Origin of the sequence: Eubacterium sp. 3_1_31 (assembly GCF_964249515.1) — a bacterium.
In the GTDB taxonomy this organism is placed as follows: domain Bacteria; phylum Bacillota_I; class Bacilli_A; order Erysipelotrichales; family Erysipelotrichaceae; genus Longicatena; species Longicatena caecimuris.
This window is the reverse complement of record NZ_CAXUBY010000018.1, coordinates 1-57671: the sequence shown is the minus strand read 5'-3', so window position 1 is coordinate 57671 and position 57671 is coordinate 1. Positions and strand designations below refer to the sequence as shown.

Annotated in this window: 55 protein-coding genes (1 of these 55 running past the window's edge); 14 read left to right on the top strand and 41 right to left on the bottom strand. The window is 37.8% G+C overall.

Annotated elements, in window-relative coordinates:
• Both ACESSZ_RS08955 and ACESSZ_RS08950 read right to left on the bottom strand, forming a co-directional pair.
• On the bottom strand, positions 1–1336 hold the 5' portion of the coding sequence (locus tag ACESSZ_RS08955) for a 4Fe-4S dicluster domain-containing protein (protein ID WP_008688754.1). The gene continues 113 nt to the left of window position 1, outside the view; 1336 of the gene's 1449 nt are visible here — the first part of the coding sequence; it begins with the start codon at positions 1334–1336; its stop codon lies beyond the left edge, outside the window.
• A 290-nt stretch (positions 1337–1626) separates the two neighbouring features.
• The gene (locus tag ACESSZ_RS08950) at positions 1627–2487 is read right to left on the bottom strand and encodes a DMT family transporter (RefSeq protein ID WP_008688755.1); all 861 of its coding nucleotides are present in this window, start codon (positions 2485–2487) and stop codon (positions 1627–1629) included.
• 245 nt (positions 2488–2732) lie between these two features.
• Between ACESSZ_RS08950 and ACESSZ_RS08945 the strand changes: the two genes are divergently transcribed.
• Complete coding sequence (locus tag ACESSZ_RS08945) at positions 2733–3305, top strand: xanthine phosphoribosyltransferase (RefSeq protein WP_008688756.1); 573 nt, start codon at positions 2733–2735, stop codon at positions 3303–3305.
• Between the two features lie 59 nt (positions 3306–3364).
• Here the strand turns inward: ACESSZ_RS08945 and ACESSZ_RS08940 are convergent, their stop codons facing one another.
• From ACESSZ_RS08940 to ACESSZ_RS08900, 9 genes are all read right to left on the bottom strand, one after another.
• A complete protein-coding gene (locus ACESSZ_RS08940) occupies positions 3365–3889 on the bottom strand; it encodes an ECF transporter S component (protein ID WP_008688757.1) in 525 nt (174 codons plus the stop codon).
• A 12-nt stretch (positions 3890–3901) separates the two neighbouring features.
• The gene (locus ACESSZ_RS08935) at positions 3902–4498 is read right to left on the bottom strand and encodes a thioredoxin domain-containing protein (protein ID WP_008688759.1); all 597 of its coding nucleotides are present in this window, start codon (positions 4496–4498) and stop codon (positions 3902–3904) included.
• Between the two features lie 102 nt (positions 4499–4600).
• Positions 4601–5509 carry an ornithine carbamoyltransferase gene (argF, locus tag ACESSZ_RS08930; protein WP_008688761.1) on the bottom strand — a complete coding sequence of 303 codons (909 nt, stop codon included), beginning with the start codon at positions 5507–5509 and terminating at the stop codon, positions 4601–4603.
• Between the two features lie 17 nt (positions 5510–5526).
• A complete protein-coding gene (locus ACESSZ_RS08925; RefSeq protein ID WP_008688762.1) occupies positions 5527–6699 on the bottom strand; it encodes an aspartate aminotransferase family protein in 1173 nt (390 codons plus the stop codon).
• 5 nt (positions 6700–6704) lie between these two features.
• The gene (argB, locus tag ACESSZ_RS08920) at positions 6705–7577 is read right to left on the bottom strand and encodes an acetylglutamate kinase (protein WP_117547375.1); all 873 of its coding nucleotides are present in this window, start codon (positions 7575–7577) and stop codon (positions 6705–6707) included.
• 14 nt (positions 7578–7591) lie between these two features.
• Positions 7592–8809, bottom strand: coding sequence for a bifunctional glutamate N-acetyltransferase/amino-acid acetyltransferase ArgJ (gene argJ / locus ACESSZ_RS08915; protein ID WP_117547374.1), 1218 nt, complete (start codon positions 8807–8809; stop codon positions 7592–7594).
• Positions 8810–8834: 25 nt separating this feature from the next.
• Positions 8835–9875: an N-acetyl-gamma-glutamyl-phosphate reductase gene (gene argC / locus ACESSZ_RS08910; RefSeq protein WP_117547373.1), complete on the bottom strand. Its 1041-nt coding sequence runs from the start codon at positions 9873–9875 to the stop codon at positions 8835–8837.
• Positions 9872–11251 (bottom strand): argininosuccinate lyase, encoded by a 1380-nt coding sequence (gene argH / locus ACESSZ_RS08905; RefSeq protein ID WP_117547372.1) that lies wholly within the window; start codon positions 11249–11251, stop codon positions 9872–9874. Before argH ends, argC begins: the two co-directional genes overlap by 4 nt.
• A 16-nt stretch (positions 11252–11267) precedes the next feature.
• Positions 11268–12494 (bottom strand): argininosuccinate synthase, encoded by a 1227-nt coding sequence (locus tag ACESSZ_RS08900; protein ID WP_117547371.1) that lies wholly within the window; start codon positions 12492–12494, stop codon positions 11268–11270.
• 540 nt (positions 12495–13034) lie between these two features.
• On the opposite strand from ACESSZ_RS08900, the gene ACESSZ_RS08895 reads away from it, so the two are divergent.
• Entirely contained in the window at positions 13035–14225 is a 1191-nt protein-coding gene (locus tag ACESSZ_RS08895) for an ATP-grasp domain-containing protein (protein WP_117547369.1), read from the top strand.
• Positions 14226–14274: 49 nt separating this feature from the next.
• Here the strand turns inward: ACESSZ_RS08895 and ACESSZ_RS08890 are convergent, their stop codons facing one another.
• The 4 genes from ACESSZ_RS08890 to ACESSZ_RS08875 form a co-directional block, all read right to left on the bottom strand.
• Complete coding sequence (locus ACESSZ_RS08890) at positions 14275–14586, bottom strand: hypothetical protein (protein ID WP_008688772.1); 312 nt, start codon at positions 14584–14586, stop codon at positions 14275–14277.
• A 15-nt stretch (positions 14587–14601) separates the two neighbouring features.
• A complete protein-coding gene (locus tag ACESSZ_RS08885) occupies positions 14602–15033 on the bottom strand; it encodes a hypothetical protein (RefSeq protein WP_117547368.1) in 432 nt (143 codons plus the stop codon).
• A gap of 82 nt (positions 15034–15115) precedes the next feature.
• The gene (locus ACESSZ_RS08880) at positions 15116–15376 is read right to left on the bottom strand and encodes a thioredoxin family protein (RefSeq protein ID WP_008688776.1); all 261 of its coding nucleotides are present in this window, start codon (positions 15374–15376) and stop codon (positions 15116–15118) included.
• 55 nt (positions 15377–15431) lie between these two features.
• On the bottom strand, positions 15432–16031 hold the full coding sequence (locus ACESSZ_RS08875; RefSeq protein WP_499842758.1) for a lysoplasmalogenase family protein: 600 nt from the start codon (positions 16029–16031) through the stop codon (positions 15432–15434).
• Between the two features lie 152 nt (positions 16032–16183).
• Between ACESSZ_RS08875 and ACESSZ_RS08870 the strand changes: the two genes are divergently transcribed.
• Positions 16184–16936 carry an alpha/beta hydrolase gene (locus ACESSZ_RS08870; RefSeq protein ID WP_117547366.1) on the top strand — a complete coding sequence of 251 codons (753 nt, stop codon included), beginning with the start codon at positions 16184–16186 and terminating at the stop codon, positions 16934–16936.
• A 43-nt stretch (positions 16937–16979) separates the two neighbouring features.
• Here the strand turns inward: ACESSZ_RS08870 and ACESSZ_RS08865 are convergent, their stop codons facing one another.
• The 3 genes from ACESSZ_RS08865 to ACESSZ_RS08855 form a co-directional block, all read right to left on the bottom strand.
• A complete protein-coding gene (locus ACESSZ_RS08865; RefSeq protein ID WP_117547365.1) occupies positions 16980–17606 on the bottom strand; it encodes a class I SAM-dependent methyltransferase in 627 nt (208 codons plus the stop codon).
• 23 nt (positions 17607–17629) lie between these two features.
• On the bottom strand, positions 17630–18853 hold the full coding sequence (locus ACESSZ_RS08860) for an MFS transporter (protein ID WP_117547364.1): 1224 nt from the start codon (positions 18851–18853) through the stop codon (positions 17630–17632).
• Positions 18854–18948: 95 nt separating this feature from the next.
• A complete protein-coding gene (locus ACESSZ_RS08855; protein WP_008979044.1) occupies positions 18949–20187 on the bottom strand; it encodes a helix-turn-helix domain-containing protein in 1239 nt (412 codons plus the stop codon).
• Positions 20188–20631: 444 nt separating this feature from the next.
• Between ACESSZ_RS08855 and ACESSZ_RS08850 the strand changes: the two genes are divergently transcribed.
• Entirely contained in the window at positions 20632–21723 is a 1092-nt protein-coding gene (locus tag ACESSZ_RS08850; RefSeq protein WP_499842757.1) for a metallophosphoesterase, read from the top strand.
• Between the two features lie 211 nt (positions 21724–21934).
• Here the strand turns inward: ACESSZ_RS08850 and ACESSZ_RS08845 are convergent, their stop codons facing one another.
• From ACESSZ_RS08845 to ACESSZ_RS08815, 7 genes are all read right to left on the bottom strand, one after another.
• Positions 21935–22957, bottom strand: a complete 1023-nt coding sequence (locus ACESSZ_RS08845) for a threonine aldolase family protein (protein WP_008688784.1) — start codon at positions 22955–22957, stop codon at positions 21935–21937.
• Positions 22958–23365: 408 nt separating this feature from the next.
• Entirely contained in the window at positions 23366–24916 is a 1551-nt protein-coding gene (locus ACESSZ_RS08840) for an acyl CoA:acetate/3-ketoacid CoA transferase (protein WP_017144638.1), read from the bottom strand.
• A gap of 88 nt (positions 24917–25004) precedes the next feature.
• Complete coding sequence (locus ACESSZ_RS08835) at positions 25005–25790, bottom strand: short-chain-enoyl-CoA hydratase (protein ID WP_202800583.1); 786 nt, start codon at positions 25788–25790, stop codon at positions 25005–25007.
• Positions 25791–25875: 85 nt separating this feature from the next.
• Positions 25876–26715: a 3-hydroxyacyl-CoA dehydrogenase family protein gene (locus tag ACESSZ_RS08830; RefSeq protein WP_008688788.1), complete on the bottom strand. Its 840-nt coding sequence runs from the start codon at positions 26713–26715 to the stop codon at positions 25876–25878.
• Positions 26716–26802: 87 nt separating this feature from the next.
• Entirely contained in the window at positions 26803–27831 is a 1029-nt protein-coding gene (locus ACESSZ_RS08825) for an electron transfer flavoprotein subunit alpha/FixB family protein (protein WP_008688789.1), read from the bottom strand.
• Positions 27832–27843: 12 nt separating this feature from the next.
• On the bottom strand, positions 27844–28632 hold the full coding sequence (locus tag ACESSZ_RS08820) for an electron transfer flavoprotein subunit beta/FixA family protein (protein WP_008688790.1): 789 nt from the start codon (positions 28630–28632) through the stop codon (positions 27844–27846).
• Between the two features lie 21 nt (positions 28633–28653).
• Positions 28654–29793 carry an acyl-CoA dehydrogenase gene (locus tag ACESSZ_RS08815; RefSeq protein WP_008688791.1) on the bottom strand — a complete coding sequence of 380 codons (1140 nt, stop codon included), beginning with the start codon at positions 29791–29793 and terminating at the stop codon, positions 28654–28656.
• Positions 29794–30368: 575 nt separating this feature from the next.
• Between ACESSZ_RS08815 and ACESSZ_RS08810 the strand changes: the two genes are divergently transcribed.
• The 4 genes from ACESSZ_RS08810 (at position 30369) to ACESSZ_RS08795 (ending at position 34671) form a co-directional block, all read left to right on the top strand.
• Positions 30369–31574, top strand: a complete 1206-nt coding sequence (locus tag ACESSZ_RS08810; RefSeq protein WP_026006713.1) for an acetyl-CoA C-acetyltransferase — start codon at positions 30369–30371, stop codon at positions 31572–31574.
• Positions 31575–31872: 298 nt separating this feature from the next.
• A complete protein-coding gene (locus ACESSZ_RS08805) occupies positions 31873–32262 on the top strand; it encodes a DUF6323 family protein (protein WP_008688793.1) in 390 nt (129 codons plus the stop codon).
• Positions 32259–33524 (top strand): DUF6179 domain-containing protein, encoded by a 1266-nt coding sequence (locus tag ACESSZ_RS08800; protein ID WP_331866767.1) that lies wholly within the window; start codon positions 32259–32261, stop codon positions 33522–33524. The genes ACESSZ_RS08805 and ACESSZ_RS08800 overlap by 4 nt, the downstream gene beginning before the upstream one ends.
• A gap of 88 nt (positions 33525–33612) precedes the next feature.
• Positions 33613–34671, top strand: a complete 1059-nt coding sequence (locus ACESSZ_RS08795) for a lysylphosphatidylglycerol synthase transmembrane domain-containing protein (protein ID WP_008688795.1) — start codon at positions 33613–33615, stop codon at positions 34669–34671.
• Positions 34672–34839: 168 nt separating this feature from the next.
• On the opposite strand, the gene ACESSZ_RS08790 is transcribed toward ACESSZ_RS08795, so the two are convergent.
• Positions 34840–36111: an L-cysteine desulfidase family protein gene (locus ACESSZ_RS08790; RefSeq protein ID WP_132225176.1), complete on the bottom strand. Its 1272-nt coding sequence runs from the start codon at positions 36109–36111 to the stop codon at positions 34840–34842.
• A 108-nt stretch (positions 36112–36219) separates the two neighbouring features.
• On the opposite strand from ACESSZ_RS08790, the gene ACESSZ_RS08785 reads away from it, so the two are divergent.
• On the top strand, positions 36220–37107 hold the full coding sequence (locus ACESSZ_RS08785; RefSeq protein ID WP_008688797.1) for a LysR family transcriptional regulator: 888 nt from the start codon (positions 36220–36222) through the stop codon (positions 37105–37107).
• 68 nt (positions 37108–37175) lie between these two features.
• Here ACESSZ_RS08785 and ACESSZ_RS08780 read toward each other — a convergent pair whose 3' ends face one another.
• Positions 37176–38096 (bottom strand): alpha/beta hydrolase, encoded by a 921-nt coding sequence (locus ACESSZ_RS08780; protein ID WP_331866766.1) that lies wholly within the window; start codon positions 38094–38096, stop codon positions 37176–37178.
• A 159-nt stretch (positions 38097–38255) separates the two neighbouring features.
• Here ACESSZ_RS08780 and ACESSZ_RS08775 point away from each other — a divergent pair, with 159 nt between their 5' ends.
• Positions 38256–38921, top strand: coding sequence for a phosphatase PAP2 family protein (locus ACESSZ_RS08775; protein ID WP_331866765.1), 666 nt, complete (start codon positions 38256–38258; stop codon positions 38919–38921).
• Positions 38922–39200: 279 nt separating this feature from the next.
• On the opposite strand, the gene ACESSZ_RS08770 is transcribed toward ACESSZ_RS08775, so the two are convergent.
• The 3 genes from ACESSZ_RS08770 to ACESSZ_RS08760 form a co-directional block, all read right to left on the bottom strand.
• Positions 39201–39602, bottom strand: a complete 402-nt coding sequence (locus tag ACESSZ_RS08770; protein WP_499842759.1) for a GGDEF domain-containing protein — start codon at positions 39600–39602, stop codon at positions 39201–39203.
• A 22-nt stretch (positions 39603–39624) separates the two neighbouring features.
• Complete coding sequence (locus tag ACESSZ_RS08765; protein ID WP_499842756.1) at positions 39625–41688, bottom strand: transporter substrate-binding domain-containing protein; 2064 nt, start codon at positions 41686–41688, stop codon at positions 39625–39627.
• A gap of 332 nt (positions 41689–42020) precedes the next feature.
• Entirely contained in the window at positions 42021–42884 is an 864-nt protein-coding gene (locus tag ACESSZ_RS08760; RefSeq protein WP_008688802.1) for a YitT family protein, read from the bottom strand.
• Positions 42885–43094: 210 nt separating this feature from the next.
• Between ACESSZ_RS08760 and ACESSZ_RS08755 the strand changes: the two genes are divergently transcribed.
• Positions 43095–44768, top strand: a complete 1674-nt coding sequence (locus tag ACESSZ_RS08755; protein WP_331866763.1) for an asparagine synthetase B family protein — start codon at positions 43095–43097, stop codon at positions 44766–44768.
• Positions 44769–44896: 128 nt separating this feature from the next.
• Here ACESSZ_RS08755 and ACESSZ_RS08750 read toward each other — a convergent pair whose 3' ends face one another.
• The 4 genes from ACESSZ_RS08750 to ACESSZ_RS08735 form a co-directional block, all read right to left on the bottom strand.
• Positions 44897–45985 (bottom strand): DNA recombination protein RmuC, encoded by a 1089-nt coding sequence (locus ACESSZ_RS08750; RefSeq protein ID WP_008688805.1) that lies wholly within the window; start codon positions 45983–45985, stop codon positions 44897–44899.
• A gap of 68 nt (positions 45986–46053) precedes the next feature.
• The gene (locus ACESSZ_RS08745) at positions 46054–46470 is read right to left on the bottom strand and encodes a competence protein ComK (RefSeq protein ID WP_008688807.1); all 417 of its coding nucleotides are present in this window, start codon (positions 46468–46470) and stop codon (positions 46054–46056) included.
• A gap of 202 nt (positions 46471–46672) precedes the next feature.
• On the bottom strand, positions 46673–47143 hold the full coding sequence (locus ACESSZ_RS08740; RefSeq protein ID WP_008688809.1) for a RidA family protein: 471 nt from the start codon (positions 47141–47143) through the stop codon (positions 46673–46675).
• A 13-nt stretch (positions 47144–47156) separates the two neighbouring features.
• On the bottom strand, positions 47157–48413 hold the full coding sequence (locus ACESSZ_RS08735; RefSeq protein WP_008688810.1) for a hemolysin family protein: 1257 nt from the start codon (positions 48411–48413) through the stop codon (positions 47157–47159).
• A 381-nt stretch (positions 48414–48794) separates the two neighbouring features.
• On the opposite strand from ACESSZ_RS08735, the gene ACESSZ_RS08730 reads away from it, so the two are divergent.
• A complete protein-coding gene (locus tag ACESSZ_RS08730) occupies positions 48795–49040 on the top strand; it encodes a DUF3892 domain-containing protein (protein ID WP_008688812.1) in 246 nt (81 codons plus the stop codon).
• Positions 49041–49065: 25 nt separating this feature from the next.
• On the opposite strand, the gene ACESSZ_RS08725 is transcribed toward ACESSZ_RS08730, so the two are convergent.
• Genes ACESSZ_RS08725 through rdgB form a run of 3 tightly spaced genes read right to left on the bottom strand, consistent with a single transcriptional unit; the run spans position 49066 to position 52413 of the window.
• On the bottom strand, positions 49066–49623 hold the full coding sequence (locus ACESSZ_RS08725) for a hypothetical protein (RefSeq protein ID WP_226896921.1): 558 nt from the start codon (positions 49621–49623) through the stop codon (positions 49066–49068).
• A gap of 20 nt (positions 49624–49643) precedes the next feature.
• Positions 49644–50153 (bottom strand): tRNA (cytidine(34)-2'-O)-methyltransferase, encoded by a 510-nt coding sequence (locus ACESSZ_RS08720; RefSeq protein WP_132225162.1) that lies wholly within the window; start codon positions 50151–50153, stop codon positions 49644–49646.
• A 1-nt stretch (position 50154) separates the two neighbouring features.
• Positions 50155–52413, bottom strand: coding sequence for an RdgB/HAM1 family non-canonical purine NTP pyrophosphatase (gene rdgB, locus ACESSZ_RS08715; protein WP_132225160.1), 2259 nt, complete (start codon positions 52411–52413; stop codon positions 50155–50157).
• A 72-nt stretch (positions 52414–52485) separates the two neighbouring features.
• Here rdgB and ACESSZ_RS08710 point away from each other — a divergent pair, with 72 nt between their 5' ends.
• On the top strand, positions 52486–53328 hold the full coding sequence (locus ACESSZ_RS08710; RefSeq protein ID WP_008979029.1) for a choline/ethanolamine kinase family protein: 843 nt from the start codon (positions 52486–52488) through the stop codon (positions 53326–53328).
• 108 nt (positions 53329–53436) lie between these two features.
• Here the strand turns inward: ACESSZ_RS08710 and ACESSZ_RS08705 are convergent, their stop codons facing one another.
• Together ACESSZ_RS08705 and ACESSZ_RS08700 are read right to left on the bottom strand one after the other, a co-directional pair.
• Positions 53437–54456: a LacI family DNA-binding transcriptional regulator gene (locus ACESSZ_RS08705; RefSeq protein ID WP_008688821.1), complete on the bottom strand. Its 1020-nt coding sequence runs from the start codon at positions 54454–54456 to the stop codon at positions 53437–53439.
• Between the two features lie 37 nt (positions 54457–54493).
• The gene (locus ACESSZ_RS08700; RefSeq protein WP_230326884.1) at positions 54494–55366 is read right to left on the bottom strand and encodes a Cof-type HAD-IIB family hydrolase; all 873 of its coding nucleotides are present in this window, start codon (positions 55364–55366) and stop codon (positions 54494–54496) included.
• A gap of 133 nt (positions 55367–55499) precedes the next feature.
• Here ACESSZ_RS08700 and bcp point away from each other — a divergent pair, with 133 nt between their 5' ends.
• Positions 55500–55973, top strand: coding sequence for a thioredoxin-dependent thiol peroxidase (gene bcp, locus ACESSZ_RS08695; protein WP_008688826.1), 474 nt, complete (start codon positions 55500–55502; stop codon positions 55971–55973).
• 74 nt (positions 55974–56047) lie between these two features.
• Here bcp and ACESSZ_RS08690 read toward each other — a convergent pair whose 3' ends face one another.
• The gene (locus tag ACESSZ_RS08690) at positions 56048–56290 is read right to left on the bottom strand and encodes a PRC-barrel domain-containing protein (RefSeq protein WP_008688827.1); all 243 of its coding nucleotides are present in this window, start codon (positions 56288–56290) and stop codon (positions 56048–56050) included.
• A gap of 44 nt (positions 56291–56334) precedes the next feature.
• Complete coding sequence (locus ACESSZ_RS08685) at positions 56335–57114, bottom strand: SigB/SigF/SigG family RNA polymerase sigma factor (protein WP_008688829.1); 780 nt, start codon at positions 57112–57114, stop codon at positions 56335–56337.
• Positions 57115–57671 lie beyond the last annotated feature (557 nt).

Sequence of the window (57671 nt, the reverse complement as noted above, 5' to 3'; positions counted from 1 at the left end):
TTTCAATTGTTGCAGGTCCACAAATACAACCGCCTTGACATGCCATACCTTCCAATACATCCGCCTGGAAACGGTTCACCTTCATCATCAATAAAGCCTTTTTACATTCTGCGCTTCCATCCGCATATTGAGCCGTAATGGTTTCATCGTCATTTTCTTTCAATGCTTCGACAACCGCCTTTGAAACACCGCCGCCGATAGAGAAATTACGTCCGTGAACAGAAGCTGTATCGCCTTCTCTTGCTGTTACATTTTCTGGTGAAATGTGTTTTGATACAAACATTGCACCTAGTTCTTCAAATGTCAAACAGTAATCTACATCATTATCCTGCACTTCTTGTTTTTTTGCCACACAAGGTCCAATAAAGACCGTTTTCGCTCCTGGATACTGTTTTTTCAAATAACGAGAAGTTGCCACCATAGGGCTAACCATATGGGATACGTTATTTTCATAGACAGTTGAGAAATGCTGTTTTGCCATATTCACAAATGCTGGACAACAAGATGTAGTAATCTTCTTTCCTTCAGCCTTATGTTTCTTCGCATCTTCTTTTTCATACCATGCAACTGCATCCGCTCCAATTGCAGCTTCATATACATCACGGAATCCTAATTGACGTATTCCTTCCATCACTTGCGGCAATGTAGCATTATCAAACTGCCCTTGCATTGCTGGAGCAAAAATAGCATACATCTCTGTACCTTTTTTCAATTCTTCGATAACATCGACCATCCAAGACATATCTTCGATTGCTCCAAATGGACATTTTGCCTGGCATGCACCACAATTAATACATTTTTCTTCATCAATTTCAGCCAATCCACTTTCTCCCATACTGATGGCATCTACAGGACAGCTCTTCATACATGGACGCTGTGTTTCTACGATAGCATTGAATGGACATGCATTTTTACAAGCACCACATTCTTTACATTTATCATAATCAATAAAAGCATGATCATTCCCCATATGAATTGCATCAAATTTACAAGCAGACAAACATGCTTTAGCCATACATTTGCGGCAATTATCTGTCACCTGGATTTTATGGATGCTACAGCCATCACATGCTGCATCAATGACACGTACGATCTGACGTTTATTTTCATGTTCAACAGGTACCGGAGGTTTTCCCATCGCCATGCGCGTACGCTGACGAATAATCTCCTTTTCTTTATAGATACAGCAACGAAAATCTGCCCGTTTTCCTGGAATCAAAAGATTCGCAACTTCATCACATGTATCCTCATTCAATTTTCCTTCAAAACTGCGTTTACTTACTTCACGTAAAACATCGAATTTGAATTGTCTAGCTTCATGATCAAATAATGACATAATATCCTCCCATACTTCCTCTTTATGCAAGCAAATTTGCTTGTGCTTTTTTTAACAAGCACATTATAGCATAAGAAAACAAAGAGCAAAAGACGATTTTTAATTTTTTCATCCTTTTTATCTAAAAATGTTTTTGTTTACCATCTAGAAACAAAAGCATTTAGTATCTAGTATTTAACTTTAATATTTTAATCTTCATGCTTTTCGTTTTATCCGTATACAACCGTGCGTTATGGAAGACGATCAATAGTTTATACCTTCCTTTTTTATATACGATAGTATCTCTGATGTTATTCCTTTTTTGTTGGTTTATATTCCATATAAAGCACACTGCCAAAAATCATGCAGGCACCCACCAACATTGGCAGCGTCATCATTTCATGCAAAATGAGAAAGGAAAAGATGGATGCAAACAAAGCTTCCATAGATAAGATCAAGCTTGCTGTATTGGCTGTTGTATACTTTTGAGCATACGTTTGTAATAAATATGCCAATAACGTGGATATAAAAATAAGATAACCTACATTCCCTAAAGCCTCAAGTCCAAGAGTTGCTGGAGCTTTTTCAAAGGCTAAAGCACAGATTGTAGACAACACACCGGCTGTTACCATCTGCATGGCTGTCATACAGAAAGCATCCGTATGTGCACTATAACGCTCTAACGCAATGATATGTAACGCAAAAAATAATGCACAGATGATGGATAATAGATCTCCAAAACCAATCATGAACGCATCAACACGTAACGTCAACAATGCAATACCACCCACACATAATAGGCTAGCGATGATTTCTTTTTTATGTGGCCTTCTATGAAATAACAACCATAGCAAATATGGTACAAACACAACATTTGTGGCTGTCAAAAAAGCATTTTTGCTAGGTGATGAATATTTAAGCCCAAATGTCTGAAAAGCAAAGGCTAAAAATAAGAAAACACCTGTAATAATACCATGTCGTATTTCATCTTTACTCAATTGTCTTAATTTTTTCCAACAAAAACATACCGGAAAAATGGCAGCGCCAACAAAGCGAATCATCATAACATAAAATGGTGAAATCGCCGCAAGCGCACCATTTGTTGCTAAAAATCCTCCGCCCCAAATAATTGTCACAAACACAAGCATCAAATTTGCATATTGTTTTTTCATCCCATCACCTCACTGCTCATTATCATATCAACTTGCTTTCTATCATGCAAGACTAAATTACTTCCTTAGTTACTTTCTTAGTAACCTTTGTCGACTATCGTTTGCTTATCTAAAGCAGATAACACTTATCTTTTTTAAGCATATGAAAACAAGTGTAAGGTAAAAATTAAAATTAGGGATGATTTCTCTTACCATTTTCGTTATAATAGTACAGACAAAAGAAAAGAAAGAGAGTCGAAAAAGTTATGAAGTTGTTAGAAGAATATATACGCACGTATGGTGAAGTACCAAATGACGATGTTTTAAAAGTAGATGCCTTTTTAAATCATCAAATCGATACGCGTTTGATGATGCAGCTAGCTGAAGATTTTAAAGAACATTTTAAAGATCAAAAGATCACAAAAATTGTAACCATTGAAACGAGTGGTATTGCTCCTTGTGTCTTTTTAGGGTATCTATTACATGTTCCTGTTGTTTATATGAAAAAGAATCCCAGTAAGATCATGACGGATGATTGTTATCATACAAACATTCATTCCTTTACAAAGGATCGAGATTATGAAATTGTCATTAGCAAAAAATACATCAGCAGCGAGGATAACGTGCTCTTTATTGACGATTTTATGGCAAATGGAGAAGCATGCTTAGGCGCCATACGCGTATTAAAAGAAGCTCAAGCTACCATTTGCGGCATTGGCATTGTTATTGAAAAAGCATTTCAATCCGGTCGTAAGCAAGTACAAGCTTTAGGATATGATGTCTATGCGCAAGCACGTATTGCTTCTTTAAAGAATGGTACTATCGTATTTGCTGAGTAATGAGTAAATTCCTATGAAAAAAGCATTTGTTCATATTGACCAAATGCTTTTTTATATGGTTATGCATCGTCTTTAGCATGCTGTTGAAAATGCGTAATTGCTTTTACAAGCAATGGAACTAATAGCAATTGCAGTAAGATGCCCGGAATGGCGGTAATAAAGGAAACTGTCAAAAAGATTGTCAGTGTATAAGCTTTTCCCATAAAGCTTAACAAGATCAAGTTCACGATACCGTTAACAATACGTCCGGCAAGCATCGTTAAGATCAAAGCTACATACAGATGACAGTGTTTTAATAACAAACCACTTAAACAGCCATAACATGACAATTCAAATACCATAGCGATACCGGTTGGAACTAACACAGGCATTCCCGTCAAGAAAGAGCTCAGCAATGGAGTCAATACACCAATGAAAGCACCGTAAGCAGGTCCACACAAGAAGCCACAAAGTAAAACAGGTAAATGCATCGGTAGAAAAGTAGCACCGGCATTAGGACCAAAAGAATGAAAAGCCATAGGTAAGATGATACCAACTGCTAAAAACATGGCTGAAATAGTTAATTTTCGAACACTTTGATTCATATTACTTCCCTCTTATTCAAACATTGCATCATAGATCTTCCGCAATTGCCTTTTCTCTTTCTCATTCATCTTGCGTTCATGTGCATCATGACCTTCAACAGTCCCGATATTGGCCTTGATTGCCTTTCCCTTTTTTACGACTACGACAAAAGGTACATACAATTTCTTCTCGCCTTTCTTATCCGTTTTTAAAAATGCATCAACGTAAGGAAATAATGCTTTTTTCTGTGCTTCACTATACAACAATTTTTTATTTTTATCTCTGGTTTGGATATAATAAATGGTTTTCTTATGTGCTTTGGCACTCTCATCCATAATAGGTAAGGCTTCGATGCACCATGGACAATCTGGAAAACCAAAATAGAGAATAGCATCTTTTTTGTTTTGAAAGAGTTGAATTGCTTCTGCCATATCACTTTTCACAAAAACATTATCGCGATCCTGAAAACCATCATAATCACTCATATCCATTCCACCAAGGCCACAAGTGCCAGCATTTGTTTCATCATTGCAATAATTTTCAGAAGGTTCGCCTGCTTTTTCCGGTTTTGTACTAGTACAAGCCGTTAAAAGAGCACATGCCAACAGCAAGAGCAGTCGTTTTTTCATTTTATCCCAGCTTTCTTTATTTACCCGTATTGTACCGATTTTATGTGCATTTGTCCAGTAATGACCTATATAGCATATCAACCTCTATTAGAAAAGGGTGAATTAATCACCCAAAAGTTTTACTAACACAGCTTTTTGTGCATGTAAACGATTTTCTGCTTCATCGAAAATTTCATTTGCATGTTCTTCAAAAACCTTCGCTGTAATTTCTTCTTCACGATGCGCTGGCAGACAATGCAATACCATAGCATCTTTTTTCGCTTGTGCCATGACAGCATCATTAATTTGATAAACGCCCTCAAAGATTTGACGACGTTTTTCTGCCTCGCCTTCTTCTCCCATGCTCGCCCAAACATCTGTCACAACGACATCCGCATCTTTTGCGGCTGCTAGTGGGTCTTGTGTCAGCGTAAAGCGTCCAGTTGTCGCTGCTTTTGCGCAAATCTGCGTATCGGGCAAGTATTCCTTAGGACAAGCCAGAGCCACCTGCATGCCTGCTAATATACACCCATTGATATAGGAGTTTGCCATATTGTTGCCAGCACCGATATAACATAATTTTAAACCTTCTAAACTACCTTTATATTCACGTATTGTTTGTAAGTCTGCTAACACCTGACAAGGATGTACATAATCGGTTAAACCATTGATAATTGGGATATTGCCATATTCAGCAAGTTCTTCGAGATCACTTTGCTTATACGTACGAATCATGATGCCATCTACATAACGGCTTAAGACACGGGCGGTATCTTTGATAGGCTCTCCACGTCCTAACTGCATATCATTCGCATTTAGATATAAGGCCTTTCCACCTAATTGTTGCATTCCCACTTCAAAGGATACACGGGTACGGGTACTGGACTTGGTAAAGATCATACCCAAGGCTTTATTGCGTAAATATTTCGTATAAATTCCCTTTTTTACTTCTTTTTTCAAAGCATCAGCTAAATCCAAAAGTTCATATAATTCATCTTTTGATAAATCTGCCAAAGTTAATAGATGTTTCATTCTGCTTCCTCTCTTTCTTATCCCATTGTGGATAAAACTTCTCTTAGTATCGTCATGGCTTGATCAATTTCTCCTTTGGTAATCACTAAAGGAGGCAACATGCGCAGCTTATCTTTTGCGGTTAATATGAGCAGGCCTTTTTGTAAACAGGCTTTTACTACATCAATAGCTTGTACATGTTCATCTAACACCGCACCGCGCATCAACCCCAGACCATTGACTGCCTTGATATGGGGAAGACTTAATAATTGCTGTTTTAAATATTCGCCCTTATCCATAACCTCTTGTAAAAAGTCAGCATCTAGACGCTGTAAGACAACTCTTGCCCCAGCACAAGCAATGGGATTACCCCCAAAAGTTGTACCATGATCTCCCGGATGAAAGGTATCTTGCAGTTTTTCATTCATTAAAACCCCACCAATCGGAAGACCATTGCTTAATCCTTTTGCCGTTGTGACAATATCAGGCTGTATGTCATATTGTTCATATGCATATAAAGTACCACAGCGTCCCACACCGGTTTGTACTTCATCTACGATCAACAAAATATCCTGTTGTTTACATAGCTTAGCAATTGTCTGCACATATGCTTTCGCTAAAGGCAAGACACCGCCTTCTCCTTGGATTAGTTCAATCATGATCGCACAAGTATGCTTACTCAGCGCTTGTTTTAAAGCAGCTTCATCATTGGCTGGGACATGAAGGAAACCTGGTGTAAATGGATCAAAATATTGATGAAAGGCCTCTTGTCCGGTTGCCGCTAACGTAGTGATCGTACGACCATGAAAAGAGTTTACTAAGGTAATGATTTCATAACGTTCTTTTCCATAATGATCATAAGAATATTTTCGGGCTAGCTTAATGGCACCTTCATTAGCCTCTGCACCGGAATTGGCAAACATTACTTTTTTAAAGCCGGTTCGCTCACATAACATCTTGGCAACATCACCATCTGGTTGTGAATAATATAAATTGGAAACGTGTGGCAATGTATTTGCTTGTTCACTCACAGCTTTCGCCCATTCTTTATCTGCATAGCCTAACGCATTAACACCTATGCCAGCCGTCATATCTAAATAGGATTTTCCATCTGCATCCATCGCAATGCAGTGACTGCCTTTTGTCAGTACCGCATCAAAACGATGATACGTATGCGCAATGTACATTTGATCCTGCTCTTTGATATCCATCTGCATCAAACCTCCTTCCGTTGAAACATCGTACCAGCACCATCTTTTGAAAACATTTCAATCAAGATGGAATGAGGTACTCTGCCATCAATAATAACTGCTTTTGCTACCGATCCATGGAGCGCATTTGCACAGCATTCCACTTTCGGAATCATTCCTCCGCTGATGACACCACTTTGCTGTAAATAAGGAATATCATCTAAATAGATACAAGAGATCAACGATGCTTCATCATTTGGATCTTTTAACACCCCGGGAATATCACTGACAAGAATCATATTTTCTGCATGTAAGGCAGCTGCAATGCTAGCTGCTGCTGTATCTGCATTAATATTATAAGAATGTCCCTCTTTATCACAGCCAACACTGGCAACAACAGGAATATAGCCCTTATCTAAAACATCCAAGATCAAAGAGCCATCCACTTTAGAAATTGCTCCCACATATCCTAAATCTGCACCTTTTGCCTGATAAGGCACAGCTTCAATGATATGCGCATCCATCCCGCTAATACCAACTGCTCGTGCACCTTTTTGGTTGATTAAGGATACTAGATCTTTGTTGGTTTTTCCTGCTAACACCATCTGTACTACTTCCATAGTTTCCTCATCGGTATAGCGTAAACCATTTACAAAATGGCTTTCTTTCCCGGTTTTATCTAGCATATGATTGATTTCAGGTCCACCACCATGTACCAAAACGACCTTAATACCGATTTCTGACAGCAACACCACATCACTCATCACATTTTGCTTAAGCGTTTCATTTTTCATCGCATTGCCGCCATATTTGATAACGACAATTTTTCCATTATATTTTTGAATATATGGCAAGGCTTGTGATAAGATCGTCGCCTTTTGTACTGCTTTGATTTCCATCGCATTCACTCCTCTTACGTACGATAATCGCCATTGATCTTGACATAGTCATAAGTCAGATCACAACCCCAGGCAGTTGCTTTTGCATCCCCTTGTTTCATATCGATAAAAATAATGATTTCATCTTCACTTAATAGTTTCACTGCCATTTCTTCATCAAAACCACAGCCGGCACCATTCACACAGACTGGCATACTGCCATAAGCACTTTGTAAGGTGACATCAATGCAGTTAATATCAAATTGCGCATCGCAATAGCCAATCGCACATAAGATTCTGCCCCAGTTGGCATCTTTGCCAAACATGGCAGCTTTGAATAACGAACTTGTAATAACGGATTTCGCAACTTTTTTTGCTGTCATCGTATCATTTCCATGAACAACCTGACAGGTTAACAATTTGCTTGCACCTTCTCCATCCTTTGCAATATGACGAGAAATTTCCGTACAAATATCCATAAGGGCATCTTTAAATACAGCATAAGCAGCGTCTTTTTCCTGAATAACTTCATTTCCAGCCAACCCATTTGCCAGCATACACAGCATATCGTTTGTCGAAGTATCGCCATCCACGCTGACCATATTAAAGGTATCGTTTACGACTTCATGCACAACTTCATCTAGCATTTCTGAAGAAATGGCCACATCACTTGTCAAAAACGCTAACATCGTTGCCATATTGGGATGAATCATGCCACTTCCCTTTGCCATGCCGCCGATATGACATTCTTTGCCATCAAGCAGAAAACTCACAGCAAATTCTTTTTTAAATGTATCCGTTGTCATGATGCCTTCACAAGCATCACTGCCTCCTTCATACGAAAGTTTTGTCACCAGCTCTTGCATATGTGTCGCAAAAGGATCTATGCTTAATGGTTCTCCAATGACACCGGTACTTGCCACAATGATATCCTCACTAGCTAACTGAAGTGCATCTGCACATAAAGCACACATCTGTGTCGCTATTTCTACCCCATTGGCATTACAGGTATTGGCATTACCGGAATTACAAATGATGGCCTGTGCCTTTCCATCTTGTAAATGTTGCTTGGTAACAGCAATTGGTGCTCCTTTTACCTTATTTAATGTATAAGTTGCCGCTGCATTGCATGGCACTTCACTGTAAATCAGCGCCAGATCCTTTTTGGTTCGATTCTTTCGGATGCCACAATGGATACCGCTAGCCTGAAATCCTTTCGGCGTACAAATTCCATTCTCACATAACTTTGCCATATCGTTTCCTTCTTCCCTTCTTTGTTTAAAAAGATGCCGGTACCATGCTTAATCCCATGGTTTCTGGATAACCAAAACGGATGTTCATGTTTTGGATTGCTTGTCCTCCAGCTCCTTTTACCATATTGTCGATTGCAGATACGAGAATGATACGCTGGTTACGTTCATCCATATGCAAAGACACATCACAATAATTCGTATATTTCATATATTTTAAATCCGCTGTTTTTCCTAATGGCAATACGCGTACAAATGGCTCATTTGCATAAAACTTTACATACTGCGCATACAGCTCTTCTACATGTATTTCATCTGTAGCATCTGCATAGATTGTTGATACGATACCACGATTGATTGGCAACAAATGCGGTGTAAAGCTAATGGAAACATCTTTCCCACAAAGTTTGCCCAGCGTTTGTTCAATTTCCGGAGTATGACGATGGGCACCAATCTTATACGGTGCAAAGGATTCATTCAGGCGAGGAAAATGGGTACTGTCGCTTAATCCCTTTCCTGAACCTGTCGTACCTGACTTGCTGTCTATGATCAAATGCTGTTCATTGATGATATCTAATTTCATTAACGGTGCTAACGCTAATGCGATGCTGGTAGGATAGCATCCTGGATTTCCGATAATGGAAGCTGTTTTGATATCCTCTCTAAAAAGCTCCGGTAAGCCATATACCGCCTTTTTATGAAGCTGTGGTTCTTGATACTGCAAATGATACCATTCTTGATAGTCAGCTTCATTATCCAGCCGGAAATCAGCACCTAAATCAATAAAGACTTTCCCTAGCACATCACATTTCTTTGCCAATGGCTCACTTAACCCGTGTGGCAGTGAAGCGAATACAACATCACTTTTTGCAATGACATTATCTTCCTCTTCAAATGGTAAGTCGATGATCTGATAAAAGCTTGGATATAGATCTGCAATCTTTTGCCCCAGATAGCTCTTTGAACTAATTCCTGCTAATTCAACCTCTGGATGCATCCATAACAATCTTACCAGCTCAGCACCGGCATAACCGCTGGCTCCAATAACTCCTGCCCTTATTTTTTTCATGCTATCGCTCCTAACTCTTCTTTTACCTTTTGGATATGTGCCTCTACGATTTCCGGAGCCGGACCTCCTATCACCTTACGCATCTGCACACAGGTTTCTAAAGCAATTGCCTCATAGATATCTTCCTCAAATAGTTCAGAAAATTGTTGATACTCGTTTAAAGATATGGTTTCTAAAGTCTTGTCATGATCTTGGGCATAGCTCACCAATGCACCGATGATTCGATAGGCATCACGAAACGGCATACCTTTTTTGGTTAGATAATCGGCACAATCGGTTGCATTGATAAATCCCTTTGCTGCTGCTTTTCGCATATTATCTTTTAAAACTTTTGCACTTTCCAACATCGGTATCATCGTTGTTAAACAAAGATGTGCGGTATCAATTGCATCAAACAAGGCTTCTTTATCCTCTTGCATGTCCTTATTATAAGCAAGCGGCAAACCTTTCATCATGACTAAGAGTGTTTGTAAATCGCCATAGACACGTCCACATTTTCCTCTCACCAGTTCGCTGACATCAGGATTTTTCTTTTGTGGCATGATGCTGGAACCGGTCGCAAAAGCATCATCTAATTCAATAAATTTGAATTCCCAAGAACACCAAAGGATGATTTCTTCACTCAATCGTGATAAATGCATCATGAGCATTGCCAAAGCACTTGTTATTTCAATACAGAAATCACGATCACTGACACCATCCAAGCTGTTCAAAGAAACACTATCGAAATCCAATTGTTCTTTTACCATTTCCCGATTGATAGGATACGTTGTAGTTGCCAAAGCGCCGCTGCCTAAAGGAAGGATCGCCGTACGTTTCTTGCTTTCCTGCAAACGCTGTAAATCACGTTTCAGCATTTCAACATAGGCCATCAGATGATGCGCAAACGTAATGGGCTGCGCTCTTTGCAAATGGGTATAGCCAGGCATGATCGTATCAAGATTTTCTTGTGCTTTATCCAAGAGAACGTTGATAAACTGTTTGATCTCCGTAAGGATCTTATCGGTTTCATCCAACGCATACATACGGGTATCAAGAGCAACCTGATCATTACGTGAACGTGCGGTATGCAGACGTTTTCCTGCATCCTGAATACGTTTGGTTAGTTCACTTTCCATAAACATATGAATATCTTCTGCTGTTTCATCAATGGCAAGCGCTCCACTTTCAATATCCTTTTGTATTTGTGTCAATCCCGTTATGATACTTAAGCTATCTTCTAAAGAAATAATTCCTTCATGTGCTAACATCATAGCGTGTGCACAACTGCCTTTGATATCTTGGGCGTACATGCGATGATCCACAGAAATACTGGAATTGAAATCGTTTAATCGTGCATCTGCCGCCTTTTTAAATCTTGCATCCCATACATTCATATGCTTTTTCTCCTATCTATTTTTTATTCCAAGTTTTCTTTTGCATTGCTGCTACCTTAATTGGCAAACCAAACAAATTGATGAAGCCGGCAGAATCATTTTGATCATAAGAATCATCTTCTCCAAAGCTGGCAATCTGTTCTGAATATAAGGTATATGGACTGGTAATACTTGCCGGTGTGATGTTGCCTTTATATAATTTCAGCTTCACTTCTCCACTCACATTTTCACTTACTTTATCCACGAATGCGCTCAATGCTTCGCGTAATGGCGTAAACCATTGACCATTGTATAAGATTTCCCCAAACTTAATCGCCACCCCTTGTTTATAATGCATTGTTTCTTTATCTAATGTAATGCTTTCTAATAATTGATGTGCTTTATACAAGATCGTTCCACCTGGGGTTTCATATACACCACGTGATTTCATGCCCACCAATCGATTTTCTACCATATCGATCAAACCGATACCATTCGCACCGCCAATTTCATTTAGCTTTGTTACCATTGCTTGACCGCCTAGTTTTTCACCATTCAATGCCGTTGGAATACCTGATTCAAAAGTTAGGGTGATATAGGTTGGGGTATCCGGTGCCTGTTCAGGAGTTACTCCCATTTCTAAGATTTCATCATATTTTGGCTCATTCTGCGGATCTTCCAGATCTAAGCCTTCATGTGATAAATGCCAGAGGTTTTTATCTTTTGAATAATTGGTTTCTCTGTTTATTTTTAATGGTATTTGATGGGCTTGTGCATAGTCGATTTCATCATCTCTTGATTTCAGTTCCCATGTTCTCCATGGGGCAATGATTGGCATCTCTGGGGCAAAAGCTTTAATTGCCAATTCAAAACGAACCTGATCATTGCCTTTTCCCGTACAACCATGACAAATGGCATCGGCTTTTTCTTGCTGAGCAATTTCTACCAGCTTTTTACCAATCAACGGTCTGGCAAAGGCTGTCCCTAACAAATACACATCTTCATAAACAGCATTTGCTTTTAAACATGGATAGATGTAATCCTCAACAAATTCATCCTTTAAATCTAAGATATACAGCTTGCTGGCACCTGTTTTGATGGCTTTTTCTTCCAGACCATCAAGTTCTGTACCTTGTCCTACATCTGCAGATACCGCGATAACCTCACAGTTGTTATAGTTTTCCTTTAACCAAGGAATAATGATAGAGGTATCTAAACCTCCGGAATATGCTAATACGACTTTCTTAATATCTTCTTTTTTCATAATCTTTTCCTCACTTTTCTCTTTCTTTTTCTTTCTTATTCTTTAACCTTATTCTCTATACTGCCGGCATCGTCGTTTCACTCTTCCCATAATCTTATCACCTCTTATAGTCTTCCTATACAAAAAAATCTCTGGATTGCTCCAGAGGCGCTTACACACGGTACCACTCCGGTAATCATCGGTACATCCCCAATGATTCCTCTTTCGTAACGCCGAAATATGCGTTCTGTGATACTACCATTTCCCACAGACTCTTCCAGGTGCGTGTTCATCATAAGTTCCCCAACAGGCTTCCACCATCCCTGCTCGCTTTGCAGTTCCCTTATCATTACTTCTCCTGTTCAACGATTTATGGCTTTATTTTACGCTTGTGAAAACATCTTGTCAATCATTTTTTGAATCTTTTTACATTTTATTGTAAATTTATTTCATTGTTATGACGCATTATTTACTTTTTTCATAGCAATGGCCATTTTGACTTTTCCCCCTAAATAAAGTAAAATGAAAAAGAAGAAACCATTCTTGATTGGAGGCGTTATTATGAATTTTATCTTTATATCTCCCCACTTCCCTGAAAGTTATTGGCTGTTCTGTCAGGGACTGAAAAACAATGGTGTTAATGTACTGGCAATTGCAGATGCTCCTTATGAATCTTTATCCACCAATCTAAAGAATTCCATTAATGAATATTATAAAGTGAATTCGATGGAAAACTATGACGAAATGTTGCGTGCCGTTGCCTTTTATACGTTTAAATATGGAAAAATCGACTGGATCGAATCGAACAATGAATACTGGTTACGCCAAGATGCCCGTCTGCGTATGGACTTTAATATCGCCAATGGCCTAACTTTTTCACATATGGATGATTTCCAAAGCAAATCGCGCATGAAAACGTTCTATCAAAAAGCCCAGTTACCTACCGCACGTTATCGCATCGTATCGACTTTGGAAAACGCCTTAGAATTCATTCAAGAAGTGGGCTATCCAATCGTCATCAAGCCGGATATAGGAGTAGGCAGCAGTGATACTCGCAAGATCCGCAATCAAGAAGAACTAGAAACTTATTTCAAACATCCGCGAATGGTTAAGATGATCATGGAGGAATACATCAATGGTGAAAGTTTCTCATTTGATGGGATCACCGATAGTCATAAAAAGGTCTTGTTTATGACCAGTCATCAATATACTGACAGCATCATGGATTCTGTGAATGAACAAAAAACCATAGGCTGCTATTCTTATATGAATATCCCTGAAGATATCTTAGATGCCGGCTTACGAACTGTGAAAGCCTTTAATACACGTAGCCGTTTCTTTCATTTTGAATTCTTCCGTTTAAATGAAGATAAAGAAGGTGTCGGTAAAAAAGGTGATATCTTAGGATTAGAAGTAAATATGCGACCTCCTGGGGGCTTTTTACCAGATATGATCAATTATGCGAATGACAGTAACGTCTATCAATTATGGGCAGATATGATTGTGCATGATAAGATTGAGCATGTGCAACATCGTAAATATTCCAGTGGGTTCATCGGCCGTAGAGATAATTTGGAATATGCCCATTCAACACAGGAAATTCAGCATAAATATGGCGATAATATCCTTATGATCAAGCGGTTGCCAAAAGCTCTTGCAGAAGGTATGGGCGATGAAGTTATCGTTGCTCGCTTTCCATCAGAAGAAGAAATACGTCAATTCTTTGCCTACTGCTCTGAAATCAATATCTAAAAAAGGGCATGTCCATCATAGGATATGCCTTTTTTGCCGCTCTTAGTACCTATTGGCGATATTTATCTTCAATTCGCATTCCCCACAACATAACGACGATCACCCATGGCAAACAGCCAAGTATTGATACAATGCTTAAGGGCGAATTTTGTTTCAATACGAAAGGCAATCCCAACAAACCAAAGAAAATACCTGCCCATGTCCATAACTTGCCCATCGCCTTATTATACGCTCGTATATTCTTTACAACGATTGCTTCCTCATCATTGGCCCAAAATCGCACAGCCTTCTTCGCATGAAAGCAATAAACGCCAAGCAAAAGAAAACAAACTGCGATGAACATCCAAATCATAAATGCCATCATATTCCCTTCTTTCTATTTTGGGATACGAGTTTGTAAATTCTGATACAACTGCTTAGTTAAAGCATTCGTTTCATCATTCACAATATATTGCCTATTCTTAGTTTTTATAACAATATAGCCTTGTGTTTCTTTATATACATAGGCTCGTATTTTTCGATTCTCCAGTTTCGCATCTGCACAAACAAGCTTTTGCGTTTCCATACCAGCACCTTGTTTATGCACCTGCGTGGGTGTTTTATCATAATACACAACATTGATGATATCCTGATATGGAATTGTATCACCAATACTGCCATGCAGGCTGATTGCTTTGGCTTGCAAATAAATCTGATAGTTTGCCTGCTTCCCATATATCAAAAGTAAGGCTATCACACTTATACAAAGCACAATAATACCACCGAATACACCGTGTATGATACGTTTTGTTGTTACATCATCTTCCATAAACTACCTCATTTTTTATATGATATCATAGTGTTATTGCCTCAGCAACAAAAAAGGACACATTCCATGACCTTCTTAAGTTTTATGCTAAGGCAGCTTTTAAAACCGCCTCAATCTTTGCTTTGGTTGGTATTCCTTCAAGTAATTTTTCACCTTCGACAAAATAGGTAGGAACATACCAATAATCTAAGCCTTTTGTTTTTTCAGGTTCATCATTTTCTTCAATGGTTTCTATTTCAATATCTTGATATTCTTTATGCAATTGTTTTAGCTCATCCACCATAGCAAACGCTTGCTTACAATAAGGACAGCTTTTCAAATACATCATCTTTACATGTTTCATATAGATTGCTCCTTTTCTATTAGTACTATAGCATAACAACTTTTCACCTTGCTATTCATTTGCTCAACATCATCGTTGTCAAAATAGCCATTTGTGCGAAATAATAAAAAGATAAATTAGCTTTTACCACGGCCGGACGATCGGCATTACCAAATATAATGAAAACCAGAATCAAATCAGATAGGACAAAACAAAGAGAACCTAAATTTAACACCAAGCCAAAGGAGCCAGAAAAAAGCCATGTCAATGCCTGTAATTCCATAAACATAATAATGGATGCATATAGCATAACGGCACCAGTCATACCTTGAAAATCAACACGTTGTTGCAACCACCCAATCATTATGCAGCCAACCGTAATTGCTATTACGGCCAAAAGGATAGTAATAGGCAAGGCAGTATGATACAAAGCAGCAATATATGCGAGATGACCGAATAAAAATGCTGTTAAGCCACCTAGAAAATATTGCTTTTCGTATTTTGGATAGCAATAAGGAAGCGCAAGAAATACATCACCAATAGCACCTAATAGTAAGCCAAGCAAAAGATATTGGCGATATGAAACTGCTGGCGCTAAAGAAAAAAGATAAGCTCCTAAAATAACAAAACCAAGGGATGAGACACTTTTCCAACCAAGTATTGTAAAACTGTTCATATGCGGCATATAAATATAATATAGGATAAACATAATAACACTTACATAAAGAAAGAGAAACATAAACACCATCTCCTTTCTTTAATTATAACAGAAGATTAACTTATTTACTTGACGGATATGATATAATAACACTCGTGAGGTGATTTGGGATGGTTAGAAAGGAAGATATTTATATTCCCTGCTTTCAGACAATGCGCACCCTTCATGTTTATCTGCCTGTAGGATATGAGAACAACAAACAAAAATATCCCGTTTTCTATATGTATGATGGTCATAACTTGTTTCATGATGAAGATGCAACATTTGGCAAAAGCTGGGGCATGGAAACCTATTTTGATACGCATGAAATACCGGTGATCGTTGTAGGAATTGAATGCAATCATGAAGGTAATCAGCGTTTAGAGGAATTTTCTCCTTATGATTTTGATGATCGCTATGTCGGTCATATCCATGGCCGTGGCAAAGCACTTATGGAATGGGTCGTGTCGGATTTAAAGCCTTGGATTGATCTAAGATATCGAACTAAAACAGGTCGTCGTTATACGGCAATCGGCGGAAGTTCCATGGGAGGCTTGATGGCTCTATATACTATCCTGCATCACAATGATATTTTTTCAAAAGCAGCTTGCTTATCTTGCTTTTTATATGGTGTCATGGCAGACATTCGACAAGAGCTGAAAGATCATTTGCATGCTGATACCCATGTATATCTTTCCTGGGGCAGTGAAGAAGTTCGCTCTAAAGTGCAACTAGCGAAACTGTCAGCTGCCAATTTAGAAATCATTCGGCAACTGCTTGCACAAAATGTAGAAGTTTTTCCTAATTTAGTCGTCAAAGGCAAACATAATGAAGCCAGCTGGGAAAAAGAATTACCGGTTTTTATCAATTTTTTATTCCCTTAAAGTAAAAGTAATTGCTCCCCTTCTTATAGGAACAATTACTTTTTTATTTGGTTTTCGATATTTCTAATATACCTGCACAAAATGAAATCGGATAAAAATTCATATTTGTTTTAGGAAACGCAGGCAGCTTATCTACGACAAGATAGCATTCATCCTCATCCCAAGCATCTTTCGCATGCCGTTTACAATCTAATAACTGATCTTCATGTGCAAACATCACATCACCAAGTAAGATCTTACCTTCAGGTTTTAATAGTTGCAATAAATCGTTTAAGAAACTCACTTTCTTGGCATCCTCTAAATGATGTATCGCATAGGTCGATAAAATAATGTCATATTTTTGCTCTTTAAGCATAGCGGGCAAGCCTTCTGTAAAATCCGCTTGTAACAATTTTGCCTCAGGCATTTTTTCCTGTGCAAACGCAAGCATGCGCTTTGAAAAATCCACGCCATACACAAGGCAGCCATGATCGTACAATTGTTTTGTCAAAACTGCCGTACCAAATCCAATATCCAAAATAGTCGGTTTTGGTTTTCTTAACACTTCTTGCTTGATTGCATCCAGCACCTTTTCATAACCGGCAAAGGGATACTGGTGATTTTCATCGCTTTGCTTTACGGAGGCATCATAGCTCTTAGACCATGTGTCAAAACCTTTCTCATCTAACATCCAACATACCTTCTTTCTATTAATTATAAATGTTGATTATAAATTGGCTGTACATGTTTCTTATTACGTACGATTACCAGCCCAACAGCTAATAAGCCAATCATGGAAAAGCAAGCAGCTACATATGGGTACTCTATGAATTCCCCCATCGCACCGGCAAGAAAACGTGAACACATGCAAAGGAGGGAAACCAATACATTAAATAAGCCATTTACTCTTGCACGCATATGCGATGGGATATAATTTTGGGTGCTAGCTTCTCGAATATTCATACTATTCACACCCAGAAAGCCACAGATAAAGCGATTAAGGATCATTAAGGGATATGCAATAAACAATAAGATCATATCCATAGCCTCATAGCTTGCATAAACGCTGACGGCTATTTTATAACGCACATGATCAGGAATACGAACAAAATAATGAAAGATACTTCCCAACATACGACCGGCCGTTTCTGCTGTAGTTAAGAATGCATACATTGTTGTTGTCAGCACAGAAGAAGATTGGAACAATGCCATAGACATCATGTTCACTGCCTCGGCATTCGCATTTGTAACAGACATATACGCATAGATACTGCGTATCCCCTTTTCTTTCTTTAAATAATGAAATCCTTCCATCATCTCTTCTCGATAGCCTGAAAAAGAAAAGCTCATTTTCTTCAATTCTTTCTCTTGAAAAGCAATATGATGCTCTGCATAACTTGCCATTAACAACAAGATACCCTCTCCTAAGCAGATCATCGCTACCCCATAATGCACATAAATCATACTGGCAATCGGTGTGATCAATGCGGTGACACTAGGATATATCATACTGGAAATAGAGTAACCTTTCTGCATAAATCCCTTTGGTATCAAATCAGGATATAGCGATGCATATGCCAACTGATAAATACTTCCAGTAGATGTTATCAACAATGCATATAACAAATAGATCGTGTAAGAAAAGTCATAATTTGACAGATACCAGGCAAATAACAGATAGCAAATGCCATTGAAAGCATCTAATCGAACAATTACCTTTTTCCGTTCACATGTATCAACAAAAGGTGCTGCAATGATAGGTATTAAGATTGCCGGTATCATAGATAAACCGGTAAATATACCTGTCAGCATCGTACTATCCGTATTATCAAATACAACCAGTGAAAAAGCAAAATTCATAGCAGTACCACCAATGGCACTGATTAAGGTTCCTATGGTTATAATTGTAAAATCACGGCTCCATAATGTTTTTTTCATGTTACACCTCCCTTGCATTAAGTATATTAAAAAACAAGAAGATTTTCTATCCCCTTGTTTTGTGAAAATTTGCATTATACCAAAGGCTTTAAGCGTCAAATTCCATATTTTTTAGGAAAATTGTGATTTTGTATTTCCTGTAGAAGAAGATATGCCTCTTTATAGCGTCGCTGATGCGTATATACTTCAAGCAAGTATCGAGAATGAAATAAACGATACCCAAAATAGGTATGTGTGTCTTGTTCATAAATATCCATGAGCACCTGATAGTAGTTAGGATCATCTAAATAATTTTCTCGATAACGTAGTTTAATAAAAGTTAACATCTTATGGTAGATAAGTGGCATCTTTTCATCAAGTGCTTCTTCCATCATTTCTATATAGTGTTTCCCTTCTTGTGCCTCATCTATCTCAATATATAACAATGCCAATTTATGAGCAATCAATACCTTTCCTAAGCGATCTTCTTCTAAATCTTTTGAAAACAATAATTTTTCTTTTGCCAAATCGTACTGTTTCCATTCCAGATATGTGGAACCAATATTATAAGCAAGTTCTTTTAACGTATTCGTATCTTTCAACTGGCGAGCCAGATGTTCTGCCTTTTGATAATATTTTAACATCAGACCTTCCACATTCTGACAGGAATAACAATTACCGATTAAGATGGCTGCGGTGATCATCCGTTTGGCATCTCCATCTTCACTCGCCATCGCATAGGCTTTTTGCAAATACTCACATGCTTCAATATAATCTCCCATATTTATATATGCCATCCCCAATGCTATTTCCTGTTCGGCCGTTTTTCGATAGTACCCTGCAAGACGAACATGATGCAAACGTATCTGCGCATCTGGATAATGATCATATAATAGGTGATAGCGATATAACTGCAGCTCATCCATATAATTTTCATAAACTTTTATTTCTTGTAAAGAATGCAGTAAAACCTCGCTACTTTCTGTTTCTTCTATCCTCATGATCTTATCATAAATTTGAAACAAACGATATTCTATGACAAGTGGGCTATAAAGAAGTTCCTTTTCATGAGCCCTTATTTTTAGCGCATGCTCTTCAAGGGGTTCATTAAAATCCAAAGCTTCCCAAAAGGAGGCAAACAACTGTTTCATTTCTGATAGAAATCGCGCATCACCATGATAGTGGATTTGTAAACGTGCAAAAAGCGCCTGCAAAATATCTTCACTGGCATCTACTTTCCCTTGTTCAATCTTTGATAAATAGCTCACTACACAGATGCCTTTGCACAAGCCTTCCTGTGATAGATTTTGCTGCATGCGATAATATCGCAATAAAGCTCCGCTTATCTTTTCCATAATTTCATCCTATCTAGCCAAAATGGCGTAAAGCAATTGCAATACCATCTTCATCATTGCTTTTTGTTATGAAAATCTGTCAAATCTTTATCTTAGTAAGACATTCACCCTTCGCAATCATAAGGTGCTTGTTGTAACATCTTCACATCATTGCTTGCAAAGAAAATTTATTCGGTATTTAGAAGTTTACGATAATCAAATGTTGTATCTGTTTCTAAATCACCAATCCATGTAAAACTAATCATAGTCACTAGAAAATGTTCATTATGTGTCAAACGTTTTACAGAATTCTTATAAGAAACACAGAATGGTGCATAATACTGCTAACCAGATTCCCAAACTCCTTCTGAATTTAAGAGTACAACTTTTCATGCTGCTTGGCAAGCGCTTGCTTGCAAAAGGTAAAGATCTTTTCTATAATGAGTAACAAAAAGGAGACTGTTTATGATTGATCGTTCCATCTGTGCCAAATCCATATCCATCCCATCAAACAGACGTATTATCGCAATCAGTGATATACATGCTAATTTACATATCTTTCAAAAATTGCTTAAGCAAATACAATTTGATAGTACTCTTGATGAATTATTTTTAGTTGGTGATTTATTAGAAAAAGGGCAACAGAACATGGAAACTTTATCCTATTTAATGAAATTATCACAAGATTCACATGTTCACTTAATGCTTGGCAATTGTGATTTTGTTTGTAAAAATATCTTATATGAATATCGATTGGATTTTTTACATGAAGTTTTATGCCAACGCCAAAACAGTCTTATACATGAAATGGCTGCTTGTATGCACGAAAAAATCACAAAAGATACAGATATGGTACGATTGGCACGAAAACTAAAGTCCACTTTTCGTAAAGAATTAACCTTCATCGCCGATTTTCCTCATGTTATTGAAACACAAGACTATATCTTTGCCCATGCAGCTATTCTAAATGAGCAAACCTATGGAAATGAGATGCGTGACATAATGAGGCATGATCGTTTTTTCTTAAAAAACATAGCATTTCATAAATACGTCATCGTCGGACATATACCGGTAAGTGAATATTGCTCTACCATTTGTGATTTTAATCCTCAAATTGATCAAAGAAAACATATCATTGCTATAGATGGAGGCAATGCAGTAAAACGCGCAGGGCAATTAAATGCGCTCATTCTGCATCATGGACAATTTAGCTTTGCCCATTGTGATGATTTACCAGAAGGAATAATTTTGTCCAATTATACACCGAAGCAAAAAGACAGTATTTATATTACCTGGCATGAACGTGCCGTACATGTTTTGAAAGAAGAGAAAAACCAAGCATATTGTCAACAAATAGCCACAGGACGTCGATTGTGGATACCAAAAGCCTTTTTATATGAAGAAAACGGCAACTTTAGTGCTGAAAATTATACCAATTATTTACTGCCCGTACGCCATGGTGAAACAGTTAAAATTATTTCTTTGTATGAGCATTATGCGTTAGTTAAAAGTCATGGAATAATGGGCTGGATTCCAAGAAGCATTCTAAAACAATAACGGCATCTTCCTTAAGCCCTAATCACGTGAATATTGCACTGTTAAAGCGAATCAAAAAGCCAAGAGCAAGATGTCCTTGATATACCTCAGCAAACAGTATGCACATACGAAATGACATAGTTCTGTCATTTGTTAGGTACTGTCAGCAATAAAAAGAGCACCTCATATTATATTGCTTGCTAAGGCGCCCTAACATCTCAGATTTTGTTTCTTAAATTTGCTTTAGATATGTGATAAATTCATCGATTACTGCTTCAGGTGTCGCCCAACTCGTGACAAAACGCATTGCTGTATGTGTAGCATCTACCTTTTCCCAAAACTGAAACGCATATTCTTTTTCTAATTTTTTGATAACCTCGTTCGGTAAAATGACAAATATCTGATTCGTGGATGATTTGGCAAATAATGAATACCCACAATCAACAAATGCTGTTTGTAATTTTTGTGCCATCGCATTCGCATGAGCCGCAATCTTTCTATACTGATCGTCTTCAAATAAGGATAAAAACTGTAGCCCCAATAACCAACCTTTCGCAAGCATACCGCCACGCTGTTTTATCATATAGCGAAAATCTTTTTTCAACTGTTCATTCACAATAACGACAGCTTCTCCGAATAGCGCACCATTTTTAGTACCACCAATGGAAAAGACATCAATATATTTGCATAAATCAGCAAAGCTTACATCGTTATCACTTGCTGTCAGAGCACACCCTAAACGAGCACCATCCATAAACAGATATAATCCCAACGCATCACATGTCTTGCGCAAAGCCTGTAGTTCTGCTTTTCGATACACACTGCCTAGCTCCGTTGCATCTGAAATATAAACCATTTTGGGCTTGACCATATGCTCATCACAATGGCGTCTGACTTCCTCATAAATTCCTTCCACACTGACTTTGCCATCCGCACTGTCAACAATGACTACCTTATGTCCGCTTGCTTCAATAGCCCCTGTTTCATGCACATTGATATGACCACTATCGGCTGCCATAACTGCTTCATAAGGACGTAATGCACTGGCAATAACAGTTAAATTTGCTTGTGTTCCTCCAACTAAAAAATGGATGTCACACGTAGGACATTGCAGTACTTCTTGAATTTTTTCTCTTGCTTTATCACAAATTTCATCCATTCCATAACCTGGATTTTGTTTCTTATTAAATTCCTGCAGACGCTCCATAATCATAGGGATTGCGCCTTCGCTATAATCATTACAAAAACTATACATATATTTCACTCCTCATCATGGAATCATTATAATACAAATTACATAAAAAAGAAATGCAGCTGATGTTTTCTTTTCATCACTGCATTTCTCTTGTGCTGATTTACAGGTATTTCGCGCATTATATACTACTACCATACAACTTCACCTGCTACTTACCAACGATAACCACCAACATGAATGCATTTGATAGCCCTGTAATCAGCCTGAATCTCATCTTACGATCAATCTCTATGACCAATGGTCTACACTCACCGCATGATAAGATTCTCTATATCAACATGATTCTTTCATGTGATATGCTTTATATTGCATATTCAGTATAACAAAATAATAAATTATGAATAGTAATATGGAAAAATCGGTAGAAAAATGGAAAAAGGTGCAACAAGAGCACCTTTCTGAATTTCTTTAATCTTTTTTCAGACCCATGATTTCATCTTTGAATAGACGTGCATCCATAAGTTTCAGATCTTTGGCAATCGTAGGTTTGAATTCCATATGCGCCAATACATCTTTTTCTAAATCAACTCCAGGAGCGATTTCCGTTAAGGTTAAAACACCGTCTAGCAATTCAAAGACAGCACGTTCTGTAATGTACACAACCTTTTGTCCGGTATCTTTTGCATATTCTGCAGAGAAAGTAATCTGTTCCACATTTTCTTTAAATTTCTTAATGCGTCCTTCCTGCAGAATCTTTAATTCACCATTTTCCACAGCTACCTTTAATCCACCGGCTGTAAAAGTACCACAGTATACAACTACCGGAGATGTCTGCGTAATATTGATGAAACCACCGCATCCGGCAATCTTTGGTCCAAAGCGAGATACGTTGATATTGCCATCTTTATCACATTCCGCAAGACCTAAGAATGCCTGTCCTAAGCCACCGCCATCATAGAAGTCAAACTGATATGGCTGATCGATGATTGCATCTGGATTCGTACAAGTACCAAACGCCGTACCAGCATTTGGTACACCGCCAATACCACCGGCTTCTACTGTTAGTTTCAATCCTGGTAATCCTTCTTCATTTGCGACATTGGCGATTCCTTCCGGCATACCAATACCTAAATTAATAACACATTCAGGATCTAACTCCATCGCTGCACGACGGCAGATGACTTTACGTTCATTTAAAGCCATAGGAGGAATAGAATCCACCGGCACTTTAATTTCACCGCTTAATGCAGGATTATATTGTTCTGCATACGTCTGCATATGATTCTCAGGACGAGAAACTACGATGCCATCAACATAAATACCAGGAATCTTTACCTTACGTGGATCTAAGGTTCCATTTTGCACAACTTTTTCTACCTGTAGTAAAACAATACCACCGGAATTTTTCGCAGCCTGTGCAATTGAAAGGGAATCCAAGGTTGCCGCTTCTTTCTCCATCGTTGCATTTCCATCTTCATCACAATATGTCGCACGAATCAAGGCAACATTCAATGGGAAAGACTTATAAAGCAGCCATTCTTCTCCATGCAGATTTACCAATTCTACTAAGTCATCTTTTGAGCGCTCATTCATCTTAGCCCCTTCGATACGAGGATCAACGAATGTCTTTAAACCAATCTTTGTGAAGGTACCAGGACGATGTCCGGCAATATCACGGAACATCAAAGAAATCGTACCTAAAGGTAAGTTATACCCTTCTACCTTATTTTCAAATACCAATTTCTGCAGCTTAGGAATCAATCCCCAATGACCACCAATGATACGTTTTAACAAACCTTCATGTCCCAACTTATTCAAGCCAAGCTTATCTGTTCCATCACCGATACCGGCGGAGAACATGATGGTAAGATCACGTGGATGACCACTTTTTAGAAAAGCTTCTTCAATTCCTACAGAAAATTCCTGAGGATGACCGCAGCCGATAAAACCACCGATACCGATATTGGCACCATCTGGAATCATGGAAACTGCCTGTTCAAGACTAATAACTTTACTCAACTTCATAACCTCCTTTGTATCTCTCATGGTTTTACTTTACCACAAGGAAAAGCGTATACCAAGAGATACGCTTTTTGAAGATGCATTATTATTTGTTAGAGAATGTTTTTTCTTTTACTTTTTCCAAGAAACAAGTCATACCATATGTCTGATCTTCAGTAGCGAAGCAGTTAGAGAATTCTTCCACTTCAATAGCGATACCACCATCGATATCCGTCTGTAAACCATTATTGATAGCTTTCTTAGAATTTGCAACAGCGATTGGTGCATTTGCGGCAATACCTTTCGCCATCTTCATTGCTGTAGCCATCAATTCTTCAGCAGGAACGATTTTGTTTACCAAACCGATTTCAGCAGCACGAGGTGCTTTGATATTTCTTGCTGTATAAATCATTTCTTTGGCAATGCCAACACCAACGATACGTGCTAAACGCTGTGTACCACCAAAGCCTGGAGTAATACCCAAACCAACTTCTGGCTGACCGAAAACAGCATTTTCGCTTGCTAAACGAATGTCACAGCTCATAGCCAATTCACAGCCACCACCAAGAGCAAAGCCATTCACTGCCGCAATAACAGGACAACGGAAAGCTTCGATGCGACGGAATACTTCATTACCGAATTTACCGTAAGCAGCAGCTTCTTCAACGTTCTTTTCTTTCATTTCCGCGATATCAGCACCTGCAACGAAAGATTTTTCACCAGCACCTGTGATGATCAACGCATAAACATCTTTGTTAGCTTCAACTTCATTTAAAGCTTCATTCAATTCTGTTAATACCTGTGTACTTAATGCATTCAATGCTTTTGGACGATTAATGGTAATGGTAGCCACATGTCCTTCATAGTTTACTAAAATAGTTTCCATGTTTATATCCTCGCTTTCTTAAAAAAGTGAATCCACAATTTCAATGGATATAGAAATTATAGATTCACTCGCTTTATCATACGTTTCGAACTTATTTTGTATAGTCGTAGAATCCTACACCAGTCTTCTGACCCAATTTGCCTCCACGTACCATTTTTCTCAACAGTGTACAGCAACGATATTTAGAATCGTGAGTTTCATTGAACAATACGTCCATGATAGCTACTACGATATCCAAACCGATCAAGTCACCTAAAGCTAAAGGTCCCATAGGATGATTAGCTCCCAGTTTCATAGCAGTATCGATATCTTCTACAGAAGCAATGCCTTCCTGCAGGATCGTAGCTGCTTCATTGATCATAGGAATCAAGATACGGTTAACAACGAATCCAGGACCTTCTGCAACTTCAACAGGAGTCTTTCCTAAAGATTTAGAAATTTCGATGATAGCCTCTTTTGTTTCTACTGGAGTATTGATACCAGAGATAACTTCAACCAGTTTCATACGATCTGCTGGGTTGAAGAAATGCATACCGATTACTGGGTGTTTGATACCTTTTGCAATTTCTGTTACTGATAAAGAAGATGTGTTTGTACCAAAGATACAAGATTCTTTACAGATTTCATCCAATGTAGAGAACAGTTCTTTCTTTGTTTCCATGATTTCCAGAACAGCTTCTACTACTAAGTCGCAATCAGCCAAATCTTTGTATTCGCCAGCCTTCAGGTTACCTTTGATTTCAGCAGCTTTATCAGCTGTCATTTTTTCTCTGGTTACCAATTTGTCTAACTTTTTACCGATCTTGTCGATTCCGCCCTGTGCCCATTCAAGCTTAATGTCACATACAGTTACATCATAACCATTTGTAGCAAATGCGTTTGCAATGCCCTGGCCCATTGTTCCAGCGCCGATTACACCAACTTTTTTCATGTTCATTATCTCCTTTTTACCTTTTTTATCTCATATAACAGAGGGGATAGAAATATTTTCCTATCCACCTTCTGCGTATGATTTTAATTATGCTTTTTTCGCAGCGATGATTTCTTCTTTCAGAAGAGGTAAGATTTCTTTTACATCACCGATGAAGCCCATGTTTGCAATAGAGAAGATTTCAGCCTGTGGATCACGGTTGATAGCGATGATCATATCTGATTTTTCCATACCGGCAACATGCTGACAAGCACCGGAAATACCACATGCGATGTACAGAGAAGGACGTACGGTCTTACCCGTCTGGCCTACCTGAATGTCTTTTGATGCAAAACCATCATCAACAACGGCACGGCTAGCACACATTGCACCGCCTAATTCTTCTGCAACTGCTTCTACCATGTCTAAGCAATCTTCAGCACCACGACCGGCACCTACTAAGATATCGCATTTTGTAATATCGATACCTTCCACAACCTTAGCGATTACTTCTTTAACAACAACTTTTGCGTCTGTATCTTTGAAATCAGGTGTAAATGCTACAACTTCACCTGTTCTTGCAGTATCCACTGGATCCATGCTGAATACGTTTGGACGAATCGTTGCCATCTGTGGACGAGTGTCTGGACAAACGATTGTACCAAACAGGTTACCACCGAAAGTAGGACGTGTAACTAATAATAATGCTTCACCATCCGCAACTTTTTCCTGATCGATTTCAATCTTTGTAGCATCTGCAGTCAAACCTGCATTCAAACGAGCAGCAACTCTTGGAGCTAAGTCACGGCCTAATACCGTAGCACCAGTTAAGAAACTGTCTGGTTTATATGTTTCGATAATCTGTGTTAATGTATCAGCATAGAATTGTGTAGAGTAGCCTTCCAGTAATTCATGATCTGCAACGATTACTTTATCAGCACCGTGTGCGATAACATCGTTTGCTTTATCCGTTACGTTGTGTCCTAACAGAACACCAACAACCTGGAATCCCATCTGAGGAATTGATGCTACCAATTTTCTAGCTTCAGAAATTAATTCGTATCCGACGTTGGCAATTTCACCATTTCTCTGTTCAACGAATACGTAAATATCTTTGTATCCTTCAAATTTAGCCATTGTTTTCTCCTCCTATTTCGTAATGATCTGCTTTTCTTTCAGTGTTTTAGCAATCAGTTTTGCTGCATCAGCTGCTGGCATATCGTAAGTTTCCGTTTCAGCCGTAACATCTTTTGTAAATGTATGGTGAACCTTAGTAGGAGAACCTGCCAAACCTACTTTTTCAGCAGGGATATCCAAATCAGCAAAGGTCATGATCTTCACTTCTTTGCTGAAGGAATCAACGATATCATTACAGTTCATGTAACGAGGAGTGTTCATTCCACTTAATGTTGTTAACAGACATGGAAGCTTAGCTTCAATAATTTCTTCAGTATCTTCTAATGACTTACGAACTGTAACACTCTTATCATTTACTTCCATGATCTTATCCACGTAAGTAACCTGAGGAATATCCAGACGTTCTGCTGTCTGAGGACCAACCTGTGCAGTATCACCATCAATTGCCTGACGTCCGCCGATGATCAAGTCATAACCAACTTTTTCAATGGCAGCAGCCAATGTACTAGAAGTAGCACATGTATCCGCACCGGCAAAAGCACGGTCAGTAATCAAAATACATTCATCAACACCACGGCCATACAGTTCTTTCAGCATGCCGCTTGCCTGAGGAGGCCCCATAGAGATAACCGTTACATGAGCACCTGTTGCCTCTTTAATTTTCAATGCTTCTTCAACACCAGCTAAATCATCTGGGTTGATGATACTTGGTACACCAGCACGAATCAGAGTACCTGTTACCTTATCGACACGGATTTCAGTTGAATCCGGTACCTGTTTTACAAGAACGATAATTTTCATGATCTTCTTCCTTTCCTTTTATTATTTCAACATCTGTCCAGAAATAACCATACGCTGTACTTCAGAAGTACCTTCGTAGATTTCCGTAATTTTTGCATCACGGAACATTCTTTCTACTGGATAATCACGTGTATAACCATATCCACCCATCAGCTGGATTGCTTTTGTCGTAACTTCCATGGCAACTTCAGCAGCAAATAATTTTGCTTCAGCAGCTAAGTATGTGTAAGGTTGTCCGTTTTCTTTAGCCATCGCAGCCTGATAAACTAACAGACGAGCTGCATCTGTTTTTACCTGCATATCAGCCAACTGGAACTGTGTGTTCTGGAATTTAGAAATAGGGCGACCGAACTGTTTACGTGATTTCACATAAGGAACAACTTCATCAATTGCACCCTGAGCAATACCTAATGCCTGTGCAGCGATACCGATACGTCCGCCATCCAGTGTCATCATGGCAATCTTGAAGCCTTTACCTTCTTGACCTAACAGCTGATCTTTGCTTAAACGCACATTGTTAAAGATCAATTCACTAGTAGCACTACCACGAATACCTAATTTCTTTTCGTGCTGTCCTACTGTAAATCCTGGCATACCTTTTTCTACGATAAAGGCAGAAATACCATGTGTTCCCTTAGACTTGTCAGTCATCGCAAAGATTACATATACATCAGCTTCACCAGCGTTTGTAATAAAGATCTTTGTACCATTTAAGATATAATCATCGCCATCTTTTACAGCAGTTGTCTGCTGACCAGCAGCATCCGTACCGGCATTTGGTTCTGTTAAACCGAAAGCAGCCAGTTTCTTACCTGTACATAAATCAGGCAGATAACGGTTTTTCTGTTCTTCTGTACCAAATGCAAAAATTGGCCAAGTTCCCAGAGAAGTATGGGCAGATAATACAACACCTGTAGTACCACATTTCTTGCTCAGTTCTTCAACTGCCAGAATGTAGCTCAGGTAATCTGCACCTGCTCCGCCGTATTCTCTTGGGAATGGAATACCGAGCATTTTGCACTCTCTCATTTTTTCAACGTTTTCACGTGGGAAACGTTCGTCTTCGTCGACTTCTGCTGCAAGAGGTTTGACATCTTTTTCAGCAAACTCAGCGAATAGTTTCTTCATCATTTTGTGTTGTTCTGTTAACATGAAGTCCATAAGTGTTCTCCTCTCCTTGAATGTTCTTGAACTAATAGGATTCTTACATGCGCCTATATATAAATAATGTATATAACAGGCGGTATCCCGGCGTTTCGGGAGCCATAATCCATATATAATTTTATCCCTCTTTTTTCCTTTCGTCAACACAATTGTTAAAATTTTAACAAGTTTTAACAGAAACAAAAAACCCGTTTCATTAGCACCCTTTCTTCCTGTATTATCCTTACCTTTCCTGCTTACCATCCCTTTCTATTCATGAAAAGAAAAAATCTTGTATAAGTAGGTCATATCCTTGGCTCTTGATGTACACTTTAGTTAAATGCTTATGCTTTGAATCTAATCTTTTTTGGGAATTCTTAGTATTGTAGTCAAGATGCATCAAAATGATAACGTTTCCTCCTACTTATAAAGGGACAACATCCTAAACTTACAACACCCAAAAGTATGCATACAGAACTTATTAATTTTTTCACAAGCTGTTGACATCTGTATCCTTTTTCGGTATCATATTCATGTATGAAGTTAGTATTCATATCAAGAAAGGTTTCGAAAAAGAAAGACAGGTAGAGAAAATGAAAAAAACTTATGTTGTTAGCGCTAAACGTAGTGCAATCGGTAGTTTTCTGGGTTCTTTAACAACAGTTAAACCAGTTGATTTAGGTGCTACTGTTGTCAAAGCATTACTGGAAGACGCACACGTTGCCCCTGAAAATGTTGATGAACTGCTGTGTGGTAACGTATTAAGTGCAGGATTGGGGCAGAACATCGGCCGTCAGGTTGCATTGGCTGCTGGTATTCCTGAATCTGTTTGTTCACATTCCGTTAACATGGTATGTGGTTCCGGTTTACGTACCGTAATGGAAGGTGTTATGTCTATCCAGACTGGCTTCAATGATATCGTTGTTGCTGGTGGTGTAGAAAGCATGTCAGGTGCTCCTTACCTAATTCCTGCAAACACTCGTACAGGAAACAAAATGGGAGATTTCAAATGTACGGACCATATGATCTACGACGCATTAACTGATGCTATGAATGGTATTCACATGGGTGTTACCGCAGAAAATATTGCGAAAAAATATAACATCACTCGTGAAATGCAAGATGAATTCGGTTATGCATCTCAACAGAAAGCAATAGCTGCTGTTGATAGCGGACGTTTCAAAGATGAAATCGTTCCAGTAGAAGTAAAACTGAGAAAAGAAACTGTGATCTTTGATACTGACGAACATCCTAACCGTAAATCTACTCCTGAAAAAATGGCAAAACTTCGCCCAGCTTTCATTAAAGATGGTACTGTAACAGCTGCTAATGCATCTGGTATCAATGATGGTGCAAGCTTTGTATTATTAGCTAGTGAAGATGCTGTAGCAAAATATAACTTAACACCAATTTGTGAAGTTATCGGTATCGGCCAAGGTGGTGTAGATCCATTGACTATGGGCTTAGGTCCTACTCCAGCAATTCGTCATGCATTGAACTATGCAGGTCTGAAACTGCAGGATATTGAATTAGTCGAACTGAATGAAGCATTCGCAGCACAGAGTTTAGGTGTTATCCATGAATTAGTGGAAGAACACGGTATCGATCGCGAAGAATTCATGAACAAGACAAACGTAAATGGTGGTGCCATTGCACTGGGTCATCCAGTAGGTGCATCTGGTAACCGTATCTTAGTAACATTGATCCACGAAATGATCAAACGTGATGCAAAAGTTGGTTTAGCATCTCTGTGTATCGGTGGCGGACAGGGTACTGCTGTTATCGTAAAACGTCCTTAAGAAATAACGCAAAACATCGGTGTATTTACCGATGTTTTTTTTGTATGTACTTCTATCATACGTTCGTATGATTAAATACTGTATTGAGACTTGTTTATGCCCTTTCTTCAATCCCTGTATCTGCTCTTTTCATCCCGATAAAATAAAAAAATGATGTTTCAACACCATCGACATATAGTTTAAAGATTTTTTTCTCTTATTTGTATTCATATAATACCATAAATTCATCATTTTTTCAAGACTATACCTCGCTTCCTATTTGTGATAAAACTCTTTACATGAAAGGAAGTGATCATCAATGCATACGACATCTCAAGCTTTATCCGTCAATCAAACGCTCAATCAACAACTTCAATCTTATGGATACCATCTGCGTGCAGAAGATATGACAGCCTTAAAACAAAGTGTGCAGCATGCTTGTAGCGCTTTTGACTTGGTAGAGAGTGACTATCACATCTTATATGAGCTGATAAAAGCGCTGGCTGCCTCCCCTTATGCAGATGCAACACGATATTTACCCATGCTTCATGATGCCATATTTTCCTATTATCAATTACGCTCTTTGTTTTCCTGGCAAGTGAATGATGCCACCATACTGCATACCCTGCTTACCTTTCATATGCAATATGGAACATTTGATAAAGTCCTTATAAAACGGTGCTGCAAACAGCTAAAAATACGAAAATGAGCTCTAACATACAAACACAAAAAAAGAGTAGCGACCAGCAACAAGAGCGTCTGGAGTTACTTAAACATTTGATTCAGCTTTATACACACCATAACAGTAGCTGTGTTCCTCGTCACGTAGCAAACGATATGCTTATCAGCATTACTTATATAGCCCATCATGCCACAGATGATGCATCTTTAAAAAAACGTTATGTTCATGGTTTACAACAGTTAGAGCTTTTATGCCATGCTTGCAAACACCGCTTAGCAAAAGTCCAGCTCTATGCCGAATGGTACCCAAATGAACGTCTGCGTTATCTCCTTACCGATTTTTTTCCAACCTATCTCAAACGTTTATCATCGCCTTATGCTCCTTTGTTGTATGCTTTTGAAAAAGAAGATATCGATTATCCATTGCTAGATGGTTTGCCTTTGGAGCATGCAATGTATCATTTACAGGGAATTGATTTAATTTCTCATTATCTGGAACAACTATCTTATGAAGTAGCCTTTCTGAAACCTTTTTATCAAGAACTTCCGATGATTTATAAGCTTTATCAAATGCAGCGACACGTTTCTTTGTTTGAACTAAATCAGAATCTGGTGGAAGTCTTATTGCCTCAAGTATTGTTACATGTATACCTGAAACAATCTTATGGAGTTCAGCTGGATGCTGCTGCTCTTGATGCTTTTAATAAAAGGTTATCCATAATGCGACCACAGGAGCTTTTGCAACAAATGTATCTAAGCTTACAGCCATATCTTGACGAGGATGTATATGTGTATGTGTATGCCTATTTTCCTATTCTAAATCAACGACTGCAAAACGATATGGAAAACCATGCAGAACTTTTTATTTTTGAGGATAACACGCCAAAACAATATACCTTACAAGTAATGACCGCTTGTTTAAATAGTGAATTCACACACCATCAAGAAGTCTTATCTGCTATGACATCGACTACTGAAAAAATACATTATTTTCGAACGCATTTGCATAATTTCCAAGATATGATCGAGATTTGGGATAGTTATATCTTTTCTTTGGAAGAATTAACGGTATTATTTCAATCGTATACTCCTAAGGATTTCGCCATCTTCTTGCGCCATCATTATGCTGAGCAATTTGTCTTTACCGCTTGGGTAACACTTGATGAACTTTTACTGTTGCCAGCAAGTGCAGATTGGGAAGAAGCTTTACATATGGTCCTATCAACATTGTCGAAAAAACAACAGCATATTCTTGAACAATGGATGAATTCTATCAAATTACAATACTGAACAATTGCCTGTTATTGTCTAAAGAATCGTTATATTACTAGCTCTTATTATGAAAAAGGTGTATCCTAATGAAAAAAGAGGAAGTACTATGAAGAAACATCAGCAAGTTATAAAAATTCTGATCTTGACTCTATTTGTCATCAGCATGTTGTATCTTACTTTAAAAGATGATCTGCAAGATATTTTACAATTACTGCAAAACCTCGATTTCTACCATTCACTCTTACTGATCACGGTAAGTTTTATTACTTGCATATTAGGCGGTGTCATCATTGGTATGTTAGGACATAAAGCACAAGATGATTATCGTTTATACAATGGCATTTCTAATGGTCTTGTTTCTTTGTTTCTGATGAATGTCAGTGCTTCTGCGTTTGCTAAAGCAGCACAAATGGTCATGTTCAAGATGAAAAAACTTAAAGCAGATGTTGCTTGCTCTATCTTGGTCATGGATCAGCTGCTTTATCAGATATCTTATTTATTACTTGCTGCATTCGCCATCGCTATCAATTATGATTTTTTGGTGAATCAGTTTATGAAAGAAATCCCCTTTGCCTTTATCGGTTTTCTGATTGGTTTTATACCGCTCATAGCTGTATCGCTGCTTTTCTTTTGGCCCTTTTTGCAGCATCTTCTCATACAGATATTGCTCTGGTTTATGAAAAAGCTAAACCTTCATGTTACGACTGCTTCAATCGAAATAAAACTGGAACAATTTTGCAAATCTTTACAAGCAGTGAATATTTTATATGTACAAGATCGAAAACTGCTATTGCGCATCCATCTAGTAAATACATTACGTTTAATACTACGCCATTCGCTGCCTATCTTAATCGCAATTGCCTTGCATATAGAAGTCAGTCTATATGATATCCCCTTGTTTTTCAGTGCCTCTTTCTTTGTCGATCTCATTTTATCTTCCTTGCCAATCTACGGCAAACACGGTGTAGCAGAAACAACATTTGCACTCATCTTTACTCCTATCGTTGGTAAAGTCAATGCAGCTGCTATGATGTTGTTATGGCGAGTTATCACCTTTTATACCAACACCATTCTGTGTGGTATTTATACGATAGTCACTCCCGATATTAATATTCAGGAACTAAAAGCGCAAAAAGCCATAACAAAAGAATCAGATAAAAGATAAGTTATAGAAAAGAAAAGTCTCTATAATATAAGTACCCTGCTGGCTTTAATCCGTGTTCCTTATTTTTAAAAGACTTTTCCTTTATGAAATCTTTAGCACATAGAAAATAATATATGTATCTCATATACCATCGTGCTTATGATCGTCTGATGTAGTATGTAATATGCCCTATGATATGGATTGAATCATCAAACGGATAATTTCATCATCGCATTCTTTCATGCCATCGCGTGCTAGTTGACCGATGCCTTCCATGGTCTTTTCGATAGAGTCACCCACAATGCCCTCTCCGCGATAAAATTGTTTTCCTTCTTTATACATTGCATACCCTAGGATTCCGGCATCTACTGCTGAAGCTATCTTCGCAGCACAGCTTGGTTTAGCTCCATCACAAAGCATTCCACTCGTAATTGCCAAAGCATTTACGATCGTATGACAAATATGCTCATAATCACCACCACGTAAATATGTAATACCAGCTCCAGCACCAGCTCCGGCACTGACAGCACCGCAATAAGCCGATAAACGCCCAATAAATTGTTTTTGATAAAGCGTTGTCAGATTACTTATGATCAAGGCACGCATCAATTGTTCATGTGAGCTATGCAATTCCTTAGCATAAACCAAAACAGGTAAAGAAGCAGTCATTCCCTGATTTCCACTCCCTGAATTGATGATGACCGGAAGTTCACAGCCACTCATACGCGCATCACTGCCAGCTGCCGCCATTGCTCTAGCTTTAACCTCTACCGCAGTTCCATATGTATGTAATAATACATTTCCAATACCTGCCCCATAATTCCCCCGCAAACCTTCATTGGCAATAGCCTCATTATACGCAATTTGACGTTCTAAGATTTCTTCTACATCTTTAACATCAACTGACATTGCGAAATCATAGATTTGTTTCATCTGTAAAGAATAACCGGTTTCTTGTTGCAGTTCATCTTCTTTTTGATAAATAATTGCTTCATCATGTTTGATGAGAACAACATTCGCATGTGTATTACGTATATGTACAAGTGCATGATGTTCCTCGCTAAATACCTTTACAATAAGTTCCAAAGCACAGCCACTCTGGATACGATGAAGCTGCATATCTACAGTATCCAGAAATTTTTCCATTTTTTGAATATCCTCTGTTTTGACCTTAGAAATTACCTGTAATTTTTTATCTGGATCTCCGGCGCAAATACCGATGGCTGCTGCCGCTAAGATGCCCTTTCGTCCATTGGTATTTGGTACTGTTACACTTTTAACATTTTTGATGATATTGCCACTTGCATATATTTCAACATGTTTCACATCTTCCTGTAAAGTTTTTTGGGCAAGTGCTGCCGCATAAGCGATTGCTATTGGCTCTGTACATCCCATGGCCGGTACCAATTCTGTTTTTAGAATATTAATATATTTCTGATACATACTGTCTTCTTTTCGCATATCCCTACTCCTTGTTGACTTTCCTATATACTTAGTATATCATGTCTTTACATATAGTAATAATTTATATATTTTATACTTCAATTAAATATTTTTTATGGAGGACATATGGATTTCAAGCATCTTAAGACCTTTGTAACAGCCGCACAATTAGAAAGCTTTTCCAAAGCAGCGCAAGCCCTAGGCTACACACAAGCAGCGATAACAATTCAGATACAACAACTGGAAGAAGAATTGCAAACCCATTTATTTGAACGTTTTCCTCGTCACGTATCTTTAACGGCCCAAGGAGAATTATTTCTGCTCCATGCCAATGAAATCTTGCAAGCAAAAGATGCTGCCTGCAACGCCATGAAAACGCAAACACAGCTCACCGGAACATTACGTATAGGAATGATAGAGAGTATTTGTTCTTCCATATTTCCTGTCATCTGTAAATTGTTTCATGAACGCTATCCCGGTGTTTCCTTACGTATTGAAACAGCTTCGATCGATCAATTACTGGATTATATGAATCATAATCAGGTTGATTTGGTATATTTAATGGATCAACAGCTGCAAGATGGGGCATGGATCAAAGTTTTAGAATATCCATCTGATGTTTTATTTGTTGCCCGTTACGATCATCCCTTATGTCAAAAGAAAACAATAACCTTAGCTGATATCTTATCAGAAAAATTAATGCTTACGGAACAAGATGCCAGTTATCGCTATGCTTTGCAGCAACAGGCTGCCCGAATGGGACTAACCGTAAAACCATTTTTAGAAATCGGCAATACTGCCTTTCTTGTAGATATGGTAAAACAAGGCCTCGCAATCTCCTTTCTTCCCCGCTTTAGTGTAGAAGAGGAATTACAGAAAGGTGTTTTAAAAATACTGACGCCACACGATTATCATCTTCAGGTATGGCAACAGGTGTTTTATCATCGTAATAAGTGGCTAACATCACAGATGCAGGCAATGATTCAAACAATAGAAGAAGTAATTAAAAATTAAAAGCTTTTTATGAGTTACTTGGATGATGCAAGTTAAAGACAAGTAAGCCCTCATAAAAAGCTTTTATGCTATGGAAGAAATTGAATCTTATTTAAAAATGATACTACCTCTTCCCAATAAAGATGTGGTTCTAATAAAGAACTATTGGCATGTCTTCCCTTTGGTAAACGTACAACATGATGCAAAGTAGGACAACTTTTTGCTAATTGTACCATCATCGTAATGGGAATAAAATTATCACGTTCGCCATGCAGAAACAGCATAGGAACCTTTGCCTGTGCCACATGATCCATAGGACATGCCTGTTTTAATGTATAACCGGCTTTTGCTCTTAAACATAAAGATAAACAAAAAAGCGGTATACAAGGCGGTACGTGAGGCAACATTTTTCTTAATTGATGGGTTAACTGTTCGCGTAAAGAAGTAAAACCACAATCTTCGATGATGACTTTAACACATCCATTGGTTTCATCAGCACACATCATGACACTGGCAGCTCCCATACTTACGCCATATAAAGCAATATCGGTAGCGTGATATTGCTGTGTTAAGTATTTGCACCATGCGTGAATATCTAAATGATCCAATGCTCCAAAACCAATGACAGTTCCTTCACTTTTCCCATGCCCACGCAAATCAATCAATAACACGGAACATCCCATATCATAAAAGCGTTTCGCTGCCGGTATAAGATCTTTTTTGCACCCCATATATCCATGCACCAAAACGACCCATTTTGTTTTGTGATTTCTGATGATTGTTCCTTGTAACGTTAAATCATCATGACTTTTGATTTGTACATCAATATGTGAAACTTCTTGCTCAAACCATAGATCTTCTGGTTTCTTTTTCCTATGTGAAGCATTTTGGATAATATCAGATTTATCACTCTTTGCATCAAATGCCCGTTGGAAAAAATATCTACCTAAACAATAGGCAGCTACCAACAATATCATCATTATGCCACATCCGATCCACAACCAAAGCATTTCATACATTCCTTTCTTATATTCTCTATGAAATATTTTAACATGAATTGACAAATTGAAAAACAAAATCGTAAAAACAAATGACCTATGATCTATTTTAGTGTATTGTAATCTTAGATAAATTTTTATATAATAAACACATTACGAAGGAGGTATTTCATGATGCGATTCATCAAAAGTTGGCTACATGATCATCCTTATTCCTATGCCCTTTTTTATTTTATTCCATATCTGATAATCTTTGAACTCTTAGAAACTTTTGTCGTTCCGAAATATTATATTCACTGTTTTATCGATGATATGATTCCTTTTCATGAAAGCTTCATCATTCCTTATTTTACCTGGTTTCCTTTATTAGCAATATCGCTTGGTTATTTTCTTTTTCATTCACGAAAAGAATTTCTTGAGCTTTGTTTTATGATGTTTACCGGTATGAGCATTTGTCTGTTTATTTATATGATTTTACCCAATGGATTAGATTTACGTGTAAATATCACACATACAAATTGGTTAGCAGACATCGCACGATTACTACAACAAATAGATACACCGACCAATGTTTGTCCTTCCATCCATGTCGCAAGCACGATAGCAATCTGTTTTGTCGTCTGTCGCAGCCATCTGTTTCAGCATCCTTTTCTTGTGAAAAGTGCTTGCCTTATAATAAGCGTATTCATTTGTATTTCTACCATGGTATTAAAACAACATAGTTTTATTGATGTTATCTTAGGCTTCGCCTTAAGCTGTTTATTATACTATGTCACCTATCATACAAATTGGCAAAAATACTTTATGAAAACCCCCTTACGCATCCTATTCTCATAGATAAGAACAACAATCGAAAACGATCAAGTTTTCGACCTCTTACATCATCGTACGTAAAAACGTATACGACGGTTGAATTCATACAAAACTATGCTTTCATTGCTACTGGTCTAGTAACGATACTCGATCTCTTTTCTTCAAGGTTTTATTAACGTCCCTACAGTGGTCTTTTCACCACCTAATTCTATCCCATGTGTGTCACATGATAAAAAAGATTTCACCATCAATGAAATCTTTTCTTTTTAATCTTCTTCCATAGCATAAACTCAGCAATCTAATTTATGATTTTATGAAATATGCATTTCTTCCGGCTGCTTTCACCTCATATAAAACCTTATCAGCTTTTTGATACAGAATGTTATAATCACAAACATCCTTCGTCATAACAAAGCCCATACTCAAGGTGATATTGGGCAGTCCTTCGATTGTCGTCTGCAGAGCTTTTTGTAATCTTGCACAACCACTCGCTACCGCATTTTCATCTTGTGGTGCCATCAGGAAAACAGCAAATTCATCGCCACCTAATCTTCCTATCAATGCCTTTTCCCCAAATGCTTTCTGCATGACATCTGCGCAATGGATCAACACTTGATCTCCTATGAAATGACCAAATTCATCATTGACCTCTTTAAAATAATCAATATCTAAAACACCAAACGCATACATGCCTTTATCACGCACTAATTCCAATTGTATTTTCTTTTTATGCTGCTGTATTATAAACAGAAGTCAGCGCATCCATCATACTCTTTTTTTCCAGATTTTCACGTTCTGTTTTTTCTTCTTGAATATCAACAGCACGACCGATGGCATACACCGGTCTATCCATGTCATAAACCACCTTCATTACGACATGAAACCAACGCACTTCCTTGTTAGCTAACTGTATCAAAACTTCACGATCCGTGTCTTTCATTTCCATAATGCATTGGAATAAAGAAGATTCATCCTTTTTCTTGTCTGATGAAATATCTTTTGCGTAATTCTCAATTTCATTTGTTTCAGCTAAGAAATTATGCTTATCCCCTAGCTTTAAAATATCTTTTTCATAGTCATATTCAAAAATTATCTCTTGTGTGATCTTGCTTAGCATCCGATAGCGATTGTTTTCTACTTCAATCTGGCGTTTCATTTTCAATTGGCGATGATAAAAATAACTGAAAACAGCAACAATACAAATGATGATCAACAGCGTTATCACCATGCTTTCAATAATATGCTGCTGAATATAATCCCGCAAAGTAAAGGTCGCTTTATCTAGTGAATGCTGATATATATAGGTATTAATATCTTCTTCTTTCAAATTGCGTATGCATTTATTCAAAATACCGACTAGCATATGATCATTTCCATCCACTACACCAAAGCTATAATTTAACATATCTCCTTTTACATCGGCAACACTGATCATAGATCGATATCCCAGCTGATTCATATAGTAGCTGATGGCATAAGAAGAATCAATCATATAATCTGCTTCCCCATCATGAACAGCTTTTAAACAGTCTTGTGTAGAGTTCGCATAGATAACATTGTGTGGATCAATGCGGCTTTTTAAGATTGAAGATAATTCTTTGCGTATCGCCAATTTTTTATTGTCTAAAGCATTTAAATCTGTATTCTTTTGTAAAACAATCTGCAATGGTGCCTTTAAATACGCGTTCGTCACACTCATCGTGTTTATATAGTTTAAGGAATAATCATAATTGATTGAGGCCAAGATATCAATTTCATGATGCAACATACGTTCTTCATATTCATGATAGTTGTCTACAAACTCATATGAGAACTGCAACCCGGTTTCTTCCTTGATGTCTTCTAGTATATCAATCGCCGTTCCCGTTGCCTTATTACCTTTAACATATTGAACAGGAGCTTGATTGCTCATAATCATCACATGAAACGTTTTTGCCTTTTTAATGTAATCCTTTTCCTGCTGCGTCAGAATAACATGATCCAGTTTTTCCTCAAAATATTTCGTATAGAGCGTTTGCTTTAACGTTGGGTTTATTTCATTTAGCTCTTCCATTCCTTTATTTAAATCATGGACAATCTTTGTTTTCCCCTTGGCTACTGCAAAATACATAGGGTCCGGTGAAAAACGTGCAATAACCCGAAAATCACTGGCTAAGGCGATATCCACACTTAATAAAGCATCTGCTTCCCCTTTCTTTACAGCTTCCATCTGCGCAGTACCGTTATTATAATACTTATAGTTCACTTTTAGGCCATTGGTTTTTACATATTCTTTTAATTGGCCATTTCTAATTTCTGCCTTTTTCTGTAAAGCAATGGTAATCTCTTTGCCATTTGCTAGCGTATAGGAATCTAGCCAGTCATTATCTTTATTCACAGCTAATACATTATAAGCGTAGCCATAACTTTCGGTCGGATAATCATACAGCTTTGCAAGTTCATCACTACGACGCATACTGCCAAGCATATCAATTTCACCCTTGTTTAATTTATCTAGCAATTCTGATATTTGTGTGTCTACATCATCGCTTTTACTTTCAATAAATTCATATTCCCATCCGGTATATTGAGAAAGTTCTTTTAAGTAATCATACATATAGCCTGTATAATTTCCTTTTTCATCTTTCATACTTAAGCCTTCTTGAATAGGAAAGCCTATTTTAATTATCTTAGTACTCGCATGTTGCGTTTTTTGATTATTTGCTTGTAAGGCACCATGAAAATTGCCAATTCCCAGAAGGTATAAAAAGATAACAGCCATCATACTGACAATGTAATGTTTTTTCTTCATAGCAACCTCACTTTATCTAGTGTCTTCATGTTCTTATATTATAATACATATTTATTAATAACAGAAGTCTTTTTATATTTTAAATCACATTTACATCACAATTCATGAAATAGGCTCTTTCTTTTAGGCTTTCTTACTTGTTTTAAGGAACTTTTTACACTATGAAACAGATAACGATTTCCTCTGCTGCTTTTCTACATGTCACGAGTAAGTTAACACATGAAGCGAAGATATCGCGTTTGGAAATCGAAATACTACAAAGTGCTTATGATAAATAACGAAAAAAGAATTCCAAGTTGGCATAAAGACCATAATTTTGAAATTCTTTGTTTTTATTCAATTGGTGTCTGATAGAATTTTCCTTCGACGTATTCCGTTTTTGTTACATTGACAAAACTGGTACGATCAATTTCACGGATACGATTTACCAAACCCTTTACCTCCATACTATCAACGACAGTATATAGCATCGTACGCGGTTGTCCATAGTATGTACCGATTCCTTCAAAACGTGTCACGCCATGATGCGTGGTGTTCTGAATTTCCTCAATAACGATATCCGGATCACTGGTTACGATAAAAACGGTCATTTTTTTATAACGCTTGTGTACCGTATTTATAATCTGCGTTGAGCAGAATTGGAATATGATGGAATATAATGCTTTATCCCATCCAAATAAATACCCTGCAACAATCAGCATCACAGCATTCATACCCAGGATATAATTCCATGCTGGCTGATGCGTCTTTTGTGATATCCACATTGCAATAAAATCCGTTCCCCCACTGCTGGCATTACCACGAAGCGCAATTCCTAATGCTACTCCCTGTAAAATTCCACCAAATATCGTAATAAGCAAAATATCCTCCGTGATATTCGTCGTTGGTAAAATTTCAACGAATACACCGGTAAGGATGATCATGACACATGAATAAAACGTGAACTTTTTCCCAACGGTTTTATAGCCAATATAGGCGGGTATAGCATTCAAGGTGAAATTGACAAGGGAATATGATACGCTGATGCCTGCATATTTTTCAAAGCTTCGCTGTATCAAAACAGTCAAGCCGGTAAAGCCACCTGGAAATAATCCTCCTGCGCTGATGAATGTATTAATATTAACAGCACAAAGTAATGAACCGATGATCACACAGCCAATCGTGACCAAATCTTTATATTTTGTTTGTATACTCATATAAACTCCTGCTCCCTACTCTTTACCACGCTTATTATACTATCTTTTTACATGGATGCAAGACTTTGTCGAAATGATAATTTTTACTCTTCCCATCATCGAAAATTCTTACATTTGCGTTATCTTTTTTGTTATGCTTTCATGCAATTACAAACATTTCATACTACTTTTTGAGAAAATGACATACACTAAGATGAAAGGAAGGATATCATGAAATCTTATGTCATGAAGATACAGCAACATACGCATAGTGATGCGGCTAAACTCATCTTATATCAAAATAAAGCTTATGAAGTAATCGTTCAAGGAGAAATATATAATGCGCAAAGTATCTATCAATTATTAAAGGAAGCCTATCCTCTGCAGGAGCGTCTGGAAGATATTGTCTTTTTTGCTTATCAACGTTGGGGCGAAGATGCCATGTTGGAATTAGAAGGAGCCTATTCCTTTGTTATCAGTAGTGGCAAAGATGTTTTTGCCGCAAAAGACCCCTTAGGATTATCTCCGTTATTTTATAGTAAGACAAACGATACCATCTGGCTATCCAATCGTATAGATGCTTTGCTAGAAGCCAGTCAACAACCGCGTATCTTGAATAGTCACGGTATTTTAGAGCTATTTTCCTTTGGTCCGAGCTTATCAATGGATAAAACATTATTTGCCAATGTTGCTTCATTGCCCATGGGTTCATTTTTACGCATCCATAATGGGGATATCAAAGTTAAGACATACTATAAGCTACCCACCATCGAGCATCATGATGATATGGAAACGACTACGTTAAAAGTGCATGATCTCTTATGTCATTCTATACAACAACAAATGCATCATTGTAAGGCATCTTTTTTATCTGGTGGTTTAGATAGTAGTATTATTACAGCTGTTTGTGCAAAAGAGAAAGAATGGCATACGTATTCTTTGGATTATGAAGGAAATGCAAAAAATTTTAAAAGCAACATGTATCAGGTTTCCATGGACAACGCCTTTATCAATCAAATGCTAGAACGCTATCCTTGTACACATCATTGGCTGATGCTCAAACAACAAACATTAGCAGATACCCTAGAAGAAAGTATGTTAACCAGAAATCATCCCGGCATGGCGGATGTGGATGCTTCATTGCTTTGGCTGTGTCAGCAGGTTGCCCAAAAGGAAGCTGTCATTCTAAGCGGAGAATGCAGTGATGAAATTTTTGGCGGCTATCCTTGGTTTTATCGTGATGAATTAAAAGATTTGCCAACCTTTCCTTGGTTACGTTCTACCCCACAGCGCATAGAACTGTTAAAGGATGATATAAAACAATTGGGTTATGAGGCTTATATACAACAACAATATGAAGATAGTATTCGTGATATCCGATATCTGGATACTGACAGTGAAGATGATCGACGTGCTCGTCGCCACACACAACTTTGTTTAAAATGGTTCATGCAGACTCTTGTCACACGTCAAGTATGCGAAGGTGATCGTGCCAACTTAACGATTCGTGCTCCTTTTGCAAATGTCGCCTTGCTTGAATACGTATATAATATCCCTTGGCAGATGAAATTCTATCATGGGCAGGAAAAAGGCATCTTGCGAAAAGCCTTTGCAAATGAATTACCTGAAGAAGTATGTTGGCGCAAAAAGAATCCTTTCCCGAAAACACATAATCCGCAATATGCTGATATTGTCGCAAAGATGCTGATGGAACGTTATAAAGACTCTACTTCTGCTTTACATGAGCTTTTAGACGATGCGCATCTAAAAGAATTGATAGCTACGAAAGGGGCTTCTTTTCAACTGCCATGGTATGGACAATTAATGAGTGGTCCACAATTACTTGCCTATCTTTATCAGATTGATTGCTGGATCCGTGATTACAACATTAAGATTGAAAAGTAATCATGCATGATTGTAATTGTGATATTATGAGTTGTGCTTCATCATAACGCAGAAAAAAAGGAGATTGAAATGCTATGCTTCATAAATAGCTTTCAATCTTCTTTATCATGATATAGATAAAAGTGTATTTACGCTGTATCCTTTTTTGTTAACTCTACTGCCTGTATTTCTTGAAAACGCATATGCAACTTATTTGCTGTGATAGACAACAAGCGCATATCCTGATAACACTTATCAAAATCACTTTGCACATTCTGATAACGCTTTGCAAAACGTTCAAACTCCATCTCTAATTTCTGTAGTTCTTTTTGCATTTGTGCCAGATTCTCATTGCGTTCGACACCTAAATAAATTGCTTTGATTGCCGTGATGTATGCCATCAGTGTGGTAGGAGATACCATATACACCTTTTCCTGATAAGAATAGTTCACAACCTCATCACATTGTGCATATAAATACGCAAAAACAGCTTCAGCAGGAAGAAACAAATACGCAAAATCCGCCGTTTCTTGTGGCAAAATATATTTTTGTGCAATTGCTTTAATGTGTTTTTTCACATCATTGACAAATATAGTATGATACTTCTGCTGTTCTTCCTTCGTCTGTGCTGCCATGATACGATTGTAGTTTTCTAAAGGAAATTTTGAATCAATACAAATCATGTGCAGTGGTTCTTTGCCAAACAAAACAGCATCTGCAATTGCTCCATTGCTTAGTTTATACTGTTTTGCATAGCGTGATGTATTCACTCCCATTGCTGTTTCAAGCAATGAATATAGTTCTATTTCACCAAAAATACCACGTGTCTTTTTATCCGTTAAAACACGTTGAATATCGTTGATTGATAACGATAGCTCTTTTAAATTTCGCTGCCCTTCATCCAGCTTCCCCATCTGTTCCATCACCTGCGAAAATACTTTACTTGTATTCTCATAGCCATGTTGCACCGTCGTATTCACATGCTTTTCCATAACATACAAATGTTCGCTAGTTGCCTCCTTCCATTGGGCAAGCTCTCTTTGCATGGATAACTGAAGACGTTGCATTTGTTGCTGCATCGATTGTTGCATCTGAAACAGTGCTTCTTGCTGATGCTTTTCATTTTCCATTAGCACTTCTTTAACACGCAAAGTTTCTTTCGGTGATTGGCGAAAGAGAAAAAAAGCGATACATAAGATCAAAAAAGCACCTAATAAGATACCAAATAAGATTTCCATATTCATCATCCTTTTTTTACGTCTTTTATTATAACAGATATCAGCGTATTTGCGCATGGAAGATGTGTTCACTCATGAGCACGAAGATACATCCGCAATTGCTCACATCGTCGCATTTGTCTTTGTATTGTCCGATAGGCAATCGCTAGTTCTATTTCATCCTTACTGCGAAAAATCACCTGTGTCCTTTTCCCTTTTGCATGATAAGATACTACCTCATTGGCGTGAATCCAGATACAGTCATCCCGCGTAGCGGAAACAGTCGGAAACCAGAGGGTTTCCTTTTTCTCTGACACTAAAATGGGAACCTTTTGGTGAATCTGTAAAATTTTTTTCGCGGCTATTGTACGTCCTTGCAGCGTACTGCCATAAAACAGACAAGCTTCCTCTAGCAAAGATAACACAGGTTTTTTCACAATACAGTACTTCCCATGTTCCTTTAATAACACTGTCATTTCTTTCTTTTGATACATTGCTAACAGCATGTTTTCCCTCCTTTTAACTTATAACATAACATAGCTTTCAAAAGGAATTGGGAAATTATAAATTCTTTGATAGTTTATCAAAAACATCTTTAAAAATTATCGAATATGGTTAAATTTTGATATGTAAAAAAAGAAATCTTGATCCTTCAAAAATCAAGATTTCCTAATGTTTACAATACCTATATGATACGACATCTAGCAACTAGTCGCAGCAGCCTCCATCACAGCCACCGCCACAGCTTGAGCATCCGCTTTGCTGCGCTGCCAACTGCTGTTCATAAACCAAAGTATCAATTACGATACATTCAATTTCTAATTTTACATCCTTAGGCAGACGTGCTACTTGTACACAGCTTCTTGCTGGATATGGTTCTTCTAAGTATGAACCATACACTTCATTCAGCTTATCAAAATCATTTAGATCACTGACAAAAATCGTTGTTTTCACGATATGTTTATAATCAAGTCCCATATCATTTAAAACAGCCTTAATATTCTTCATAACCTGATGTGTCTGTTCTTCAATAGTAGTACCTTCGACTTCACCGGTTTCTGGATTCAAAGGAATTTGTCCTGATAAATAAACGAAATCACCCAACTTTACCGCTGGAGAATAAGGTCCTAATGCTTTTGGAGCCGTTTCTGGCTTAAATGCTTTTAAAAAGATATTCATGCTATGTAACCTCCTAGTCTAGCAATTCATCGTCATCATTTAATGACTTTATCTGTAACTCAAGTCTGGCAGCCATGCCATCCTTGGTATCCAGTACCTTGATCTCAAGATTTTCAAATTCAAGTTCACGACCTTTGCGTACCTTGCGATGCGCATTTAATTCATATATCCAAGCCGCAAAACTTCTGGCCTTGGTGATTGGGGCATCCTGATCATCGACATATTTATCGAAGAAATCGATCAAATTTACTTTCCCATCAATCACGAATGTGTGATGTCCAATTTCCACTACATGATTTGGCAAAGGGTCATATTCATCGTAGATTTCTCCAACCAATTCTTCCAAGACATCTTCCAACGTTACAATACCAACATATACATGGGATGTTTGTGATTCTTCAACGATTGCCATATGCTCTCGTGACTTTTGAATATTTTCTAATACATCCGGCAGTTTTTTACGTTGAGTGACAAAGATTGGTTCCTGCATCATATCTTTTATGACGATTTCCCGCTCTTCTAATAAGGCATCTAAAACATCACGAACGCGTAAGATTCCCACGACCTCTAAGGTCTCATAAGAAATCACCGGTAATCGTGATAATTTATGATCCTTCAGCACCGCTTTTAACTGCTCATAAGTTGCATTATCATACAAGAAGACAACCTGATCTTTCGGCACCATGATATCACGAACATTTTTATCATCAAATTCGATGACACTTTCGATCAATTCACGCTCTTCCTGTTCCAGAACTCCTTCCTGCTCAATCGTTGAAACGATTTCCAGCAGTTCATCTTCCGTAGCTGTAACATTCTCAATGTCCATCTTCTTTTCCCAATGTCCTTCCAAAGATTCAACCACAAAAGAAATCGGGCGAAAGATCGTCACCATTACCGATAATGGTTTCGCAACCAAGAGCACAAAGGATTCTGCCTTTGCCTTTGCTACGATTTTAGGGGCAATTTCGCCAAACACTAAAATCAGAATAGTCATCACAGCCGTTGCCAAAGCAACACCGCTGGTGCCAAAGATATCGGTCAATAATGCTGTAGCCAATGAAGTAGCTAAAATGTTCACTACATTGTTTCCAATTAAGATTGTAGTGATCACCGCTGTAAAGTTCTTAGAAATAGTATAAGCTGTTTTGGCTTTTTTATTGCCGCTTTTCGCCATCTGTTTCAAACGTATCATATTCACACTGGAATATGCAGTTTCCGTAGATGAGAAAATAGCTGATAAAGCAATCAAAGCCACTAATGCAATCATGAGGCATATTCGCGATCCGTCCAAGTATAACCACTCCCTATTGTAATGTCGATTCGCATTTGCTCTTAAGTATAAGAGGTAAGAGGCATGGAACATCCTCTTACTATGGTAACTATTATAGCGTAAATTTAAAAAAATTCAATCACAATGCCTGTTTTCCTTAGGAATTCGCCTATCTTTCTCTTTTATTTTCTTTGCGATAACCACATTTTATCTTTTTATGGTACCGCTAATCTAGAAACATGTTTGCCTTTTTGAAAGGTGAAGAACTTATATAGGGAAAACCATAGTCAAAACGCTATCGTTTCCAGTTTTTCTCAAGGTTATTTCCAGTATAATTCGACATGTGAGGCTCACAATAATGACAGGAGGTAAGTAAAAATGAAAAAATCAAAAAACAGTGAAAGAACACGTTTCGTAGCTGCCCGTCGTAACTCTGATGGAACCTTAAGTGAGTTTAAAGACGAAAATGGCAATGTTTACGATTACGAACAGGCATTAGAGGCTGTTGAACAAGGTATGATTGAAAATGCCCTGCCTTTTACCGGCCGTGATGGTGCACGTCATATCCGTGGCGTCAACGATGGAGACAAATCGACCAACCTACGTAATCTAAAAGAATTCTAAGCAAAAAGAACATATGGCTAACGATTTATGCCGTATGTTCTTTTTCTTCAATGCAAAGATAACTTAACGCATGACGATAATAAAGGATGCGTCGATATAAATGATAAAACAAAACCCCTGTTATCAAAATACTACCTACAAGGAGAAAAGCTCCCAACATTCGTATATAAAGAATAGCTTGCGCAAGTGAAGATGCCCGAAGTCCCAACATGACACACCCAAACATGACGCAGATTTCCATGATTAGTACCAACAAAGTGATGCCGGTTATTTTTTTTCGTTCTAAAATGGGAAAACCTATTATCAGCATGAGAAGTACTAGTATTTCTAACGGTTGCACACAGGATAACATGCATCCTAGAATGCGCAGAATGGACATATTGGCAAGCGATATTAATTCTAGGACTAGCCTGGAAAGATACGTATAAGATAGCATGGGATCATCCAACATAGCATAAAGTGCATCATACGATTGCAAAGATAACAACCGCACACTGATATACACATAAGGTAATACTAAAAGCAACAGCAAACAAAGGAGTATAAGAAAAAACAGATGATATCGTTTTTTTCTTGTATCCACAAAATGATCCAGCCATTCCATTACTGACTCAGCCAGTCCTCTCCCTTAATAACCTCCACCGGGCTTAATCCTGGATAATCCAGCTGACGCAACACTTCATATATGATAATGGCGGCACAGTTGCTTAAATTAAGGCTTCGCGCATTGGCCACCATAGGCAGTCGCATACAATGATCCAATTGTTTGGCTAAAATCGCTTTTGGAATTCCTGTACTCTCCTTACCTAATACTAAATAAATATCGCCTTCACATTGTGTAAAATCAATCTGGCTAGGCGCCTGTTTGCCATAACGGGTCATATAATAATAGTTATTACTAGGATTCTGTTTCGTGAAGTCGTCCCAATTTTCATATAAGCGATAATCCAATTCCTTCATATAATCCATGCCTGCTCTGCGTAAATGGGCTTCATCCAAAGAAAAGCCAAGGGGCTGTATCAGGTGAAGTTTGGTATTGGTAGCCATACAGGTGCGCATCATATTCCCAGTGTTCTGCGGAATTTCCGGTTCATATAAAACTAAGTGCAGCATATTAATTATCTCCTTCCAGATAAGCAAGCAATTGTGCTAAAGCACGGCCGCGATGAGAAACGGCATTCTTTTTTTCTTCAGATACATTCGCCAATGTTGTCTGATATGGTGGATAATAAAAAATCGGATCGTAGCCAAAACCTTTTGCCCCTTCCATATGATCAGCCACCAAACCTTCAACGATCCCGGTAAATACTTGCTCTTTCCCATCTTCATCAACATAGGCAATCGCACAGACAAATTGACAGCCTTTATCTGCAACATGTTTACATTGATCAATAATATATTGATTCTTAACATCATAAGAAGTATCCCTTCCCATGAAACGGGCACTGTAAACACCTGGTTCTCCATGCATGGCATTCACAGCCAGACCACTGTCATCGGCAATTACAGCAATGTGGTATTGCTCATAGATGGCTTTTGCTTTTATCAAAGCATTTTCCTGAAAGGTCGTCCCGGTTTCTTCAATATCAATAGGCTCGTTAAGATCCAACAAACTTTTGATGTGATACCCCAATGGCTCTAACATCGCCTTAAATTCTTCGACTTTATGAGCGTTGCTTGTCGCAATCATCATTTCTTTCATATCTTTCAGCTCCTTTATATAAGTAAGTTCTTTATTCATAAACCAACGTCTTGGCAAGGTTTGTCGCGCATTGTACAAGATCAGTTGATAGCCAAACTGTCCATGATCATAACCAACATCAACTAAGCCATAACAAAATAATTCCTTTTGATTTGCGATACCTTTACAAAAGGCAAAGGATAAGAGGTTTTTCTTTTCTTCTTGCGTGATCCAACAATCTGTAAAGCGATGTGGTTTCTGTTTAAAGCGTTTATAATAAGATCGTAGCAAGACAGCATCAACCGCTTGTTTGGACTGTTGTAAAATTGGATAAAAACAGGAAAACAGTTCATGTGGCTGATAAGGATGCGATAGTTTTTGATATTGTTCACCTAATGCCATGAATAAATCAAAAGGATTTTGATACCAGCCTAGCTCTAAGATTGCTTGTATACTATCTTTGGCGATGCCGCTATTCCAAAACTTTTCTACAGCTTCGCCACAGGCATGCAACTGTTTCAATTCTTTTGTACTCAGCCATGAAGTAGCCACAACATCATAAGGTGCTGTTGTTTGGGCCTGTAATCCATAAGAAGAACTTTCCTTTTTTAACTTGGTACCCTTTAACAACTTTAAGATGCCCAACTGTACCTCGCTTGCCTGTAAGGCAAACAACATATTAAAACTTTGTCGAAAGGTTGGCAAATCTTCATAAGGCAAGCCGGCAATCAAGTCCACATGCAGAATACAGCCGGCTTCACGCATTCGTTTAATGACTTGATGCAAACGTTCATTGTTTTGGATACGTCCTACGCTCTGTAAAGTTTTCGCATGAAACGATTGGACACCGATTTCAAAGCGAAATCTTGTTACATCTGCTTCTTTGGTGAAAAATTCCAATAACTCTTCACTTAATGTTTCTGCAACCACTTCAAATTGAAAAATCTGATTCTTACAATTTTGATTGATATAACGTGCAATACGCAAAGCTCGTTTAGGATCGGCATTAAAGGTACGATCTAAAAGCTTAACCTGCTTGACATCACTATTGGCGATTTGTTTAAGAATCTCCATAACATAGTCGATTGAAAACATACGGACACAACGATCCGCAGAGCTTAAACAATAGCTACAGCCATAGGGGCAACCACGACTCGTTTCCAAATAGAAATAACGATTTGCCATCTGCTGGCTATCCATAGCTAAAAAATATGGATTCGCTAATGTTTCCAACCACGACAATGCAACGCGTTGATAGTTTTTATTGGGAAATGCCTTTGTATAAATTCCCTCTACCTCATGAGGACTTTCTTCTTCCAGCATTGCTATATATTCCCAGACGCTTTTTTCACCTTCTCCGATGCTGATGGCATCTACGCCTTGCTCAAGCAAATCATAAGACTCATAACTCACTTCTGGACCGCCAACAAGAATATGCAAGTCAGGCTTTGTTTCCTTTAATAATCGTATGACAGCTTTGATGATTTCGATATTCCAAATATAACAGCTGAAACAGACGACTTCCACCTGCATAGATAAAATATCTTGTACAATGTGTAACGGATCATCCTTGATGACATATTCTTTTAAAAGCACATCCTCGCGATGTTCACATGCCACATACAGCCATCGCAATGCCAAATTTTTATGTATATATTTTGCATTACAGGTTGTAAGCAATGTTTTTTTCACATATCCACCTTCTTCGTCTACTTATTTTAACAAATTTCACGTAAATATGCTATGATTATACAGGTGATTCCTGTGAAAGATAATAATTTCCTCGACGCATTGTTTTTTGACCCTGATTTACAACTCAAAGACATGCAGAAAGGCTTAACAAATAAAAACTACCTGTTAACATTGGATGGTGAAGAATATGTTTTACGTATCCCTTTTGCCGATGCCGCAAACATTGTTGACCGCCATCATGAAACACTTGCTTTACAAGCATTAAAAGATAGTGACATTGATGTAGATACCATATATTATGATGAAGTCAGTGGCTATAAAGTTACCCGTTATTTAAAAGATGTGGTAACCTATGAAGAATGCATATATGAGGATAAGATAGAACGTGTGGCCGCCCTAATGAAACGATTTCATGGATTGCACACCACCATTGGTGTTTCCTTTGACCCCATTGGACGTTATGTACAATATGCTCGTCACGTTAAACACCAGCCCTTTGCATTTCCTATGTTAAATGATCTCATTAAAGAGCTGCAGCACATGAAACGTACGCAGGTGTTATGTCATAATGATTGGGTAAGTGGCAACATTCTTTTTACGCCCGCTAAAACTTATCTCATCGATTATGAATATGCCGCTGATAACGACCCTTTATTTGATGTCATGTCCTTTTTAAGTGAAAATAACATCCAAGATGAAACGTTGCGCGAACGCTTTTATGCTGTTTATTTTGATACCATGGACGATCAGCTGCGTAAGGATTTGTTATGCTTTGAAGCATTTGAAGATGTGTTATGGTGTCATTGGGCCTTAATGATGTTTGAAAGTCGTCAAGATCCTGTTTATATGCACATAGCAAAAGCTAAAGCACAAGGCTATAATAACGTTATTAACAAATGGAAAGCTTATCAATAAAAAAAAGCCATTCTACTGTTTACTTTACTGTAAACGTATATAGATGGCTTTTTCTATTGCTATAGAACATTTAGTCTTACGATAAGCATTCATGCTGTTTATAAAAAGTTATCGCACACTGTCTCCTTCTTGAAGGTAAAACATATTCTTTTGTTGAGGTATCGCTTTTTTTTCAATCAGCGCTTGTACTGCCGCAAAAACATCCTGTGCAAATACGTGATAATCATATACCACACTGGTCATGACTGGACTCATGATACGCGTAAGGTCCTGACCGCCAAAGCTAACCACAGAAACATTCTGAGGAACGCTAATATGATATTCTTGCACATACTTAGCAAAAGGAATCGCCAAAGCATCATCCTGCAAAATCAATAAATCGAGTTGTTCGGCAAATAATTCCTTAATTCTGGCATAAGTATCCAAATAGCTGCCATCACTGATCTTAACCGCAAAATCGTGTGGTTGCTTCACTTCACGATAAGCCTCTTTTATACCTTCCATATGTAAGTTGGCCAACTGTACATTACTACCCAGGTAGCGAATCATCAAATGCTGCTTCTGCATCAGATACTTGCCTAACACTTCAGCAGCCTGTGTTTCAGGGATAGTAACACTAGTAATTCCTTCCCCTTTCGCACACAAATAAATGATTGGAATCGCCGTTGTTCGCATCTGTTTTTGAATAAATTCAACACTGGAACAGCTCATTACAAGAATCGCATCCATATTATTGACGATACAGGAAGTTAAATACGTTTCTTCCAGATCTTCCCGATTCTGTGTGAAATATACCTGCAGCAGACATCCCTGTGTATATAGCTCCTTACAGATCGCATCAAGTATCTCACGTGTTCTAGGCAACATCACCTGATCACACAATAAGGCGATACGATAGCCTCTGTTAACAGTGCTCTGTTTTTTTAGGACGCGTTTTTTCTTTTCTATTTTTACTTCTTCTTCGACTGCTTTCTTCATAGCTTTTGCGACATAGCCCGTTTCTTCGATGGCTTTAGCAATGCGAAGCGCAATATCCTCTTTGACGTTTTCATCTTTTAAATAACGGGATACAGTAGCTTTTGATACTTCAGCAAGAGCTGCCACATCCGCAAGAGTAGCTTTTTTCATCATCTTTTCCTCACTTCATTTCTATTGGTATTTTACCTTACTTTTCTTGAATTGACAAGGTTTCCAACAGCTGCTCCAAAATATCAGCAACGCCATCTTCCTCATTTGTATAACGGCTGATATAAGCAGCTGCCTTTTGGATGTAGCTATGTCCGTTCTTCATCGCAATACTGTTGGGAAATTCTTCAATCATACTAAGATCATTCAAGGAATCCCCAATGACCAAAACATCCTCTTTCGCAATGCCTTTTTCCTTACAAAAAGCCGCAAGTGCAATGCCTTTTTGGGCTGTTTTTTGCGTCACTTCAATATTATCTTCTATCGAATTGGTCACATGCAACGCCTCACATGCCTGTAATTCACTGCGTGCTTTTTCTAAATTCTGCAATAAACCGCCAAAAGCTTCCATCTTATATACAGGTATCTCTTCGCTCAAAAATGCAGAAATATCCTTTACTTCTCTGGCATAGCGACAAAACCCTGATTCATCCTTCATTTTCATAGCAATCCCCTCATCCAATCCCTGCTGTTGTAAATGCTCTAAAAAAGCTTTTACACAACGTTTTTCATCAGAGGTGATCGTTCCTATACCGGTAAACATATGATAGCAAATATCATACTTTTGAAAAATGGCATCTACCAAGCGGATATGCTCCTTTTTCATCGTTACTTCATAGAGTGCTTTCCCCTTTGCATCCGTAATCAAAGCCCCATTCAGCAGCAAATACTCACAATCTGGCAATACGTGTTCAAACATAGGAATAACACTTTGTGCCATTCTTCCGGTTGCCACCATAAATTGAATGCCTTGTTCTGCTAATTTGGGCAATACTGCTTTACTTTTATCCGATAAGCCATGGTTGCCATCTAATAAGGTGCCATCTAAATCACAGGCAATTAATTTCATCATTTCTACCTACTTTCTTACTGGATATAGTGTATCATTAATATCCTGGTTTCGCCAATCTTTCATGCAAATTAATTGCTCCACTTCTTATTTATCGCGTATAATAAAACTATGAGATGAGAAAGGATGTATGATGATGTTAGAAATTGGAACTACGGCCATTGATTTTACCCTGCCGGATGAACAAGGCAATTTGATCAGTCTTCATTCCTTTAAAGGAAAAAAAATTGTATTATACTTTTATCCAAAAGATAATACCCCTGGATGCAGCAAGCAAGCCTGCGCCTTTAAAGCTGCTTATGATGTTTATAAAAGAAACGATATTATTGTTATCGGAATCAGTAAGGATTCTTCACGCTCGCATTTACGTTTTAAAGAGAAATACGATTTGCCTTTCATTTTATTATCCGATGAGGAACATAAAGTCATTGAAGCATATGATGTCTGGAAAGAGAAAAAACTATATGGTAAAACCTATATGGGCATTACGCGCAGTACCTATGTAATTGATGAAGAAGGCACGATCATCAAAACCTTTGAAAAAGCAAATCCTGCAACAAATGCACAGGATATCCTAGAGTATCTAGCGCAATTATCAAATGAGCAATAACCAACAAAAATAAGACTAACAAACAAAAAAAGAGGTCATAACCACATCTTCGATTTATGGTTATATCCTCTTTTTTATGAAAAGCGAACAAGAATCACATCACCTTCTATGTTTTCTATTTCTTTCACCATGATCTGAATCTGTTCACATTTAAAAAACCACGGCAGCATCTTTTTAACAAATGGCTGCAAAGGCTGAACAAACAACGAATGAATCTCATAGGTACAAGGGTCAAAGCCAAGATCTACAACAAGTCCAACTAAAGAACCATCTGCTATGTTAATGACCTGTTTATTGCATATATCACTAAAGCGCATTTTCTCACCTACCATCAGTATATGAGAAATAACGATTTTGGTGCCTAGATTTCAAATTCTTTTTTAAGTAAGGCAATCGCATTTTTTTCTAGACGCGATACCTGTGCCTGCGAAATACCCAATTCATTGGCGATTTCTGTTTGTGTCTTATCCTGATAATAGCGTTTCTGAATAATATCCTTTTCTTTACCCTTCAAGTTTCGCATGCTTTTTTTTAATGTCATATAATTCGATAAACGCTCAATTTCGTCCTTGTCATCCTTAATCTGATCCAATAGATACAGCTCATCACCATCCGAATTATAAACAGGTTCAAATATCGATACGACACTTTGCGTAGAATCTAATGCGTCAACAACATCCTTTTCTTTGACCTGTAGTTGTTCAGCCAGCCAATGAATCGTTGGCTCTTTTTGATGTTCATGGATATACTCTTCTTTTAAGCGAAAAACTTTATAGGCCAAATCCTTTAAATGCCGTGATACCCGAATTACTTGATTGTCACGCAGATAGCGTTTGATCTCTCCCATGATCATAGGGACTGCATAAGTGGAAAAACGTACTTCATGTTTTAAATCAAAGTTATCAATGGATTTCACCAGTCCAATACAGCCAACCTGAAATAAATCATCCATATTCTCACAACGATTTGAAAAACGCTGAACGATGGACAACACCAACTTTAAATTTCCCTGTATCAAATCCTCTTTTGCCTGTTCATCCCCACTTTGATACTTTTTAAATAATTCTTTCATCTCCTCGTTGCTTAATACTTTTAAATCAGCCGTATGAATACCACTGATTACTACTTTATAACGACTCATGTAACTTCCACCTTCCTGCTTAAATGACTATACAAGAAGTGTTCCCTTGCCAAGATTTGCTTATGCCAGAATCCTACTGTAAGTAATTGGAAACAGAAAAGACTTGACAATCAAAAAAAAGAGATAGCATGAGGTCCGTGAGGTTTATGCAAAAATGCGTTATACATGCTGCACAGATTGTTAGAAATGTAACAGCACAACGTACGTCATCATAACCAGCAAGTAACAAAGCAGCATCGCTTATGAAAAAGGGGTTTGGGGTGAAGTAGTCGTTTCGTTATGTGCTATTCATCAGCCAAAGATTCTGTACTGCTTCACGCTAATATGGGGATTTATCATAAAAAAATGAGATATTTTATAGTCATAAAGATGAATGTAAGATAGTAAATGAATTCAAGCAAACCGTAAAAGAAGATATTGAGTAGTATACGTATAGAATAATAAAAAAGATTAACCTCTGTACAATACAGAAATTAATCTGGATATCTAAATTATCGTAGGGATAAGCGATACCTCTAAATTATCATAGGGTTTCGTAAAAGGTTGGCTCTAAATTA

Coding starts and splice junctions, on each gene's coding strand:
- argC (WP_117547373.1), bottom strand. CDS start 9,875: ATGAAAAAAATAAGGGCAGGAGTTATTGGAGCCAGCGGTTATGCCGGT.
- ACESSZ_RS08935 (WP_008688759.1), bottom strand. CDS start 4,498: ATGAAAAAACGACTGCTCTTGCTGTTGGCATGTGCTCTTTTAACGGCT.
- ACESSZ_RS08795 (WP_008688795.1), top strand. CDS start 33,613: ATGAAGAAACATCAGCAAGTTATAAAAATTCTGATCTTGACTCTATTT.
- ACESSZ_RS08940 (WP_008688757.1), bottom strand. CDS start 3,889: ATGAATCAAAGTGTTCGAAAATTAACTATTTCAGCCATGTTTTTAGCA.
- ACESSZ_RS08745 (WP_008688807.1), bottom strand. CDS start 46,470: ATGCTGTTAGCAATGTATCAAAAGAAAGAAATGACAGTGTTATTAAAG.
- ACESSZ_RS08860 (WP_117547364.1), bottom strand. CDS start 18,853: ATGAAAAAAACATTATGGAGCCGTGATTTTACAATTATAACCATAGGA.
- ACESSZ_RS08890 (WP_008688772.1), bottom strand. CDS start 14,586: ATGGCATTTATGATTTGGATGTTCATCGCAGTTTGTTTTCTTTTGCTT.
- ACESSZ_RS08845 (WP_008688784.1), bottom strand. CDS start 22,957: ATGTATAGTTTTTGTAATGATTATAGCGAAGGCGCAATCCCTATGATT.
- argF (WP_008688761.1), bottom strand. CDS start 5,509: ATGAAACATCTATTAACTTTGGCAGATTTATCAAAAGATGAATTATAT.
- ACESSZ_RS08775 (WP_331866765.1), top strand. CDS start 38,256: ATGATGCGATTCATCAAAAGTTGGCTACATGATCATCCTTATTCCTAT.
- ACESSZ_RS08855 (WP_008979044.1), bottom strand. CDS start 20,187: ATGGAAAAGATAAGCGGAGCTTTATTGCGATATTATCGCATGCAGCAA.
- ACESSZ_RS08790 (WP_132225176.1), bottom strand. CDS start 36,111: ATGCGAAAAGAAGACAGTATGTATCAGAAATATATTAATATTCTAAAA.
- argH (WP_117547372.1), bottom strand. CDS start 11,251: ATGAATGTATGGGATGCAAGATTTAAAAAGGCGGCAGATGCACGATTA.
- ACESSZ_RS08700 (WP_230326884.1), bottom strand. CDS start 55,366: ATGATGAAATTAATTGCCTGTGATTTAGATGGCACCTTATTAGATGGC.
- ACESSZ_RS08865 (WP_117547365.1), bottom strand. CDS start 17,606: ATGTTAGATGAGAAAGGTTTTGACACATGGTCTAAGAGCTATGATGCC.
- ACESSZ_RS08870 (WP_117547366.1), top strand. CDS start 16,184: ATGGTTAGAAAGGAAGATATTTATATTCCCTGCTTTCAGACAATGCGC.
- ACESSZ_RS08750 (WP_008688805.1), bottom strand. CDS start 45,985: ATGGAAATCTTATTTGGTATCTTATTAGGTGCTTTTTTGATCTTATGT.
- bcp (WP_008688826.1), top strand. CDS start 55,500: ATGTTAGAAATTGGAACTACGGCCATTGATTTTACCCTGCCGGATGAA.
- ACESSZ_RS08755 (WP_331866763.1), top strand. CDS start 43,095: ATGAAATCTTATGTCATGAAGATACAGCAACATACGCATAGTGATGCG.
- ACESSZ_RS08825 (WP_008688789.1), bottom strand. CDS start 27,831: ATGGCTAAATTTGAAGGATACAAAGATATTTACGTATTCGTTGAACAG.
- ACESSZ_RS08950 (WP_008688755.1), bottom strand. CDS start 2,487: ATGAAAAAACAATATGCAAATTTGATGCTTGTGTTTGTGACAATTATT.
- ACESSZ_RS08765 (WP_499842756.1), bottom strand. CDS start 41,688: ATGAAGAAAAAACATTACATTGTCAGTATGATGGCTGTTATCTTTTTA.
- ACESSZ_RS08895 (WP_117547369.1), top strand. CDS start 13,035: ATGAATTTTATCTTTATATCTCCCCACTTCCCTGAAAGTTATTGGCTG.
- ACESSZ_RS08720 (WP_132225162.1), bottom strand. CDS start 50,153: ATGCTGCACTTAGTTTTATATGAACCGGAAATTCCGCAGAACACTGGG.
- ACESSZ_RS08900 (WP_117547371.1), bottom strand. CDS start 12,494: ATGAAAAAAGAAGATATTAAGAAAGTCGTATTAGCATATTCCGGAGGT.
- ACESSZ_RS08815 (WP_008688791.1), bottom strand. CDS start 29,793: ATGGACTTCATGTTAACAGAACAACACAAAATGATGAAGAAACTATTC.
- ACESSZ_RS08850 (WP_499842757.1), top strand. CDS start 20,632: ATGATTGATCGTTCCATCTGTGCCAAATCCATATCCATCCCATCAAAC.
- ACESSZ_RS08685 (WP_008688829.1), bottom strand. CDS start 57,114: ATGAGTCGTTATAAAGTAGTAATCAGTGGTATTCATACGGCTGATTTA.
- ACESSZ_RS08875 (WP_499842758.1), bottom strand. CDS start 16,031: ATGAACAGTTTTACAATACTTGGTTGGAAAAGTGTCTCATCCCTTGGT.
- ACESSZ_RS08800 (WP_331866767.1), top strand. CDS start 32,259: ATGAGCTCTAACATACAAACACAAAAAAAGAGTAGCGACCAGCAACAA.
- ACESSZ_RS08760 (WP_008688802.1), bottom strand. CDS start 42,884: ATGAGTATACAAACAAAATATAAAGATTTGGTCACGATTGGCTGTGTG.
- ACESSZ_RS08735 (WP_008688810.1), bottom strand. CDS start 48,413: ATGATTGCATTAGTGGCTTTGATTGCTTTATCAGCTATTTTCTCATCT.
- ACESSZ_RS08785 (WP_008688797.1), top strand. CDS start 36,220: ATGGATTTCAAGCATCTTAAGACCTTTGTAACAGCCGCACAATTAGAA.
- ACESSZ_RS08830 (WP_008688788.1), bottom strand. CDS start 26,715: ATGAAAAAAGTTGGTGTAATCGGCGCTGGAACAATGGGCCAGGGCATT.
- ACESSZ_RS08805 (WP_008688793.1), top strand. CDS start 31,873: ATGCATACGACATCTCAAGCTTTATCCGTCAATCAAACGCTCAATCAA.
- argB (WP_117547375.1), bottom strand. CDS start 7,577: ATGGAAATCAAAGCAGTACAAAAGGCGACGATCTTATCACAAGCCTTG.
- ACESSZ_RS08730 (WP_008688812.1), top strand. CDS start 48,795: ATGAAAAAATCAAAAAACAGTGAAAGAACACGTTTCGTAGCTGCCCGT.
- ACESSZ_RS08945 (WP_008688756.1), top strand. CDS start 2,733: ATGAAGTTGTTAGAAGAATATATACGCACGTATGGTGAAGTACCAAAT.
- ACESSZ_RS08820 (WP_008688790.1), bottom strand. CDS start 28,632: ATGAAAATTATCGTTCTTGTAAAACAGGTACCGGATTCAACTGAAATC.
- ACESSZ_RS08810 (WP_026006713.1), top strand. CDS start 30,369: ATGAAAAAAACTTATGTTGTTAGCGCTAAACGTAGTGCAATCGGTAGT.
- ACESSZ_RS08925 (WP_008688762.1), bottom strand. CDS start 6,699: ATGGATATCAAAGAGCAGGATCAAATGTACATTGCGCATACGTATCAT.
- ACESSZ_RS08880 (WP_008688776.1), bottom strand. CDS start 15,376: ATGAAACATGTAAAGATGATGTATTTGAAAAGCTGTCCTTATTGTAAG.
- ACESSZ_RS08690 (WP_008688827.1), bottom strand. CDS start 56,290: ATGCGCTTTAGTGATATATGCAATAAACAGGTCATTAACATAGCAGAT.
- ACESSZ_RS08705 (WP_008688821.1), bottom strand. CDS start 54,456: ATGAAAAAAGCTACTCTTGCGGATGTGGCAGCTCTTGCTGAAGTATCA.
- ACESSZ_RS08780 (WP_331866766.1), bottom strand. CDS start 38,096: ATGCTTTGGTTGTGGATCGGATGTGGCATAATGATGATATTGTTGGTA.
- ACESSZ_RS08885 (WP_117547368.1), bottom strand. CDS start 15,033: ATGGAAGATGATGTAACAACAAAACGTATCATACACGGTGTATTCGGT.
- argJ (WP_117547374.1), bottom strand. CDS start 8,809: ATGGCAAAGTTATGTGAGAATGGAATTTGTACGCCGAAAGGATTTCAG.
- ACESSZ_RS08740 (WP_008688809.1), bottom strand. CDS start 47,143: ATGAATATCTTTTTAAAAGCATTTAAGCCAGAAACGGCTCCAAAAGCA.